Genomic DNA, 49,977 nt, shown 5'->3' on the forward strand with positions numbered 1-49,977 from the left:
AAATGAACCGAAAGCAATTTCTGTCGATGAATTACAAAAAGGAATTGAAATAAAGAAGCCATATGTTATTTCACTACCAGCTGATCCGAAAGGTGTATTCACTGTTTCGAAATCGAGCGGTTCTGGTATTACAGGTATGCATGTTGCACCAAATGAAGAGATAACAGCTTACTTTGACCAATATAGCGGGGAGCTCATTTCAAAAACGGACTATCGTGATTATGGATTACTTGCACAATGGTTCACTTACGGTATCCCGCTTCATGAAGGACATTTATTCGGATGGCCAAATAAAATATTATGCTTACTAACGACATTATCTCTACTACTTCTCATTTATTACGGAATAAAAATGTGGTTAGCAAGAAAGCCGAAAGAAAAATTAGCCGCACCTCCAAAACAAAGAGATAAGAAAAGTATATTCGTTTTCTTTATCATGATGGTGATACTAGGCGCTGTCATGCCTTTATTTGGACTATCTGTTTTAGTTATTTTTGCAATTGAACTTCTTATATATGTATTTTTAAAAATACGATCATAATGAAAAAGCATTTGTACCATCGTGTACAAATGCTTTTTATTTACTGTTCTCTTTTTTTCTACCACTTATTAAAAAAACAATATCTACTATAATAATCAATGCAATGATAATTTGAGCTACATAATCCATCGTTGTAGGACCGCCGGTTTTATTCATCATCATATACATTCCAGTTACAAATGAAATGGAAAGTAGCACAAGTAATGTTACTTCAATATTGTCATATAGCTTTTGAAACAATCGCTTCATTTCCACCACCACCTTTACCATATTATAACAAAAAACCACTCTACATGAGTGGTTTTCTTCATCACTGCGCTGTTTTCTTTCGGTACATCTTCCCGTTCCAATAGAAGAATCGTGAAGTGAGGCCTCCGTACTTTACAATGCGCCGTGCCATTTTGTGCATATTCTTTTGTGCTGATACTTTTTGATCTGATAAATAAATACCAAGTAACCCTCGGCTTATAAGGCGATGAAACTTCGCATGAGGCAAATCACCAATGCTCTTCTCCGCTTCTTCTACAAAGTGTTTCATCCGATCTAATATCGCTTGCTCGTTTTCATAATAACTACAGAAATTCAAATCTCCGCCTATACGGTCTTCTTCTTGATCAATGAAATAATCAAGTAAGATATGAAGTCCTTGTACGTAAGGGAAGTACCCTTGTCTAATTTTCGCAATATCTTCATCATGTAACTCATCATGAAATGCATATGCTACAAGACAGAAAATTCCAAGTGTAGAACCGGCACATGCTGAAAATTCAAACCAACTCATCTCAGGTAAGTTTTCTTTATGTGCTTCAAACCAATTTTTCAGGCGCGGCTCTCTTTCTTCTAACTTCACGTGTTTATGAATTTGCAAATCACAATAATAACAAGCAAGTTCATGAAGAACAGGAGCAATTTTGTCATAGTGCTTCGTTTTCTTTAAAACATCTTGGCATGTTTCAACAAGTTCATCTAAATAACCACCATCATCTTGATCATCACGATAACGATAATAATTACCGCCACCTTCTACTTCAGGTGATAATGCCATTAACATCGATTCATGCAGTGCGGCAAAATCATTTGGATCAAGTGATGTACTGCGATCACATAAATTATCTAAATAGTCGCTGATCGTTTGATACGCTACGATAAAACGAATACATTCTTCTCGGTGTTCATTTGCTAGCAGAGCTAAAATGCCACCGCCCTCACAATGAAACGTTTTATGCTCAATACTTGCGATTGCCTGACTATGAAGCTCATCATTCGGAATATGGTAGGCACGCTCTTTCCACATCGCTAGCTCATGGTGTACAACCGGAAACACATCACGGTATACTTTCGCCATGAGCGTTATGGGATTACTCGGTACGTTCACTTCTTCCTTCATCTCCTCTATTAAATGTACAAATAATGATTTATTTGTTTGTTTTTACTATATTATTGACATGCATTTCAGTAAATGACTGAATATAACTCAAAATTTCATCACGCTCATACTCATTTAATAACTCGTGATAACAATTCGGCCATTCTTTAAAAGCCTTATCACTTATTTTAACATTATCAAACCAAGTGCGGACACGTGTTTTATCTACAAGTTTATCCTCACAAGCTTGCATTAGCAAGAGCGGAACATCTGGAAAATCATCTATTTTTTTATGAGCAATTTCGATAGACTTAATCAATTCACTATACCAACGTACTGATACTTTGCGCAAGAACAAAGAATCATTCTCCATTGCATCTCTCACCTCGTGGTTACGTGTTGACATTTCCACCGTAAGATTCGTTGCAAATTGCAATTTTGGAGCCACAACATTTAATATTTTTGAAGCAAATTGAAGCGGAGCAGAGGGTCCAGTCACTACCCCTAAACAAGGCGAACTCAAAATAATACCCTCTACATCTTCTCTCTTCGTTTCTTGCATCATACGAATGACAATAAGACCACCCATACTATGACCGAATAGAAAAATAGGTAACCTATACTTCCTTGCTTCTTTCACCCATAGTTTAACTTCCTCTATGTATTCATCAAATGAATCAATATGTCCTCTATTTCTTGAAGTCGTTCCATGTGACGGAAGATCCCCCATCACGACGTGGTAGCCGATATGATTCCACATTTCCGCAACGGCTTCGTAACGTCCGTGATATTCCATTGCGCCGTGCACAATAACAATGACAGCCTTTGCTTCCTCCGCTTCATAATTCCACATACGGCTCTCCTCCATTTCACTCTTTCTCATAATTTGATACACTAAAACTAGTCTCTAGGAAAGGAAGACTTTACATGATATATCCTTACAAAGAAAAAAAACCGAAAATTGCGAGTAGTGCTTTTATCGCTGACTATGTTACGATTACAGGCGATGTTTACGTTGGCGAGGAATCAAGTATTTGGTTTAATACAGTCATCCGTGGTGATGTGTCACCAACGATCATTGGAGACCGAGTAAATGTACAAGACCAATGTACACTCCACCAAAGCCCTCAGTATCCTCTTATCTTAGAAGATGATGTTACAGTTGGGCATCAAGTTATTTTACATAGTTGTCATATTAAAAAAGATGCTTTAATTGGAATGGGATCCATTATATTAGATGGTGCTGAAATTGGCGAAGGAGCTTTTATCGGCGCTGGAAGCCTCGTTTCACAAGGAAAGAAAATTCCACCAAACACGTTAGCTTTCGGTCGTCCCGCGAAAGTCATTCGTGAATTAACAGCAGAAGACCGTAAAGATATGGAGCGTATTCGCACGCAATACGTTGAAAAAGGTCAATATTATAAATCATTACAGAAGTAAATTTCCGCTGCCATAAGATTGGCAGCTTTTTTTATATAAAATCTAACTTTTTCTTTACAAAACATTATTACTCCCTCAACAAAATCTTATTAAAATAAAAGCTAATATCTCCATATATATGTAAACGAGGGAGGAGAATTTTCATGAAGGTCAGTGGATTATATAAAATAGAATGTTACATTTTTAAAGGAATTAATCGCTACTTTGATCAAAAAACATTAAATATCTTTTTCAGCAATATTACTCATATCGGTGGCGCGACTTTCTCCATCGCACTCACACTTTTCTTTTTAATTTTTGCAAAAGGTACTTTACATCAAGCAGCAATTGCAACTGCTATTTCTTTAGCAATTAGCCATATTCCTGTACAAATATTAAAAAGATGGTATCCACGAAAACGTCCTTATTTAACAATTCAGGATGCAAAATATCCAGTCCATCCATTAAAAGACCACTCTTTCCCGTCTGGTCATACAACAGCCGTTTTCTCTGTCTTCATTCCATTTATTTGCTATAATCCAAGCTTACTTGCTTTCCTATTACCGTTAGCATTATGCGTCGGTATTTCACGTATTTATTTAGGACTTCACTATCCGTCAGATGTATTCGTCGGTATGTGCCTTGGCACTTGCTCTGGCATCATCTCTTTTTATCAATTCATCCCACTTTTCACATAAAGGAGTGATATGATGAGAGTCGCCATTTTTACCGATACTTTTACGCCACAAGTTAACGGGGTTGCGAAAACGTTAGAGCGATTAACACGATATTTTCAGAAAGAACAGATCGCCTATTCTGTTTTCGCCCCTCAGCATACAGCTGAAGATAATTTTGTAGCGAATGTGAATAAGATGAGAAGTATCCCGTTAACAATATTATATCCAGAATGTCGTTTTTCTTTTCCTACTCCGCGTATTAAACGGGAACTACTTTCCTTTAAACCTGACATTATTCACATTGCCACACCTTTCAACATGGGACTTTGTGGATTGTATTATGCAAAAAAGTTAAACATCCCAGTTGTCGGTTCTTATCATACTGATTTCGATGCCTATTTACGTTATTACAAAATCGAATTCCTCTCCAATATGCTTTGGAACTATTTAAAATGGTTTCATAGTCATATGCAAAAAAATTTTGTACCTTCCTTTGAAACATTACATCAATTAAAAAATAAAGGCTTTCAGACCCTCTCTATATGGGGACGTGGTGTAGATTGCACACTCTTTCATCCAGCTTACAATACAGACCTATTCCGAAAAAAATATAATATTACAGCGAAGTATGTCCTTTCCTATGTTGGACGAATTGCTCCTGAAAAAGATATTGATACGCTGCAACACCTTATCGTTAAAACAGCACATACTCGAAACGATATTCATTGGCTCATCGCAGGAGACGGTCCTCTAGCAACAAGTTTACGTGAAGCTGTTCCGAAAACAAATATCACTTTTACTGGCTATTTACAAGGCGGGGATTTAGCTGAAGCATATGCTTGTTCTAACATAATGGTGTTTCCATCAGCTACTGAAACATTCGGAAATGTCGTACTTGAATCACTCGCATGCGGTACACCTGTTATTGGTGCAAATAGTGGCGGGGTTAAAAATATTATTACAGATGGAAAAACGGGAGTTCTTTGTCCGCCTAAAAATGAAGATGCATTTCTATCATCCATTTATTTTTTATTACAAAATGAAGAAAAACTTGAGCAGATGGGAATAGAATCTTCCTCTTTTGCGAAATCAAAGAGCTGGGATGAGGTCTTTCGTGGCTTGCTTAACCAATATGAAGAAGTCCTTCAGCATAACGCATCGGAGTTGCTTGCTTAAATAGAAAAACTCCCTTCAAAAAACGAAGGGAGTTTATTACATGGTCATAAATTTTAGTTTAATAAATGATACATAAGGTTAAGCATTGTTTTATTTCTATATTAATTATATCAAAAATAAACATAACTAAACAGACTTGTAATAAAAACCCATAAAAATTAATATATGGTTATACAGTATTTTAACTGTATAATGATTTTAAGAATTCCCCTTAAAATCAACTCACTCACATACCTTTATACAGCAATTGTTCCCCAATTCTGTATATCAAAAAAACCTTTCATTCATTTGAAAGGTCTTTTTGAGCCTGCACATATTCTTCTTTCGTATTTACATTTATAAACCAATCCGCATTCGCTTGTACATCTTCTCCAGAAACATACTTCACATTACATTGTGATAAAAGCTGCCCCATACTTCTTTTTTCTTCCTGAAGTAAAGCATAAATCTTTTCTTTCACGCGGTTATGATACGCCGCAAGTAGCGGTTGTTTTCTTCCATTAATAATAGGTACAACCGCATCATATTCATTGCTCGTTTGCTCTAGTAAAATGGTAAACCATTCATGCGACACGTTTGGTGCATCGCAAGGCATAATAGCGTACCAATCTGCTTCTATGTATTCCATTCCTGATACAATGCCGGCCAGCGGTCCATTCCCTTTATAGTGCGGAATATCTTCTATAACAGGTACTTGTACGAATTGCTCTACTCGCTCTTTTATATCAGTATGGCTAATTACTACAATGTCTTGCAAAGTATTTCCCATCACTTTCACAATATGCTCAACAAAAGTAGTTCCCTTCCAAATTGCTAACGCTTTCGGCTCACCGAATCTACTCGACATACCACCTGCTAATACAATTCCAGCATACTTACTCATTGGCGATGCAGCTCAAATGTAATATGACCTAATTCCGGTAAAATTAATTTATTCATCGCAAGGCGAACCGCTCCGCTAGACCCTGGCATCGAGAAGACTACTTTGCGCCCAATTGTACCACCAATCGCTCTACTTAACATTGCGCTGCTTCCGATATCTTCTAAATAACTAATCATACGGAACAGCTCACCAAATCCAACAATTTCTTTATCTAATAACGCTGATACTGCTTCAATTGTGACATCGCGTTTCGTAATACCAGTACCGCCATTTGTTAATACAACATCTACATCTTCCTTATGATAACCAGCTAACACTGCTTGCTGAATACTTTCTTTATCATCTTTTACAATTTCATAAGAAGTTACTTTATGTCCCGCTTCTTTTAACAATTCATGTAATAGTTGTCCGCTCTTATCTGTTTCTTCCGTACGTGTATCGGAAATCGTCACGATCTTGCAACGCACTTCTTTTGGAGCTTGTTTTTTATGTTCAGTTACACTCATTTTTTATCTTTCCTTTCTTAAAGACTTTCCTTCATTTTATCATACATACCTTTACACAATTATGTATGAAGCCAATCATGCGCCATGATACAATATAAGTATACTAACCCACAAAAAGGAAAGTGTCCTTTCTTATACTCCTAGACTACACTTCTTTAGCTACTCTTTATATTTTCTACATAATAGAATTCAATTTTAAAACTTGTACTAAAAAATAAATTGGAGGTCTACATAGTATGGAACTTTATAAAAAATTAACAACAACATTTATCCTCTTATTCATCGCTTCAATCACTGTCGGCTTTTCCTTAAAAGGCGCAATTCCATACGCTACATTAGTAAGCATTATATTCGCGACACTATTTTTACTAAGTAGTGCCTTTTGCGCAGGTAAAGCACGTCAACTGAAAGGTTGATTACATATGTTCCAGAAGAAATCAATCCTTTGTAAATCATGTGAAAAGGAAATACAAAAGGAGGACTTACATTGTTTGAATCAAACCGTATCCAGTTACGAAAGTTTTCCGAAGATGATATTCTAACATATTATAAATGGCATAATGATATAGACGTTATGAGTTCAACTACGCTCACTCTTGATAAATATTCCCTTCAAGACACAGAAAAACTTTGCCAGCAATTTATTCATTCTTCGGACTCTAAGAGCTATATCATTGAAGAAAAATCTACGCATCTTTCAATTGGTATTACTTCTTTAATTCATATTGATTCGTATAACCGAAACGCTGAATGTATTATTGATATTGGTAACAAGGATTACTGGGGGCAAGGTTATGGGAAGGAAGCTTTCACCTTATTATTGGATTATGCATTTTTAGAATTAAATTTACATCGCCTTTCTTTACGAGTATTTTCTTTTAACGATAGAGCAATTAAATTATATAAATCACTCGGTTTTCAACATGAAGGAACTTGTAAAGAAGCTATATTCCGCAATGGCAATTGGCATGACATTGAACTCTTCGCTTTATTCCAACGTAATTATAAATAAAAAAAGCTTTGCGCTCACCGCGCAAAGCTTTTTTTCATATATTATAGACCAGCTTGCTCTTTTAAAGCTGCTGCTTTGTCTGTACGTTCCCATGATAGATCTACATCAGTACGTCCGAAGTGGCCGTAAGCTGCTGTTTGTTTGTAAATTGGGCGACGTAAGTCTAGCATTTTAATAATACCAGCTGGGCGAAGATCGAAGTTGTTACGAACTAGCTCTACTAGTACGTCTTCAGATACTTTACCAGTGCCGAATGTATCAACTGAAATTGATACTGGTTGTGCTACACCGATTGCGTATGCAAGTTGTACTTCTGCTTTTTCAGCAAGACCAGCTGCTACGATGTTTTTCGCAACATAACGAGCTGCATATGCTGCAGAACGGTCAACTTTCGTTGCATCTTTACCAGAGAATGCACCGCCACCGTGGCGAGCGTATCCACCGTAAGTATCAACGATGATTTTACGTCCTGTTAAACCAGCATCACCTTGTGGTCCACCAATTACGAAGCGGCCAGTTGGGTTAATGAAGAATTTCGTTTCTCCATCCATTAATTCTGCTGGTACTACAGCTTTAATTACGTGCTCTTTTAAGTCGCGATCGATTTCTTCCCATGTAACATCTGGGTGATGTTGTGTAGAAATTACGATAGTATCAACACGTACTGGTTTACCATTTTCATCATACTCAACTGTAACTTGCGTTTTTCCATCCGGACGTAAGTATGATAATGTATCATCTTTACGTACTTCAGTTAAACGGCGAGCTAATTTGTGAGCAAGCGAGATTGGAAGTGGCATTAACTCTTGTGTTTCATTACATGCGAAACCAAACATTAAACCTTGGTCTCCTGCACCAATTGCCTCAATCTCAGCGTCAGTCATTTGACCTTCGCGTGCTTCTAGCGCTTGGTCAACACCCATAGCGATGTCAGCAGATTGCTCATCGATAGATGTTAAAACTGCACAAGTTTCTGCATCGAATCCGTATTTTGCGCGTGTGTAACCAATGCCTTGAATTGTTTCACGAACGATTTTTGGAATATCTACGTAAGTAGAAGTCGTAATTTCCCCCGCTACCAATACTAAACCAGTTGTTACAGTTGTTTCACAAGCTACACGTGCATTTGCGTCTTTTGATAAGATCGCATCTAAAATTGAATCAGAAATTTGGTCACAAATTTTATCTGGATGTCCTTCAGTTACAGACTCAGATGTGAACAGATGACGTTTTTTTGTCATGTGGTAAACCTCCCTACAGTAATTGTATATATTGTACGGAACTCATCCTTAATTTGCCACAAACTGCGACATACATTTATTCTCCCACACAAGCATACAGAAAAACCTTTCCTACTTTACATAGAGGAAAGGTTTAATTTGCTACTTGCATACTGCTTTTTGCCCTTCGCTCTTATCGTTCGAGACCTGTAGCCTCGCACAGGTTTTAGCACCTATTCACCTGCATTTATCAATACAAGTGAGGTTGCTGGGCTTCATCGGGCCTGTCCCTCCGCCAGCTCGGGATAAGAGAGTATCCGTCCCAACCTATACTAAAGAAATGATATTCATTTGTCAATTAATATTCACATTTTCCTGAAAGTTTTTCTCAATACGCCTGAAATGAAATATTAATAGGGAAATAATGCATTCACACAAACAAAAAGAAATAAATAGTATACATTATTTATATAATTGTGTTATACTCTTGTTGGGGATTACGAGAAATATTTCATTAAATGAAAAGGATGGTATATAAATATGAGTACTGTGAATGTCCAAATTGGTTTACACGAATTATTGAACGGAAGCAATGCACAGATTCAACTAAGTGTTCCGCAATTAGTGGAAAAAGTATTAATGCGAAATGAAGGGAAATTAACTTCTACTGGTGCCGTTTCTGCTTCAACAGGAAAATATACAGGACGTTCTCCTAAAGATAAATTTATTGTGAAAGAAGCATCGGTTGCTGACAAAATTGCTTGGGGAGCTGTAAACCAACCGATTTCTGAAGAACATTTTAATAAATTATATACTAAAGTTTTAGAATACTTAAAAGAAAAAGAAGAGTTATTCGTCTTCAAAGGATTTGCAGGCGCTGACCGCAATTACCGCCTACCAATTCAAGTTATTAATGAATATGCATGGCACAATTTATTTGTACATCAATTATTCATTCGTCCAACTGAAGAAGAATTAACAACTCATGAGTCAGGGTTCACAATTGTTTCTGCACCGAACTTCAAAGCTGATCCAGCTGTTGACGGTACAAACTCTGAAGCATTCATTATGGTTTCATTCGAAAAACGTATCGTACTAATTGGTGGTACAGAATACGCTGGAGAAATGAAAAAATCAATCTTCTCTATTATGAACTTCTTACTACCTGAACAAGATATTCTTTCTATGCATTGCTCTGCAAACGTAGGTGAAGAAGGCGACGTAGCACTATTCTTCGGTTTATCTGGAACAGGTAAAACAACATTATCTGCTGATCCAAACCGTAAATTAATCGGTGATGATGAGCACGGTTGGTCTGATAACGGTGTATTCAATATTGAAGGCGGTTGCTACGCGAAATGTGTAAACCTTTCTCACGAGAAAGAACCACAAATTTTCGATGCAATCACATTTGGATCTGTTTTAGAAAACGTTATCATTAATGACCAAACACGTATCGCCGACTACAACGATACTACTTTAACAGAAAATACTCGTGCTGCATACCCTATGCATGCGATCGACAATATCGTACTGCCAAGTGTTGCTGGACACCCAAATACAATTATTTTCTTAACTGCTGATGCATCTGGCGTATTGCCTCCAATCAGTAAGTTATCAAAAGAGCAAGCTATGTATCATTTCTTAAGTGGTTACACTAGTAAACTAGCAGGAACAGAGCGCGGCGTTACATCTCCGCAAGCAACATTCTCAACTTGCTTCGGTTCACCATTCTTACCACTTGATGCATCTCGCTATGCTGAAATGCTTGGTGAAAAAATCGAGAAACACGCTGCGAAAGTATTCTTAGTAAACACTGGCTGGACTGGTGGCGAATACGGCGTTGGTAAACGTATGAACTTAGGTTACACTCGTGCAATGATTCAAGCAGCATTAAACGGTGAACTTGCGAAAACTGAAACAGCTAAACATGACATCTTCGGTCTTGAAGTTCCACTTCACGTACCAGGTGTACCTGACGAAGTGTTAATGCCTGAACAAACTTGGGCTGATAAAGCTGCTTACAAAGCAAAAGCAATCGAACTTGCAAATAAATTCAAAGCTAACTTCAAAAAGTTCGACAGCGTATCTGAAGACATTATTAACTTAGGCGGTCCAATCGCTTAAATTAAAACTTTCTGTTGGAATAACCCTTTACTCATATGAATAAGTGTCGTGTAACCGTAAAGTTTCGCGTACTCACCGACAAAACCCAATGCGGCTTAACGGTTACACACACTTACATAAAAAAGAAGCTTACGTGAAAACGTAAGCTTCTTTCTATATCTTATATAAAGTGAAACGCTAATCTCTTCATCTGTGACCTAGATTATAAAATTACAGCTTCGAATATATACATTATATCCCTACTCACTACATCTCTCGGGTTTCACATCGTATGGGGCTAAAAAAGGCCCTGACCGCTTCTATTCGTGGCTGGATCATCTATTCCATCTAAAAAGAAGTCTTTTATCTTTTTTAGCTCTTTGTTAGTTCTTTCTCATCTTTCATGCTATAGTAACCTAAATTCACAACGATTAAGAAATAACCACCCATAATCCCTACTGCAAATGCCCACATAACCATGTGGTGCTCAATTTCGTACATAATAATAGCACCCAAAATGGCAGCTGCAAAACGGTTAAACATACCGAGTGTCGGTGCTTTCGTCTTCTTTACAATACTATCTCCAAGCTTCTCAATTCTTCTGCCTAAAAGCCAAACGCAATACATACTTACAATAAGCCCAATTCCAGCGCCTAAAAAGTGTGCTGAAAACGGTGTTAACATCCAACCTAGTAACAAAATACCTAGTATATAATACGATTGGATTTTAAATGATCTTAGTGACATACTAATCATGCTGTACCTCTCTTCATTCGTTCTTATCTATCCAACAAAAAATTTCTTTCAAATTCATATTCCTTACATTCATTTCATTCAAATTAAAAACAACATAAACAGTATGTTTATGTTGTTTAAATGTTTTTAGAAAATAATATTATACAAGATTTCAAACATCATATTCTCATATTTTGTGACGGTTTTTCAAACTTTTTTCGTCCATTTATGAAAAAAATGATATCAATCTATGAACATACGGATATGATGTAATAAGCACACAAATAAAGGGGGCGTCTAATGATTTATTTTTTAATGGCTCTCATTCACCTCATTATCCCTGCACTTATTGGACTTTCATTGTATTGGTACACGAAAAATCATAGCATTTTTTACGCTGTCCTCGGTGTTCTTCTTCCAGGTATTATTCTTATTACACTCTTCCGTATTCCATTTTTAAACTTAATTCCACTTATTACTGCTATCTTGTTTCTCATCTTCTTACCAAAAATAAAAAAATAGGAAAGCAGATCATAGGTGATCTGTTTTCCTATTTTGATATAGGTTCCCCTGCAATAGAATGAACTTTTACTTTCTCCGATTTCACAAACCATAGACCGACAAAAATGATAATTCCACCGATGATTTGTTGAAACGATACATATTCATTTGCCCAGACAGCTGCAAATAGAACCGCTACAAGCGGCGTTATATACATATATACCATCGTATGTGACGCCCCAATTTTTTGAACACCAACATACCACATTACTAGACCAAATACTGTTACAAAGAAAATAGAATATAGTAAAGCAAATAGTGTCATTCCGTGAGTAATGTGAAATGGCATGACAAACACATGTGGACCACTTAACAATAATAGCGGAATCGCACCCACTAATGCAGACCATGCAGTAACACGTAATGCTGAATATTTTTTAATTAATGGTCCTGCTAAAACAGGATAAAGCCCCCAGCATATTGATGTAATAAGTCCAATTCCATTGCCATAAAAAGAACTAGTAAGTGAATGTCCTGCTACTAAAACTAAGGCTGCACCAACAAAGGCAGTCATAGAACCGATTAACTTTCGAGAAGAAAACTTTTCTTGTTTCAAGAAAATCGCAAATGCAGTTGTAAAAATAGGTGAAATAGAAATGAGTAAAGAGGCATTTGTAGCGGATGTATATTTGACAGTTTCCATAAATAACGTTTGATACAGTACAATACCTACAACGCTAACGATAATTAATCTAGGTATATCCGTTCGCTCCATATAAACCGACTTTTCAATACAAAAGGTAAGGAGTAACAGAAGCGGTGCCGCCGCCATCATACGAAGTGCAGTAAACTCAATTGCTGTAAATTCTAAAAGTCCATACTTCGCAATTGTATAGTTAATCCCCCAAATAATAACAACACTTAAAATTAATAACTCAATTCCCCATCTTCTCATGCGTATCCCCTCCGCAAAGAAGATTATACAGAAAATTCAATCACATGTACATTTCATTATGTGAAAAAATCTTTTTATTATATGAAACGTTTTGGTAAATGAAATTATATCGTCGATTTTCTGAATATATCGGCGCAACTCCATTTATATCAGCGATTTTTTCAATATATCGACTTATCGACAATAATAGCGACTTATAAAATAAAAAAAGTGAGTCCAAAATACATTTTGGACTCACCTTTACTATACTCGAACGTGTAATTTCATATTTGGATTATAAAACTGGCTTGGGCTCTTCAACTGAAAAGTTCCTCCACCTTCATGCCAATCAACCGTTAACTTATCGTCCATAAATACAAGCTTTGTACGATCAGCGATAAAATTCATTGTGCTTGATTCAATATCCACATCGCGCTCATCTTTCTCTGCTACAGCTACTAAATCGATGATTCCGCTCATAACACAACCGCAACCTTCATTATCATAAAATAACTTTATATATTTCGCTTCACTTGGAATCGTATCCATAATCTTTTTATATGCTGCTTCTGTTACAGTAACGTACATATGTTAATCTTCATCCTCTCTTCTCTTATCATTCATATATTGTATCACCATTTTTCTTAAAAGTTATATACAGAAAATTAAGACTAATATACAATGTATGTGATAAAGTTTCAGCAATCGAGCTTTTATGAGTAGTTCATGCAGGAGAAAGGATGTTTACTATCTGTCTTCAAACTACAACGATATCCCATGTTATTAGGTGTATTTAGTAGTTTCTTCATTTCTAGCGGAATGCTATTACAGCATGTACTTCCCTATTCTCCTTCTATTAGCTGGATTCTAGGTTTTATTTGTTTCCTATCCGCTTCTTATTTTGCTACGAAGAATACAAACAACTCATAAAGCAAGAATCATCTTAAGGAGGATTATCAAACATGCCAGCCTTAAAAAAAATAGAGCAATCACTCGATCACTTATTCCAAATTGAAAAATACGGAAAAGATAGTGCCTTTAGTCGATTTATCCCAGCCGTATATGATCCTATCAAATTTCCTTGGCAACAATTTTTCGAAGCAAATTTTGTAGATTTATTTAACGGCCTTATGATGCACGGATCTGAAAATGTAAACAAAGTATTTTTAGCTGTATTCCCTACAGATGACGTTCTTGAAACATTCATTTCACAATCCACACCCGGTGATTTACTCTTTATGCACCATCCCCTTGTAATGGAGTGCGGTGATCCGCTTGGAAGATCAGGCCGCGGTTTCATACCAATTCCTGAAAAATATTTGCAAGGAATAAAAGAAAAACAACTTTCTATATATACATGTCACGTACCAATGGATTTTCATCAAACACATGGAACGAGTATTTCAATTGCAAAAGCATTAAACTCTACTGTAGTGGACGACTTTGCATATGGAGGTCCAGAGCAAGAACCAGTTGGCCTTATTTGTGAAATAGATGAAACATCAACAGAAGCACTCCAAAAACATTTAAAACAACTCTTCCAGATTCCTTACACAGACTTCGAAGGTAAACGACATGATTCCATCAAAAAAATCGCAATTATCGCTGGATGTGGCGATGTTGTATCTTTAATGAAGGAAGCAGAAGAAAAAGGTGCTGAAGCATATATTACAGGAGAAATCCATTGCCATATCGACAATGATTACGGCAGACATAAATACTCGCTCATTATGGATTATGTAAAAGAAACGAATATGTCTCTAATTGGTGTGTCACACTCTGCCTCTGAATATTTAGTGAAAGAGACATTGATGTATGATTGGTTTAAAGAGAATTTTGATGTGGATGTTATTTTGCTTCCGCAGGAGAAATGGTGGCTCTAACGCTATCATTTTTTTAATTTATATACACAATACAATCGACCACAGAAAAATAGAGAAATGTGAAAGCACCACCTGTACCAACGTAAATGCTTTCGTTGTGCCGGAAAACGAACCTACTGGTAGCACCGAGTTTACTGGTGCTACCAGTATTACAGCATGAATATATATTCTATTTTTCTAATCACTGACATATAGCAATTCATTTCATAAAAAAAAGACCCGAGATTCGGGTCAACAAATAGAAATATAAATGAACTACAACAAATAACAGACAAAGCCATTATATATTTTTCATAGTAAAACATCCATTATTTTCTTTTTACACTATCAATATATTATTTTTCGTTATCGTCCTCTTTTTTAGAACGTCTACCTAAGAAGAACACAAAAACATCACTTCCAAATAAGTGATGTTTTTTGTAGTTAATGCAGTGGTAACATAACTTCAACCGTCGTTCCAACCCCAACTTCACTTTCAAAACTCATTTTACCGTTGTGGTCTTTAATAATTTTTTCTGTAACTACTAAACCTAGACCAGTTCCTGTTTCTTTCGTTGTATAAAAGGCTTCATTTAACTTTGGAATTTTATCTTTCGGAATGCCGCATCCCTCATCTTTCACTTGAACGATGATTCCATCTTTTACAGTAACTTTAATCGTAATTGTTCCGCCAACTGACATTGCTTCAATTGCATTTTTGATTAAATTAAAAAAGACCTGTTTTAATCGTTTTTCATCACATATAATTGATGGTAAGTCTTTACTGTAAATACCTTGTATGTAGACTCCTTGCTTTAAAGCTGGCTTTTCCATAACTCGAATAACATAAGAAATAATTTCTTGTATGTTATGAGTTTCTGATTCTAGTGATTTAGATTTCTCAAATCCACTAAGTTCTGTAGCAATTATATGAATCCGATCTACTTCTTGTTTCATAATATCACTATAAATTTTATCCTCTGGATGCTTGTCTGCTTGTTTATTCACAAGTTTTTTTAAGTTTGCTAAAGGTCTTCTAATCTTATAACCAATAACCGTTGCCATCTTTCCAACAGCTGCTAGTTTTTCTGTCTGTTTTATTTCTTTGTCCATCATCTCAAGCGTACGAACGTAAGACTGAACCCTTAAAAATATAATCCAACATATGATAGTAAATACGCTATATAATGCCATTGGGATTAAAACGAGAGAAGATTGAATAATGATTCCTGTAAGAGCATACTTTCCGATAAGTATCGCTGGAACTAACCAGAAATATCTTTTATTCACAAAGATTGGTGCAAACAAAATAAAAAATCCTTCTACTATATTTCCACCGTCAAATTCTGCATCGCTACCATAATAAATCATAATGTTATGGATACAATCTAATACATTATAGCCAATTAGAATAATATACTTTACCGCAAAAGCATTCTTCCATTTCATAAAGTATATTCCAATGCAAAACAATACCACCATCAAAAAGTAAAGCCATAAACCTAAACCATCTTCAAACTCTCCTACACCTTCTTGCTCTCCACCGATTAACGGTACGATAAATTCATAGGCAAGATCATATACGAAAAATATAATAAAAAATAAACTTAAAAATGCTTTCAGCGCCTTTATTTCTTCATTTTTAAATATATAGCCTTTATTCATATGGTAACTCCTAGCTTTTCTTCCACTTGGATTTCAGTATTTCCACACTTCCTTGGGAGAATGATGTCTATTCTCGTTCCAGTATCTTTTTCACTTGAAATATGCAACTCACCAAGGTGCTCGGCGACAATTCGATTCGCTACCGTCAGTCCCAGACCAATTTTATCTTGTTTCGTTGTATAAAAGGCCTCTGTAACACGGGGTAAGTTTTCTTGCTTAATACCATGACCATTATCGATCACACTGATCATTACATATTCTTTCCCTTTATTTTCTAATTGTAACTGTAATATGCCACCTTGTCCCATTGCCTCTAAAGCATTTTTTATCGTATATAAAAAGACTCCTCTTATTTTTCGTTCATCACATTCAACTTCTATTGTTTTTTCTTCCACATTAGAAATAAACTGAATGTTTAATTCATCTATTTTTTCACGAAGACTTGTTATTACTTGTAATACAATTTTTCCTACATCATGTTTCTTATAAATAGAAGGTTTGCATGTAGCAACTTCCATTAACTCACTTATCATATTATTCATATTTTCTATTTCAAAAATCATACGTTTATAAATAGGATCCTCTTCATGCTTCTCTCGTTGTAATTGCGTAAATCCTTTTAATGAAGCAAGTGGATTTTTAATTTCATGTCCAACCGTCGCTGCCATTTTTCCGATTACTGCTAATTTCTGTGATTCACTAGCAATCGCAATACTTTCCTTTACAGCTGAAAGATATTGTAAAAATCGGTTTAAAATGATATATGCAGCTATTAACATAAGTGTATACATAATAAGGAACATAAATGCTTTTACTTCCTCTAATACAAATAAATAAATTAAATATTTTCCTACAATAGAGGAAAGTAAAAACACATAGAATTTTTTATTTAAAAATATAGGTACAAAGAAAATGAGAATAATTTCTATTATATTTGTCGCATCAAACGCCGCCTTATTATAAAAAACATACGAAAATATATTAGCGAGTTCTATCCCTATGTATGCAAATATCCATGCATATTTAACAAGGTTTGCCTTCTCTTTTTTCATTAAATATATATTCACGCACAGTATTGCTACTCCGCAAATAACTTGCCATATTATATTGTATCCCTTATCCATTATTGATTTATCTTCTAATACGATTGCATAGAAAATTTGATATACAATAACAATGACATATAACACCCATAAAAGGATTTTTGCATTTCTTTCTTCTTCTTTATATGATAGAAAACTTTCTTTCACTTCAACACCCCTTCAAAATAATATCTCGAAGAATACCATTTATTATAATAAATGATTTTCATAGACAAACAAAGATAAATCGAACATTTGAGGAAAATCGTACCAAAAACGCAATATATTTAGACTATATACAGAGCATAAAATCTATGATCATTAATACGTATATTATGGGAGGTGTTTTTTATGGATGGCAAAAAAAATAAAAAGACCGAACAACTCCAATCTTTCATGCGTGAAAATGAAGGAAAGGAGATGACAACAAATACAGATATTAAAATTTCAAACGATGAAAACTCTTTAACTGCCAGTGATCGTTTCAGAACGATTAGGCATAGTGCAGGGAACGCCAAATGGACAGTGGGAAGTAAATGATACTTTCTTAACAGGCTCACCACTCCTTTATGATGGATTACTTCTTATCGGCGGAGAGATGGATGATCATTTTCTTAACAAAGCAAGTTCATTTGTCGTAGAATCATATAATCACTTTAAGCCGATTGGCTCCTTCCAAAACGGCTCTTCTATTATTCAATCTTTAAATATCGAAGGAAAGCCTGGTGTTCTAATAGAACAAGACCCTACGAGGCTAGCAAATGAATTTATTAAAGCTATGACAAAACAACGCTTTTGGGATAGAGCATATTCATAAAATAGGGGGAAATTTATGTTTGTTACTGTCGAGAAAGATGTGCATATTTTTGTGCAAGACGTTAATCCTGGTCCAGGTAGTAAGACTGTTTTCTTCGTTCACGGATGGCCTTTAAATCATCAAATGTATCAATATCAACTCAATGTTTTACCAGAGCATGGCTTTCGCTGTATCGCCATGGATATACGAGGGAATGGGCAATCTGATAAGCCATGGACTGGTTACACGTATGATCGATTAGCCGATGATATCGCAATTGTTCTGGAAGCACTTCAAGTAGAGAACGCTACATTAGTCGGTTTCTCAGTTGGTGGTGCTCTTTCTATTCGCTATATGTCTCGCTATAATGGGCGCCGCATTTCTAAGCTCGCATTAATTGACGCTGTCTCCCCCTCTTTCGTTAAAAATCAAGAGTCCCCTTACGGTGTACCGAAAGAACAAGCAGATGCTCTCATTAATCAAATGTATGCTAATTTACCAAAATTTTTAAATGATGTATCTTTATCCTTTTTTAATAGAAACTTAGGGGCTGCAACCCTTGAATGGTTTTCTTATCTCGGTATGCAGTCCGCTTCTTATGCCCTTATAAAAATTTTACAAGCAGCTGCAAATGAAGATGTAACGAAAGATTTAAATAAAATTAACGTCCCAACAAAAATCTTCCACGGCGTTCACGACCAACTAATTCCTTACAAAAGTGCCGAGCTTACGCAACAACGAATTAAAAATTCTCAGTTACATGCTCTTACAAATAGTGGTCATGGTTCACCAATCGATCAAGCGGATGAATTAAATAAAGAACTGATAAAATTTTTACATGCATAACAACTGCAATACAAGAACGAAAGTTAATACAATCGATTTTTCACAAAACATAAAATTCACATATTTCTCACAAATACACAAATAAAACGATTACATTTTCATATATACTAAATGTACAGGTAATACTCCCTAAACCCAGCTTGTCTGGTTACCCCGTTAAATACTATGAAAAAAGAACTTGTATCGTTATACAAGTTCTTTTTGTTTCTTTTATTTAAAGAGGATATCTTTACTATATTGATTTCCGACGAGTAAATCATATTGGAGCATTTTATATTGCTCTAACATTTCTTTTTGTTTCTTTGTTAAATCATTGATCACTTCTCCATTTTTATCAACTTTTAATTCATCTCTAAGCACTGGTATTTCCTTGTAAAATTCCGATAAAAATTGATAAAATAAGGATTTATTTAATCCTGCATAATCAAAAATAAGATTAGAAAAATGAATTGGGCTGACTAAACCTAAATTATCATTTGGCATATCAAAGTTTGCATACATTAATAGCGGTGTTTGCGCCATGGCTAAACGTTCATTCGGTGTTTTTTCATTCGTTATATACCCATTTTCTTTATAAAAAGATTTATTTGTTCCTAATGATGGAAGATGATCTCCAAAGAATACTAATAATGTAGGTCTATCAAAATTATCTAGTTGCTCTATTAAATATTGAAGAGCCTCATCTGAACGTCTTAATCCTTCTGTATACGTCTCTAATTCTCCCTTTGAGTCTTCATTTTCTAGACCGCTAATTTCGATTAGGTTTTCACCAAATCGGCCCTCTGTAAATGGAAAATGATTTTGCATCGTAACTGCATGAATAAATGTAGGTTGTTTTTGTTTCTCTAACTCAGCAATTATCTCTTTACTCATCGCTAAATCACTAATATAATCTCCATCAATATCCACATTTTCCATCGTGTCCTCTGCATTAAACTTATCAAACCCTAACACCTTATATACATCATCACGTTTAAAGAATGTGCGACCAAATGAATGAATTGCACTTGTATAATAACCTTCTTTTTTCAACGCCGTAGGGATTGATGGAATTTCTTTCTTATTTGTAATAACCTGCTGATATGGTATAGAACCTGGCTTTAACAAACTCATTGAATAACTTGTTAATGCCTCAAATTCAACGTTCGCCGTATTTCCCCCAAATGTAGGAGAAATAGTTTGTCCACCAGGAAAGTTTTCTATATAATGATGTAAATTTGGTACAGGATCTTCACTAAAAGAAAGGTTAGTTACTTTCGTCGGATCCCAAAACGATTCACTCATTACAAAAATAATATTCGGTTTCTCTTTTTTCTTTTGGCTCCCTATATTTCCACTATATTGTTTTTTTATATCGTTTGCTATTTGAAGCATATTTTCTTTAGAATAATTTTTTGGTTTTTCCATAACTGTTGTATCTAAATTGCTAATAAACCCAAGTACAAAACCATTTGAAGCATAGTTCTCATTTTGATTCCACAAAACAAAATCTACACCTGATTTTTGAAATACTTTATTCATAAATGTATTCGCAAAATTACCGTACGCATATAGAACAAAAATAGATCCTACTACTAATAAGGCTCTTATTCCTAGATGAATCTTTACATTTTGAATATACCTTCTCATATATATCCCTGCTACAATACAAGCTACGATACTTAAGATAATGACAAAAATATAACTCCAACTAAAATAGTCCATCACCATCGGTATAACAGATTGCATATGCGTAATTTGTGTAAAATCAGAAGGATATAACGGATCACCTCTGAAAATAAGCTTCAAATAATTCACAATACATAAAATGACTAACGTACAGCTCGTTAAAACCATACTTAGAAAAACCTTACCTATTAAATTATATACAAGAATATATATTGCATAAATTACTACAAAACTTAATATAAACTGCATATTATAAAAGTAAATCCAATTCATTGCCTCTATGAAACTCATATTAACTTGCATGACAATATAAAATAACGCTACTGTATGAGCTAGCAAAAATAATATAAAATGCACTCGTAGGGATGCTCTAAGTATAGACATCTCTTTTTTATTGAAATGCGTAATATAAAACGTTATGCCCCATACGAAAATCATCATAACACTTAAAACAAGCTTTTGATTTAAATGATCTTTCATCATGTCTAAATTGAAAACCTTTAAAATCATAAACAGCATAGTTATTACTAATAAAGTCACCATACTACTTATAATGCTAGAAATTAATATATTTCTTTTTGGAAGATGAAAAAGTGTAGAACCATACTTCAATTCATTCCCTCGTTTCTATGTCTTAATTTCCCCCGCATCGAAAGAACTATTTCTATTAAAATAACATATATTACATATTTCGTCTGCATACTTGTTTCTATCATAAATGTATTGTCTTAATATTCCCTTAATCAACAGTTAAATTGTGGCATACAAATTACTCATTCTTGAAAAACTTAATTTCAGCATTCCACTTTATGATATAATAACTATGTTTTGGAAATCCTTAATACTATTAAAGATTTCACATAAAAATACGAAAGAATTAATAAAAAAGGAGTTGCTCATTTTTGCTTACTAAGTTTAAGAGTTTGCCTAAAGCGGTATATGTAATTTTGGCGCTTTCTTTCCTGTTGCACGTTTTTTGTTTAGTAAAACAGCCGGGATTAGATGGAGAGTTAGTCAAAGTAACATATGGTGCAAATGATGCCTTTAACTATTCGTTAACAGCTGAACAACTATTAAAACATGGTGTATTTGGTTATGTGTATTTAGAACCTAGTGAAGTTCCAGGAAAAAATGCATATATTACACCAGGTCAGCCATTACTATTAGCTGGCGCTATGATTATTTCTGATATTACATCAATTCCTTACTATTACGTCGCAACTGTTATTAACATGATCATGAACCTTTGCACAGTGCTATTAGTATTCTTAATAGGAAAAGAATTGTTCGAAAAAAACATTTATGGAATTGTTGCAAGTATTTTATATGCTATTTATCCAAGTAACTATACATACTTCCGTACATTGCTAACAGAAGTTCCATCCATATTCTTATTGGCGTTATGTGTATATGTATTTGTTCTCGCATGGAAATACAATAAAGTGAAATTCCATATATGGTTTGGAATTGTCGTTTCAATTTTACTTATGTTCCGTCCAAATCCAGCTCCAATGATGCTCATTCCTGTTCTTGTTGTGTTATTTACATATGGATTTAAAGACTCCATTCGAATCGGATTGTTATGGTTTATCGGACCTTTCTTTATTATTGGCGCATGGGTTGTTCGTAACTACTTAGCACTCAACCAATTTATTTTATTCTCAACCCAAGGTGCAGATCCACTAATTGCCGGTGCAGATCCATTTAATAAAATTGGATATGAAAATATAGTAAATGAAATGAGAGCTAAAGGCTTAGATGACAAAGGTGCATACGCAAAAGAATTAATCAAGAACGGATTTAAGACGGACTTCACTTATTGGTTCTCTTGGTTCACTGTCGGTAAAACAATTGAATTATTCAAAACAGCTCCTGCTGTAGACCAATACCGTATTCACAACTTTATGCAACTATGTCATAGAGTGTTTATCATCGGTACATTCTTGAGCAGCTTCTGCTTCATGCTAAATTCATTTAAACATAAACGCGTTATGATGCTAGTAGCAAGTTCTATTATTTACATTATCTTCTCAAACTTATTCTTAGCAATTAATCGCTATGGATTTTTCATTAATCCTCTTATGTGCTTAATTCTTGCATACGGATTAATTCACATTGTGCAGAAACTTCCATTCTTTCGCACTAACCAAGCATAATAAGAAAGAGGTCGTCCACCGTTGGACGACCTCTTTCTTATTCCCCACACTTTACACACGGCCAATTTGTCCATTCTGTAATTACACTTTAATTCCGTATGTATGTGTTTCTGTATTTGTCAAAATATCTTTCACAACACTACTCACTGTTTTATGTATAAATGCAAGTTTTTTACAACTATTACTATAACGAAAAGAACCCGCCACAAGACAGGTTCTTTTCGTTATTTTATGATAAAAGAGAAGATGATTAGCATGTGTATTATATAAAAGGAAGCAGCCATATTTTCCATACGATACATACGAGTACTGTAACTACAAAATCAAAAAAATCTAATCTCGGGCCTTTTTTCATATTCATATGTAGCCACATATGAAACCATTTTATTTTTGTATATTTATGGATGTTTTTCTTTGCAAATCGGTAAATAAGCATTTGCATAATAAAAAATCCGGCCACAAAAATAAATAATAAGATGAGAAATCCAATCACAAAATTCCTCCTATTTTTGTAGCGTTTTTTCTACTATCCGATTTTTCAAAACCCACTCTTCAAACTGGGCACTTCCAAATTCCCAACTAAGATCGCGAGCATGTACAGAAAAAACGTAATGACCAGCATATTCGTCCATAAATCTCCCTAACTCTACATCGTCTTTCTGAATACCGTATACTCCAAAATTAAAATACACATCCCATACGTCTTCATTCTTTCTCTTATAAGCAATCGATTCCATATCACATTCTGTCCCGAAATAATCAAGATGTAAATGTACGCTATCATCGTATTCGTACTCCATTTTATCACCCCTTATATTTGTACTTCTTTACCTCCAAAAAAATTCCTGCTATCTACACTCACATATGGGCACTTACCTACATATCATGCTTGTAGAGTGACTTCTGGGAGGTGTTATATAGTGAAAAAATTAATCGCGATTTTTTGCATCATATTACTAGCTGTTTTTACTTTTGCTGCTTGTAGTAGTAAAAAAGAAAGTACGAAAGAACAAACCCAAAACATTCGCGTCGGCGAAGTTACCCATTCTCTCTTCTATGCCCCATTATATGTCGGGATTGAAAAAGGATTTTTTAAAGATGAAGGACTAAATATTGACCTACAAACAACAGCTGGTGGCGATAAAACGATGACCGCCCTATTATCTGGCGGAATTGATATTGCTCTCGTCGGTTCTGAAACATCTATTTACGTTCATCAACAAGGAGCGAAAGACCCTGTCATTAACTTTGCACAACTTACACAAACAGATGGGACATTTTTAGTTTCACGTAAAAAACTAGACTCTTTTAATTGGAATGACGTAAAAGGTGTTACATTTTTAGGACAGCGTAAAGGCGGCATGCCGCAAATGGTTGGGGAATATGTTTTAAAGAAAAATGGTATTGATCCTCGCAAAGATACGAACTTAATTCAAAATATCGAATTTGCTAATATTGCAAATGCCTTTGCATCTGGTACAGGAGAGTTTGTCCAGCTCTTTGAACCGACTGCAAGCATATTCGAAAAAGAAGGTAAAGGTTATATCGTCGCTTCATTCGGAAATGAATCTGGTACTGTTCCTTATACAACATTCATGGCAAAAGAAAGTTTCTTAAAGAAAGATAAAGCTGCTGCTGAAAAGTTCACACGTGCGCTCTATAAAGCACAGCAATGGGTTGATACACATAGTCCAGAAGAGATTGCTGATGCTGTTTCCCCGCTATTTAAAGACACTTCAAAAGACATTACAGTAAAAGTAATTGAACGGTATAAAAAGCAACATTCTTATGCGACAAATCCACTACTAGATGCGGAAGAATGGAAACAGCTCCAAACGATTATGAAAGACGCTGGTGAATTACAAAAAGAAGTCCCACATGAAGCGCTCGTCAATACAAAAATTGCCGAAAGCGTTATTAAGAAATAGAGGCGAAGTGTATGAGTTTTTTACAAATACGTAACGTTTCTCACTGCTTTTTTGCAAAAGAGAATGCCAAACTTATTCTTGAAGATATGAGCTTACAAGTGGAAGAAGGCGAATTTATTTCTATACTCGGCCCAAGTGGTTGCGGTAAAACAACGCTCCTCTCAATCATTGCTGGATTACTTGATCCAATTGATGGTATTGTCTTTTTAGATGGTGAACCAATTACAACGAAAACATCATCTATGGGATATATGTTGCAGCAAGATTACTTATTCCCGTGGAAAACGATTGAAGAAAATATTATGCTTGGACTTCATATTCGAAGGATTTATGATGAACAAATGAAAGAACATACTTTAAACCTTTTAAAGCAAGTCGGTCTACATGGGGTAGAAGGACAATATCCTCGTGAACTATCCGGCGGTATGCGTCAACGTGCTGCTCTCGTTCGAACGTTAGCAACTGATCCGAAAATTTTATTACTAGATGAACCATTCTCCGCACTCGATTATCAAACGAAGTTAAAACTAGAAGAACTCGTTTTCAACTTACTAAATAAATATAAGAAAACATCACTACTTGTTACTCACGATATTGAAGAAGCGATCGCGATGAGTGATCGTATTTATTTACTTCAAGCGAATCCTGGAAAAATCGCGAAAACCTTTATCGTCCCGGAAAGTATCCGTTCTTTATCACCGTTAGAAGCACGCCATCACTACGATTTCCCAGCCCTCTTTCAAGATATATGGAAGGAGCTGGAACGACTTGGATAATATAAAACTACTACATGAACAATTTCGAAAGAAAGAACGCAGGCGTGCTTGGATTGCTCGCTCACTACAGCTTTTACTACTTATTCTTTTCTTTGCACTATGGGAAATAGCTAGCAAAAAAGAATGGATCGATCCTTTACTCTTTAGTTCTCCTTCGAGTATTTGGGATCTCTTCTTAACGAAATGGATCGACGGTTCACTTTGGGTCCACATATGGACGACATTGCTGGAAACAGGAGTAGGCTTCATTCTCGGAACGGTACTCGGTGCTATTATTGCCACGTTTCTTTGGTGGATGCCACTTCTAGCCCGCGTACTTGATCCTTACCTCGTCGTCCTAAATGCAATGCCAAAAGTTGCACTCGGTCCAATCATCATCGTTATTTTCGGTCCAAACATTTCATCTTCTATCGCAATGGGAGTAATCATTTCCATCATCATTACCATTCTCGTTATTTACAGTGCATTTCAAGAAGTCGATTCTAACTATATAAAAGTGATGGATACATTTGGCGCAAATAAATGGCAATGTTATAAGCAAGTCGTTCTCCCTGCATCCTTTCCAGCAATTATCTCAACGTTAAAAGTAAATGTTGGTTTATCCTGGGTTGGTGTTATTTTCGGAGAACTTCTCGTTTCCAAACAAGGACTTGGCTACTTAATTAGCTACGGATTCCAAGTCTTTAACTTCACACTCGTCTTACTTAGCGTACTACTCACATGTGTTCTTGCAACTCTTATGTATGTATTTGTTGAGGCATTTGAAAAAATTCTAATTGGAAAAAGAAAAAGAAGCTGACTCAAAACAGTGCGCTATAGTCAGCTTCTTTCTTTTACCTTTTATCACACATTTTCGTTTCATTTGTAATGTTTCCATCCGCAACCGTAACTGTATGGAAACAGTCTTTCACACGTACTGTAACGACATTATCTTTTCGATCTATCACATGATAATCATTAAACTTTTCATTCAAAGCACTACGAATTTGCTCCCCTTCAAAAATCGGAAAACCGTGAGACATTACCCAAATGAGACCAGCAACAGCAAGAATCGTTTTCATACGTTTCATTACCTCCTCGAGAGTAAACTTATAGTCCCTACAACACGCGCATTATAATTGTGTCTAAATTGTGACATTTTTATACTAATTCTATTTTATACCGCAAGTTCCTTCTTCTTTTTGATAAAAATACAGAATTTTCAATTTTATCAACATAAAAAAACGCAAAGAATTAAAAATTCTTCACGCTTTTCTTTAACGAAACTATATCGAAAGCATACCTCACATTAGTCTCCACTTTGTTGTTCTATCGTTTTTGAAACATCATATAATCCCGACAGCACTTCCGCTCTCATTTTTACAAGCTCAGGGAACTGATAGAAGAAAGCAATTTTTTTATATTTTAACTCTGTTCCTTCTTTCACCTTTTTTGAATCTTGTAAAATGAACGCTGTAAATGTATCTGCGATATCCTCCGTTACATTTGTTGTTCCATACAGCGATACAAAATCATCATGCTTTTCTTTATAAAATTCAATTTGTGCCTCTTCACTTTCTTCTACTTTCTTTTCTGTCCACTCTTGCTCAATTGGTTTCCAAAATTCATTATAAAATTGGTTAATATACGAAGTTTTTCTCGCACATCCATTTTTCAAGAACACCGTGTTACATTTATTTCGATATGATGAAATGTCTTTCTCTTCATCAAACGCCTCTAAATATTTCCTATCCACTGGTACTTGTTTATGCCCAATCGTTAATACGTGAGCCGTTTCATGAATTAATGTTTTCATCACTTCATCTATATTCACCCCAGAATCGAGCACGTCTAAACTAAGCAACCAATCTCTCGGGTCATCCATACTTGGCATGACATGGGCAACAACGCCGTCATAACCATCCGTTATTAAATCCAACCCTGTTATATTCTCACGATATTTCACTGGAATGAGAGTGCGATACATGTCCCATAACGTTTCATGATACTCTCTATCTTGCCGCTGGCTTAACAAATCATCTTTTGCTACTTTGTCATCTGCAAAAACTTTATTCAATCTCTTACGATCCAATTTCTCAAAATAAGGATCTACAATTTCATCATCATCGATATAATAAGAAGCTAAAAAGAAGTAATTGTCATCCTCTTCTTTTTTCTGTTCCGCCTCTTTCATATTCATACTTTCATACTCTTCTATGTCATAATCCTCTACTTTTTCAAGTTCTGAAAGTCCCTCTATCTTTTTATATACTTTTTGTAATGTTTTATCTCCTATTTGCGTGCACTCTTCTTCTGTTTTACAAATTTCTTTTTCATTCGTAACCTCGATAGCACTCTCGCATCCTGCAACTAAACTGCTTGCTATAATACAACACACTAACTTGCCATACAGTTTCTTCATACAATCCCCCATTATTCCATTCTACAAAATATCATAATCATTTTTTTACGAATATGCGATAATTAATTATAAAAACTGCAAGGAGGCTTCCCATGATTCGTGCAATCTTATTCGACTTAGATGGAACACTATTAGATCGGCGCCAATCTTTAGAACAATTTATTTGTGAGCAATATAATCGCTTCGCCTCACATTTGAAGAGCATAGAGAAATCAAAGTATTGTTCTCGATTTCTTGAACTCGATAATAATGGCTATACGTGGAAGGATAAAGTATATGCTACTCTCCTTTCTGAATGCAACATTACTACTTTAACGCAAGAACAACTGCTACACGACTATATTACAAACTTCCAACATCATTGTATTCCTTTCAAAAACACGCATGAACTACTTCAACAGTTAAAACAGCGAAACATTAAAATTGGTATTATTACAAATGGTTTTACTGAATTTCAGATGAGCAACCTTCGAGCACTACATATACATACGTATACAAACACCATTCTCGTTTCAGAAGCTGAAGGAATTAAAAAACCTCATCCTGAAATTTTCGAACGTGCTTTGCAAAGACTAGATGTGAAGGCAGAAGAATGTCTTTATGTTGGAGATCATCCAGAAAACGATGTGCTTGGTTCTGAACAAGTAGGGATTCTTGGTGTTTGGAAAAAAGATTCGTTTTGGGGGAATTTTAAGCATTCACGTATCGTAGATGATTTGTTGGAGGTGCTTTCGTTTTTAGAGGTGGAGATAAAAATACAATAATAGTAATTAAATTATATCAACAATTTTCACAATATATTGATTTACCGACAAAAAATAATAAGAGGAGGCAGTTGTTCAAAAACGCCTCCTCTTATTATTCATATACTGTAAACTGCGGTTTACTCGGATGATCTTTTACTAGCGCATCATCTGGAAACTTTGAAACTTTTTGATATACGGCAATGTCGCCGATACACCCTGCTGTTAGTAGAATTCCTAAAAATGAGAGTGGCTCCAGATTCATAGCTAATCCCAATACAATTGGCAAAATTCCAGTTGGTAAAAACGGAAGCATTAACACTTTCTTCATTTGCTTTACTGTAACCGCCTGTTTAGAATGAGCATATGCAACACCTAATTTCCAATTAACGCCCCATTTTAGTTCACTCCACGGAACACCTCCGATATAGCGAAAGCCAATTAAATGTATCGCTTCATGAATACAAACGAGAACAATCATTGCGATAATAAAAAGAAACATCGTTAATAATGTAACTTCGACTTGAACCCCACCTGAAAGAAATATATGCAAATAACCAATTCCAAACGACAAAGCAATTATTATAAAAAATAAAGAAAAGTTTAATTTAACCATCGAAACAGTAACAGTCGTTTCTTTTCTTTTATCCATCTTCCCCCTCCTAAAATGTAAATATATCTTTACAAAATTGTATAATATCCCCAAAACAATGTAAAGATATGTTTACATTTATTCTTACATACAAAAAAAGAAACCGGCTACTTTACTTCGTAAAACAGCCGATTTCTTCTATATGTTTCATCGTACGCGCTAATACGTCATCGCGCATTATAAAGCTAAATTTTCTATTCGTTTTAATGTTGTCAGGAATGTCTTTTAATAAAACAGACCCTTTCGTTTCTTCGTAATGCGTATGTTCTTCTACCGCACTAATTGTTGCAAAATAAATGTTTTTAATGATTATTTTGTCTTTTCCAGATACTTTGTATTGTCCTAAGTAAGTTAAATCAGAAACTATGCCGCCGGTTTCTTCATGAACCTCTCGAACTGCCGCTTCTTCCGGTGTTTCCCCTAGTTCTACTTTACCACCCGGAAATTCAAGACCGCGACGTAAATGATGCGTTAATAACCATTGATCCCCGTACCGGCATACAACCCAAACATGCTTTGGCTCAGGAGAAAATGGATAACGTTCAAACGATAATTGTACAGTGTTGTGGTAATAATCTTTAAATTTGTACATGCCATTACTCCCCTATTGATGGTTACAAGTTTTTCCTACCACAAATTGTAGCATATTCTCGCTTTTCTGCATAATATTATCCAATTACAATCCATTGATTATTCCCATTTGCGCGACTAATTCTTTCGTCTCATGATTTCCTAAATCATAAATCATTTTATATGCTTTTTGTAGTTGTTCATCATATCGGTCATTATTTGAATCGTGATGATACTCAACAAATGGAACGTGGGAGCGTACAAATGCCCCTAAATCTTCTACATATGCTTGATCGAAGTGCTCTCTTAATTCCGTAATTTCCTCATCATTTGCGGAAATCTCAAAATTATACGTATCCGCCGTCTTCACTTGTGAAATTTGACCGTTTCCTATTGATATATAATATGTTTTTTTCGTCTCCATGTAACACCCTTCTTTCATCCTTTTAATTTCTATTATTTTCATCAATTACAAAATTATGTAAAATAAAGAAAAGGAGGGGTTTTATGTTCAAAATATTAATTATCGGTATTATCATCGTCCTAATTATCCTCGTACTCTCCATCATGACAATTAATAAAGGCTATGCTTATAAACATTCGGTCGATAAACTAGAAGATAATCCTTATACAAAAAAGAATAAGGAGGATTTATAATATGCTTCGTATACTCCGCATCACAATCGCACTCACTGTGATCGTTATGTCGGCAATTGGATTATATACAGGTCAAAACAATTTTTTACCTCTTTCACAATTTCTATTAGGGGCTTTAATGTTTCTCATCGCATTTGAACAAATAAAGAAAAAGGAATCAGCAACTGGACTTATTTGTATTATTGCCGGTGCTTTCATTTGGATTGTTCTCATTATTAGCTACATAAAATAAAAGAAGGTACATACATGCTAAAAGGAATCCGGATTACTGTATCACTTATCGCTTTCTCTATAGCAATTTATGGATTTTTTAATGGTAGTAGAGAAATAATCCCTTATATGTTTATCTCTTTAGGAGGTATGGCCCTCACCATAAGTTTAGAGGAAATATTAAAACGGCAAACAGGAGGTAGTGTGCTCGCTCTACTAGCAGGAGCCGCAGTTTTATTTATTGGTTTCACAGAAATATTCTAGTAAATGGTCTAAAGGGGGCTATACAATGCTAACTCTAACTATATTACGGATTTTTTTAGCATTTCTCATGCTTCTCTTACTCACTCTAAGCACTTATGTCCATTTTACCGATAATTTTTCACTTCTCCCATACGTACAATTTATTCTCAGTTGTTCCTTTATTCTTCTAGGAATTAATGAGTATCCCGTATTTTTTCGTTTCTAGTCTCATATTCTTCTTTTTAATATCAAACTCTTTCGCTACATGTAGAATAAAATTTTGATCAATTTAGCATTTATAATTATTTTCTCTCAGTAACTATTTCTTTCTACTTAAGGGGGATTCCATGTTAAAAAACATTCAAATCATAATCGCCACTATCGCTCTTTCTCTCGCCCTATTTAGCTTCTTTGCAAACTTCACTATTCTTTTACCTTACGTGTTTATCCTTTTAAGTATTATGTTTATCCTTTTTGGAATTGATGAAATGAAGAAACGGGAAAAAGCAAAAGCATTTGTTTATTTTCTCGGTTCTGCCTTTGTTTTATATGTTGGAGTATCTAATATATTTTCATAAAAAAGAAGAGTATGTTCGCTCTTAGTACAATAAAAAAACTGCCCTTTCACAGGCAGTTTTCCTTTTTATCCAAACACTTTCTCAAGTTCATCTTTATCTTGGCTTAACCAGAAGTTCATTAAGCGTTGTGCTCCTTCTAAGTCGTGAAGCTTCGCTTGACCACATTGTGTTTCATTTGCAGCTGGAATTTCTGTAATTTGAACCGCATCTTTTAATGTTAGTTCTAATAAATCAATGATTTCTCGTACTGTCGGTGTTCCGCTTACTACAAGATAATATCCTGTTTGGCAGCCCATCGGTGAAATATCGATAATATCAAAATGCGGATAACGATCAATATATTTACGTAAATTAAATGCTAATAAATGCTCTAACGTATGAATAACATCTGGTTTCATTGCTTGTTTATTCGGTTGGCAGAAACGAATATCAAATTTATTTACAATACCGTCACTACCTACATTGTGAACTCCGCAATGTCTTACATAAGGTGCCTTTACAATCGTATGATCTAATTCAAAGCTTTCTACTGATGGCATACAACATCTCTCCCGCTTTTAATTTAATTCCGTTATATCCAATATGATATAACGGAAATGCACATTAGTAAAGTATTATGTACAGTCGTGCTATAATACTTTAAGAATATGCTGAAAAGGAGACCGTTATGAAACAGATTTTTATTGGGATTATACGCTTTTATCAAAAATTCATTTCTCCGATGACACCACCAACATGCCGTTTTTATCCGACTTGTTCTCATTACGGATTAGAGGCGTTTCAAAAACATGGTGCACTCAAAGGTTTTTGGCTTACTTGTAAGCGTATATTAAAATGTCACCCTTTCCACCCGGGAGGATTTGATCCTGTCCCAGATAAAAAGGATGACAAAGTAAATTCTTAATTGTCGTAACCATTCACAACTAAATCTAATTTTCCTGTTTCAGGATCGATAACAAGACCGTGAACAGGTACTTCTTCTGGAAGTAACGGATGGTTGCGAAGTATCGATACGCTATGTTCTACACTTTCTTCTACACTAGAGAACCCTTGTAGGAATCTTTCTAAATCGATTCCAGAATAACGGAGTGTATCTAATTTCTCATTTGTTATACCGCGCTCTTTCATCTTCTCAATTGTACTGCTTGCCTGAATTTTTGCCATACCGCAATCGTGGTGACCAACTACACAAACTTCATCAGCACCAAGTTCATATACAGCAACTAAAATACTACGCATAATACTTCCAAATGGATGTGAAATAACAGCGCCTGCTACTTTAATAATTTTCACATCACCGTTACGCATATTCATCGCTTTCGGTAATAGTTCAACAAGTCGTGTATCCATACAAGAAATAATTACCATTTTTTTGTTTGGAAATTTCCCCGCTACAAACTCTTCATATTTTTTCTCTTCAACAAATTTCTCATTGTACTGCAAAATCTCTTCTAATGACTTCATAGTAAGGAACCCTCTTTTCTCTCATTTACACTACATAAATAGTGTACCAAAATATGAAAAGCTCAAAAAGGATATCGCTTTATAGTAAAAATAAGATATTTTCAGATAATCGACATAATTCTTTCAAAATATACACACAGCTTTGTAACAAGTTTCACATACTTTAAACGTATTTTCACTATAAACTGATTGTAGATAATGTAAAAAAGGAGTGAATATTCATTATGTCCGACGTTCTGTTACTGAGTCGTTTTCAATTTGCAATTACTATTTTTTATCACTTTTTATTTGTACCTTTGACAATCGGACTTGTCATTTTAGTAGCATGTATGGAAACTCAATACGCCCGCACATTGAATCCAACATACCGCAAAATGGCAAATTTCTGGGGTAAATTATTTACAATTAACTTCGTAATGGGGATTATAACCGGGATTACGATGGAATTCCAATTTGGAACAAACTGGTCTGAGTACTCCAAATATATGGGAGACATTTTTGGATCACCTCTCGCAATCGAAGCACTTGTTGCCTTCTTCTTAGAATCTACTTTCATGGGAATATGGTTATTCGGTAAAGACAAAATTTCACCAAAGTTCCGTGCCTTCTGCATGTGGATGGTTGCACTTGGAACAAATATTTCCGCCCTTTGGATTATTACAGCAAACGGCTTTATGCAAAACCCTGTTGGCTACGTAGTACGTAACGGCCGCGCTGAATTAAATGATTTCTGGGCACTCGTTACGAATCCATACGCTTGGAATATGTTCTTCCATACTGTAGTTGGTTGTTATATTGTTGGTGCTTTCTTCGTTATGGCAATTAGTGCCTATCACTTATTACGTAAAAATGAAGTTGAATTCTTCAAAAAATCATTTAAGTTCGGCTTAATGTTAGGCTTATTCGCCGCAACAATTACACCGTTTATGGGACATCAATCTGGTGTATCAGCAGCTAAATATCAACCCGCAAAAGGAGCTGCGATGGAAGCAGTTTGGGAAACTGGAAAAGGACAAGGCTTCTCAATTGTTCAAATTCCTGATGTAAAAAACGAGAAGAACTTTGAATTCCTTACGATTCCAAAACTCGGAAGCTTCTTCTACACAAATTCATTTGATGGCGAAATTGTTGGTTTAAAAGATATTCCGAAAGATGAACGTCCAAATGTTAACCTCGTGTATTATAGCTTCCGCTTAATGGTTGCACTCGGTATGTTCTTTATGGCATTAACTTGGTATGGCTTCTATTTAAACCGAAAAGGAAAACTAGAAAACTCAAAACGTTATTTAAAAATTACAATATGGTCTGTCTTACTTCCTTATATTGCGATTAACGCAGGATGGATTGTCGCTGAAGTAGGTCGCCAACCATGGACAGTATATAAGCTAATGCGTACAGCAGAATCTGTATCGCCTATATCTGTCCCGCAAATTTGGTTCTCATTAATTAGTTTAATTTTATTCTACACTTTACTTTTAATCGCAGACGTATACTTAATGCTGAAGTTCGCGAAAAAAGGACCTGCCGCATTAGAAGAACCTGCTACTGAGGGAGGTGTGGCTCATGTCTCATGATATGCTTGCAATCATCTGGTTCGGTTTATGGGGCGTGATTTGGACAGTTTACTTCATTCTTGACGGGTATGCACTTGGTAACGGAATGATTTTTCCTTTCGTTACGAAAGATCGACAAGAACGAAATCAATTACAAGAAGCAATTGGCCCGTTCTGGGGCGGTAATGAAGTATGGTTAATTACAGCTGGTGGCGCAACATTTGCTGCTTTCCCAGTCACATATGCTAATATGTTTAGTTATTTATATACACCGTTATTCTTAGTATTACTTGCACTATTTGCTCGTGCCGCTGGACTGGAATTCATGCATAAAGATGATTCACCAATTTGGCAAAAAACTTGTAAATGGGCATTTGCAATTGGCAGTTTCTTAATCGCCTTTTTATTCGGTGTTACATTTGCTAACTTGTATTACGGACTACAAATCGGAAAAAATGGCTATGAAGGAAATTTACTTAGCTTACTAAACCATTACGGTATTTTAGGCGGGTTGTTCTTCACTGCTATATTTGTCGTATCCGGTGCCCTTTGGGTCATGATTAAAACGACTGGTGAAGTATCTGATCGTGCTTATAAAATCGCAAGGCCATTTTCAATGGCAGCTGCTATTATTTTAGCTATCTTCTATGTAGCGACTGCTAATCGAACAAACTTATTCCAAAACTTTACGGAATATCCGGTACTATTCATTCTTCCAGTACTTGCAATGCTAATGAGTGTACTCGCACTAATTATGGTGTACAAACATAAAATTGGCCTTGCCTTCACATTCGTTTGCCTAACAATCGCAATGTTTATGACAACTGGCTTTGCAGGTATGTTCCCAAGAATGTTACCATCTCGTATTAACGATGCATACAGTACAACGTTATACAACGCAGCCGGTAGTCAATTAAACTTAAAAATTATGTTCTTCGTTGCAATGGTCATGGTACCAATCGTTATTGGATATCAGCTTTGGAGCTACAGTATATTTAAAAATAAAATTCATAAAGACTCTGCTAAAGGGTATCACTAAGGTAAAAAAAGACACTTCATTTGAAGTGTCTTTTTTATACGTATGATTTTCGATAAGATGTTATATTTCTAATCTAACAACTATACTACAGAAGAATCATTAACAGCTCACAGCTAGAGTGTAACATACAACAAACATGTTACTTTATGCAATTTTGCATTTTAAAATTATAACGTTGATTGAATAACTTGATCATACGCATCATTATCCCTTACATCCGCCGTACTAATCCCGCTAAACGTTTGTACTTTCATTCCTGTATTTGATGATCCCGATCCATTATAAGCCTTCGTCTTTTCAATCGGCTGTACGTTATATTTGTCACCTACATTAATTGTTCCATTGCAGTTTTCAATAATAACACCTTCCACAACTGCCGGCATTTTGTCACCCACTTTCATTTCTTTACTTTTATTTTATGAAAATCGCCTAGAAAAATAGCATGTTTCAATAAGAAAAAGCACTCAATTTGAGTGCTTTTTCTTTAAGCATAAAGACAAGTTTGGAGACAGTTGACTTCTTCAAAATTTTATTAGGGGTAATATTTTGAAAAAGAAAGCCTTTCATATGTAGGTTAACACCACTGGAATATATAGTAAATTGATAATATTTATACGGAAGATTGCTAATGTTTAGTATAGATAGTTTACACTATGCTAACAGTGTAAACTATCTATACTAATAAAAAAAGGTGCCTTCAAAAAAGACACCTTTCAAAAACAGACACTATAAAACAGAATTATTTATTGTTATACGATTGTTAGATACAAAAAGTAGAGGGAAATGTTTGTATGAAATTCTGCTTTATAAAGTCTGTCTACAACTTATATTGTAATCCTCTTCATTTGAAAAAAAATATAATATGCACAATTGCATACAAAAAGAAAAAGCACTCTACTGAGTGCCTTTTCAACCATTTTACTTTTAATATATCGCTTTGAATATATTGTAACATACGTATCTATATATTTTATTGAGAAAATTCAAAATCCTTTTTCTTTCATTTTCACTTATAAAATCATGTAATATAAAAGGTATGTCAAATTCTTATACAAGTTGAGGTGTACTATATTTATGATGTATTTCGGAATTATTCCTCTTATATTATTTATTATTTTTCTTATCTCATATTTAAAAGATCCGCGAAAAATAATAAACGGCTTTTTATTTAATGCCTTTATCTGTTTTTTCCTTCTTTTTTGTGTGATTGTATCATTGAACTCAGATAGTGATGTCCTACGCTACATTATATTTTTACCTTTTTTAGCACTTCTCATTATGCTTCCTTTCGGTATTGTTGCTTTAATGTTTGGGCTATTTCTTAATGCTAGAATTTTAATGAAGCGAGAAGGACGACGGTTCACTAACTGTTTAACACTCCTTGCTGCTTTAGGGATGTTATTCTTTATGTTACTCCCTATTATAAATCCAGCAAGTTTGGTTTCATCGCATTTAGAGCCTATTTTTGCAGCTATTTCTCTTATAAGCATATATTTCTTTATACACTTATCTAACTTCTTAAGTGCATATTTTTTATACCAATTCAACAGACCAAGACGTAATCAAGATTTCATCATCGTTCTTGGTAGCGGCTTAATTAATGATAAAGTACCACCTTTACTTGCAAGCCGCATTAATAAAGCGATTGACTTCTATTGGAAACAAGCCGCTGTTAATACACCACCAACAATTATTTTTTCTGGTGGACAAGGTCCAGATGAAGGTCTTCCAGAAGCGGAAGCGATGCAAAGTTACGCTGTTGAAAAAGGAATTCCTCTTGAACATACAGTCCAGGAAAATCGCTCTGTAAACACATATCAAAATATGCTGTTCTCTAAAGAAATTATGGATTCTTTAAAACCAGAAGGTAAATATAAAAGTATTTTTACAACGAATAATTTCCACCTTTTCCGCGCTGGTATATATGCAAGACAAGCCGGTCTTAATAGCCAAGGAATCGGATCAAAAACTGCATTTTATTACTGGCCTAACGCAATGATCCGTGAATATGTTGCGATTGTCGTAATGGGACGCAAGCGCCATATGAAAATATGTGGAACTATTTTAGGTTTCGCTTTATTCGTATCAGTACTTAGTTTTATATTTTCTTAATAGCATCCCATCCTTTGAAAGGATGGGATTTCTTATACTGATTTCAAAAATATTTTAAAGATAATATGGTGATAATATTCCCTGCATACATCCATTAAAGGAGAATTTTTTCAAATTAAATGTTAAAATAAAATTTAGGTGTGAATTACGTAACAAATAAGAAACTAGTTTGAAACGAGGAAATTACATGGAGAAAATTATCAAAAACAAGCCCAATAAGCTAAGAATTGCTTCAAAAGCTTTGATGATTATTATTGGGGCATTTATCACAGCGTACGGATTAGAAGCAGTATTAATTCCAAATAACGTATCAGACGGTGGTGTAACTGGTTTAAGTATCGTTAGTTCAAGATTATTTGGATTGCCATTAGGAGCTCTAATCGCAGTTATTAACATTCCTTTCGTTTGGTTAGGGTATAAGCAAATCGGTAAAAGCTTTGCGATTTATTCTATTATCGGAATTGCTTCATTAGCAGTAGGTACCGTTGTCATGCACGGAATACCAGCTATTATTGAAGGCGATACATTATTAGTTACAGTTGTTGGTGGTATTATCATCGGTTTTGGTATGGGACTAGCATTACGTAACGGTGGGGCATTAGATGGAATCGATATGCTTGCTGTATTGCTTTCTCGTAAGTTACCATTTGGAACGAGTGACCTTATTTTATTCTTAAACATGTTCGTATTTATTTTCGTATCAACGGTATTCGGCCTGCAAGGAGCTATCCTTTCGGCAATTGCTTACTTTATCGCTTCGAAAGTGATTCATATCGTTGAAGTTGGTTTAAGTGGTTCAAAAGCATTTAAAATTATTACAAAAGAGCCTGAATTAATGGTAGAAACAATTCGCGATCGTTTAGGCCGAAGTGCAACATATAACGAAGTATACGGTGGTTATTCAAGAGAGAAGTTTAAAGAAATTTCATGTGTAATTAACCGTTTAGAAGAAAGTAAAATGAAAGAACTTATTAATGAAATCGATCCACACGCCTTTATTACAGTTTATGACGTAGCAGAAGTAAAAGGCGGTAACTTTAAGAAACGTGATATTCATTAATCGTTATGAAAAAGAGGGTGTGCCAAAATTTTGGCACACCCTCTTTTTATTATTAAGTTGCTATCGTTGTCAGTTTTTGTCGGTAAGTCGATATATTTCAATAATCGCTGATATATTTTTACTTCCTCCCTTATGCCTAAATCGTACCACATGAGAGGAATTAATTCCCATAACAAAAAAAGACCAAAAAGCAAATTCCACTTTTCGGTCTCTACACTATCTTCTCTTCGTAATTTTTCCTGAACCACCGACCCTCGTTTTCGGAGGAGATGTATTCCTTGGCGGCGTTTTAATAGATGATTTTGGCTTCACATCTGATCCGCTTGAACCGCCTGGTGTTTTTGTAATCTTACCCTTGCTTCCAGTAGAAGGTGGGGGCGTCGTATTACTTCCTTTTTCAGTAATACTTCCCTTATCACCTACTGATGGTTTCGAATCTACATTATCGCCTCGCTTAATGATAGACCCTTTCCCTTCCTTCGTAATTGGAGGTGGGGTTTTCTTTTCTTCTTTTGTAGGTGGTCTCTCTGGAATAACTGGTTTATGATTTTGTCTATCGTTATATCCTCGATAATCACCGTATGATGATTTTCGTGAACCGAATATATCGTTTAATATGCTACCCATAATATATCCTTGCAAGAAGGACGGTTGGTAATTTTGACGGACAAATTCTTTATTACTTATTTCAATTAACGTATCAGATGGTTTCTCTTTATCCTTTTGCAGGTTATAAATCTTATCAGAATAAACGAGGAACATTTGATTTTCGTCTTCTTTAGATGCTTGCTGCGGTTCTCTTTCATTAATGAGTTCCTTTGCGACTTCAGGAACTGACCGATTGGCGGCCCTATACACGTAAGATTCTTGTTTACCTTCCTTGGCAACAGATTCAAGTGGATAACGGTCTTGAATCGACTTTGTCTGCCCGCCTTGACAACCTGATAAGGCATAACCAGCAACAACAAGTAATATAACGATAGCAAGTATAGGGATCACAAACGATTTAATCATGGTAAACAATCGGTTTGACATGATTACGCCCCCTTACGTTGCTCTTATAATTTGTACATCAGCAGGAATGATTGCTTCTCCCTCATACATCATTGTGCGACCATTTTGCCATTCAATACGCAATAATTTTCGATTATCTGATTGGAATTCCCATATATACTGTTCTTCTGAAGCTGAGAATGGAGTTTTTCCCATCACAACAACACGTCCGTTATATTGTTCTTCCATATGGTACTCGATATCATCCATTTCAATTGTCGTCGGAATTTCATCAATTGAATCTAAGCGACCATCAATTGGAGTATATAATTTGTAATACGTATTTTCTCGGTCTTCAATTTTTAAATAACGAATATCTTTTCCATCTTGCAATGTCAAAACAATTTCCTTACGCGAATGCATACTCGTTTTCCCAATTAATTCATACATAACTAATGAAACTTCAATCATATCGCCAGGAGCTAACGTTAAAAGACTCTTTTCCGGCTTCGGTGGCTCTGGGCTTTTCATTATATTTTTAATTCGTTTAAATAAACTCATGATCTACCCCTCCTTTTCTCTTTATAAACAAGCACCTAAAATTAGTGCACCAACAATATGTAATGATCCGGCTAACATCGCATGTGCAACGCTACCTTCTTTCGTACCTTCTTCTAAATCAAGACCAGACATTTTCTTTAATACGAATTCGATAAACATTTCTACCACTAATAAAATAACGAAAGAAACTGCTGATGCAAGAAGTGCTTGCCATAAATCATTTGCTTTCGTTATCGATTGAGATAAAATGTACCCTTGTGCAAATAATTTCATAATAAAACGAGTTGTTACAGCTGTATTTCCATTTTTGATTTCTTTTAAATCATTGTATTTTGTAAAAATTGAATCAACCCACATAATTGCAAATAAAAGTACTGCACTCGCTCCAGTCCATACAAGCATGGCAACTACATTCATCCATGTCATTGCAAAACCTCCTCTAAAATATAATAGAAAACCGACATGAATATATTTAGACATGTCGGTTCATTTGTCTTTATTCTATATTATTTCTCATACTGCTTCATAATACGAGCTAATTCATCGTCAACAGCAGAATTTTTGTTTAAGCTTGCGAATTCATCATCTAATGATTTTTCTTTCTTATAAACTTCACCGCTTGCTTCCGCTTCAGCCTCTAATTGAAGGGCTTTCTCTTCCATACGGCTTAAACCAGCTTTTGCTGAATTTGAATCAAATCCAGACATCGCCTGATTAATATTCTTTTGTGCTTTCGCAGCATTTACACGTGCTACAAGTGTTTCACGTTTATTTTTCAGCTCTGTTAATTGCTTACGCATTTCTTCTAGCTTTAGGCGCAGGTTATCAGCAGCAGTTTTATTTTGCTCGTAGCTTGCTTTATACTCATTCATTTTTTGCTCTGCATTTTGTTTTTCTTCTAATGCACGACGCGCAAGATCTAAGTTATTAGCTTGAACAGCCATATGAGCCTGCTCTTCACGTTTTTTCACAAGTGCTTCTTGCTCTTCAAATAATATTTTGAATTTCTTCTCAAGTGCGATTTGAGCTGCTACACTTTTCTCAGCCTCTTGTACATCGGCTTGCATATCGCGTAAATATTGATCAGTCATCTTAACTGGATCTTCCGCTTTTTCAATTAACGAATACACATTTGACATTGTTAAATCTCTTAATCGTTTAAATACAGACATCTAAATTCCTCCTATGATATACCTCATATTTCAAATTCACTACTTGGAAAACTGAAAAATCTCCCTTTACAGTAAAGAATATTCATTTTACAGCCTATGTGTTTATTATAACAAAACTAATATGTCCTTACATGTTATTTCCAAAATACATCCATTATAATATGACATTCTATATACAATATTGTATTTCTAATATATTCTCATTATCCCTCTTTGAAATTAACTTACTTTTGTGCAATTTCACTAAATTACATAAGTGTAATGTTACTGTAAGCTAACTCGATAGTTGCATTCCGATATTTCTTATACACTAATATCAGAAGCAACAAACAAGCTTCTTCGCATGTAAGCAACGATACAAAAATTGTATTTACTATAAAACATATAAAAGGAGAAATCATCATGAAAAAATTAGTAGGAATCGGATTAGCAGCAGCTATTTCACTTGGAGCATTATCAGGTTGTTCTTTATTAGGAGAAAAAGCGAACGGCTTTGTACTGTACGGATCAGAAGAACAAGTTCAGCAAATTACAGATAAAAACAAAAAAGAAGTGAAAGAAAAAGACTTCTATAAAATGAAAATGACAACATTAGATGGTAAAAAAGTTCTTGTAATGGATAAGAAAACTGGTGAAGAACTAGTGAAAAAAGAGTTACTTAGCAAGGTTGATGAAAAAGACAACACGAAACCACTTGATAAATTACCAGCTGTAACAACAGAACAAGGTGTATTATTTGCAAAAGAAAAAGTAGAAAATGCTGCACTTGATGGGGCAAAATTAAAATATGAAGGCAACACAATTATCGGAAGTGGTCGTGCATATACAGATATGTATGCGATTGTCGATGACGCAACTTACAGCAATGTAAAAGGTGATGAAAAATCTGTAGGTGTATTAAAATTTGATAAAGACCCAAGTAAAGAATTCCCTGGTTACAAAGGCGTAGAAGCTTCTCAACTTGTAAAAATTAAAAAGTAAAACAAAAAAGCTTTGCGAAATTCGCAAAGCTTTTTTCTATTTATTATGAGCAATTTGCTCCATATCCGGGCTACAAGTTTGCGACTGACATGACTTATTTAAAGAACATGCCGCGCATTTTCCTTTTTTACTTCTCTTTACAAAATTAACTAACGTATATGCTGCATAACCAAAAATGATAGCTCCAATTATAATATTGACCATCATCACAATACATCTCCTTCTAGAATCCGAGTAAGGATCCAACTTGGTATATAATGAGCGTTAATACATAAGCAACTACGAGTGGATAAACGACTGAGAAAATCGTCCACTTCGCTGATCCTGTTTCACGTTTAATAACAGCTACCGTCGCTAAACACGGAACATATAATAAAATAAAGAACATAAATGCATAAGCTGATAATGCTGTATAATGTGCTCCCATTACATTTCCAAGCACATCTTCTTTAACTGCATAAATAATTGCCATTGTAGAAACGACAACTTCCTTCGCTAAAAATCCTGTTAAAAGGGATGCTGCAGCTTGCCACGTTCCGAAGCCGAGTGGTGCAAATAATGGTGCGATAAATCCACCAATCATCGCTAAGTAGCTATCTCCCATATCAACGCCGAATCCTGATGGACCTGCATAGTTTAATAACCAAATAACAACCGAACCACCAAAGATGAATGTACCAGCTTTACGAACAAATCCCTTTCCTTTCTCCCACGTGCTTAGCCATAATGTTTTTGCTTGTGGCACACGGTAAGGCGGTAATTCAATTACGAAAATAGACTTTTCCGCTTTCAAAATTGTAAGAGACATAATTTTTGTAACTAATAACGCAAGAACAATCCCTGCAACATATAAAGAAAATACAACAGTCGCCTGACTATGCGGGAAAAATACGCCCGCAAATAATGCATATACAGGTAATCGTGCTGAACAAGACATAAATGGTGTTACTAAAATGGTAAGTAAACGTTCTTTTTCCTGTTCAATCGTTCTCGCAGCCATGATACCTGGAACGTTACATCCAAAACCGATAATCATCGGAATAAAAGCTTTTCCGTTTAAGCCGAAAAACTCCATAATTCTATCCATAACAACTGCAATTCGCGCCATATACCCTGAGTCTTCTAATAATGAAATAAAAAAGAATAGTGCAAAGATTTGTGGTACGAATACTAATACAGCACCAACACCGGCAATAATACCTTCTGTAACTAGTGCTTGAATAAAATCAGAAGCTCCAATACTTGTAAGTCCAGCCGTCACCCAATCCGTAAGCTGGCCACCAAAAAACTCATCTAACATATCCGATAAAGGTGTACCAATCCACGTAAACGTAACCTGAAAAATAAAAAACATAACTGCTAAAAAGATTGGAAGTCCTAAAATTTTATGTGTAATTAATCTATCAATTTTTTCTGAAAAAGGAATTTTTCCTTCTTTCTCATGCTTCATAACATTTGTTTTTAACTTTTCAATATACGCTTCACGAGTTTTGTAAATGTGCTCTTCTAACGTACAATCAAGTCTTCCTTCTAAGCGAGATCGAATGGCTATGAGTTCCTTATAAATTGGTAATGCTTTCATTTCTTTTTCTACTACTTCGTTATTGCTTAAAAATTGAAGTCCTAACCATCTCGGATGCTCGTAATTCGCTGTCTCTAAAAGAGCAATTACTTCTCCAATTCCTTCATCCATTTGTACACCATATGAAATAAGGAATGGCTTTTTCTCTTTTTTGTCATTTTCTTTAAGAGTCGTAAGCAGTTCTTCACAGCCTTTTCCACTTCTTGCAACAACAGGAACGACTGTTACACCTAATAGCTCTGATAATCGTTTTACATCAATGACAATTCCTCTTTGCTTCGCCACATCAACCATGTTTAAACCAATTGAGACTGGCTTACCAAATTCAAGTAACTGCAACGTTAAATGCATATTTCTTTCAAACTGCGAGGAATCTACGATATTTAACATATGATTAAATTCTTCTGTTAATAGAAAGTTTGTTACAACACCTTCATCACGTGAAACTGGATTTAAATCATAAACACCTGGTAAATCAATTAATGTTCCTTGTCTATCTTTTAATTTACCAACCTTTTTTTCTACTGTTACACCGCTCCAGTTTCCTACGTATTCATAAGAACCAGTAAGTGCATTAAATAATGATGTCTTCCCTGTATTCGGATTCCCTAGCAAAGCTACCTTATTCACGCTAATTCCACCTTTATCATTTTCGCGTCACAATGACGAATACTAATTAACTGTCCACGACACTCCAATGTACAAGGACCTTTGAACATCGCTTTCTGTTTCAAGCGAAGTTCGCTTCCTTCCGCAAGACCGAAAGCAGCTAGTCTACGCTTTAATAGCTGATCTAAAGACTGAATACTTTTTACTAACACTTTCTCTCCAATTTTAATATCTACTAAGCTCATAACCTTCCCCCTCAGAAGAGAATGATAATTATTTTCAAAAAAATTATACCACACCCAATTTCTCTTGTACTATACCCTTTTGCTTCATATTTATTAACATTTCGCTACAATTCTATTTCAATTATTGTCATACAGCATTTGTTTGCCATTCTCATCCATTTCGCTTACAATAAACAATAGCAAATAAAGAATCTCGTTATCACTGGGGGAGCCATGCCGCTGAGAGGGAACACTTCGTTCCGACCCTTCGAACCTGTTAGTTAATGCTAACGCAGGGATTGTGCAAACGTCCGAAATACATACCTCATTTTTATTTACGTATTTCGTATCCTCCTATGATATCTATTCTTTTTTGTACAACTTGGATTTAGGGGGAGACAACATGCGTAACACCAATTTACAAGCGATGATCGAATCTGCTATTCTTGCAGCCTTCGCCATGATTATCGATATTTTACCATTATCACTTAAACTTCCAACAGGCGGTTCTATCTCATTCGCTATGATTCCTATTTTTATTATTGCTTACCGCTGGGGCTTTAAATCAGCTTTCTTAGGCGGTTTAGTTTGGGGACTATTACAAATTGTCGTGGGAGATGCTTATATTTTAACACCTGTTCAAGCATTCATTGAGTACTTCATTGCCTTTGCTTTTATCGGATTTGCTGGCTTATTCTATCGTCCAATTCAAAAAGCACTTTTAACATCCAATGAAAATAGCTTAGAACAATCAAATTTAGGTAACCGTAAAGACAAACCTTCATCAAAACAAAATCAGGGTAAGAAAGTCCTTGCTTATATTATCCTTGCTACATTTATCGGTAGCTTTGCTCGCTATTTCTGCCACTTTATTGCCGGCATTATTTTCTGGGGACAATATGCGCCGAAAGGTCAATCAGCTGTGTTATATTCATTAATCGTAAATGGAAGTACAATGCTTGGTTCTTTTATTTTATGTACCGTTTTACTTATATTTTTATTTATCACTTCACCACGATTATTCAAAAGCATCAGTGCTTATCAAATGAATACACAAAAAAAGGGCGCTTAATGAGCGCTCTTTTTTCATATCGTAATATCAATTAAAAATACAATAAATGCGCAAAAGAAAATAAATACCATTATACTTAGCCAATTGCTATGCACGGTTCATCGACTCCTTACATAACCTCATTTTCTAAACAAATTATACTGATTAAAAATAAAGATTAGGTAAAGATAATATGAAAATAAATTAAAAAAGCATAGATCATATTGTCTACGCTTTTTTCGGTAAATAGAAATAAAATAATACACCATCTTCTGTATTTTCTGCCCCATATTCAGCATCATGTAGTTCTAAAATATTCTTTGAAATAGCAAGCCCAAGCCCCGTCCCACCTTGTGAACGCTGACGAGCTGTATCCACGCGATAAAAACGATCCCAAATTTTATCTAATTGCTCTTCTTCAATATGAGTACCTTTATTTTCAATGCACACTTTTATACGATTCTTCTCATCTATTGTAGAAATAATAATATCCTCTTTATTTGGTGTATATCGTATAGCATTCGTAATGAAGTTCACGATGACTTGTTCAATCCGGCCTTGATTTGCAATCACTTCAAATGAACTTATATTTTTATGAATATGAAGTTCTTTTTTCTCTATTTCCACAGATAGATGTTCACATATACCTTCAATTACTGTATCAATATAAAACGAATCTTTTTTCATTTTATATGTACCAGATTCAAATTTAGCTAACTCAAGCATATCCAAAATTAACGTATCCATTTTGTCTACTTCTCTCTCCATCGCCTGAAAATAATAATCCTTTTTATGCTCAGCTACCCCGTCTTTTAAAATAGAAATACAGCTTTTCATAATACTTAGCGGTGTTTTTAATTCATGTGAAACACCAGAAATGAATTCTTTTCGCGTCTTTTCTAACTTTCTTTCCTTTTCAATATCTTCTTCTAACTGCCCAATATGCGAATGGAGTTTATTTGATAGCACATTAATATTTTTCGATAAATCTCCAATTTCATCTTTTGAAGTAATCGGTATTTTTTCTGTAAAATCTAATTGTGCTATTTTCTTCGTCGTATCATTTATTTTTAATAATGGTTTTGCAATTTGTTTTGAATAATAAAACGAAGCTAAAAAAATAAGAACGACTACAAATGCAATGATATAGATGTAATAATCTTGCACCATTTGTACAGCTTCATCTACGGGCTGTAAAGAAGCCATCGCATAAATATATGTTACTGATCCATCTTTTTCTTTTATTGGTTTCATTAATAATTTATATTTTATATCATTCTTTTCATAGTCCATTGTCTTTGTTGAATACTCTATTTGATTACTCTCTTTTAGTAATACATCCGTTTGAAATTCTTTTATACTATCCAAAAATAAAGTATTTTTATAAATTGGATTTACGGGGCCTTTTACATCTGGAAACTGTACTTTCGTAACACGCCCTCCTATGTAAACATCTGGTTCTGGGGCAGCTTGCTCCTGAACGGCTGGCCTCTTCTCCTTAACAACTTGTTCCCCGGTTGCTTTCTTTTTCTCCTCATATAATTTTCTCATTTTCTCATTAAATGCTTTTTCTAGCGGTTTATTAGATCCGCTTAAATTCTGTTTAGATAAAGAAAAAGAGAATGGAATAAAACTATCTTCTTTTCTCACTCCAGAAAAATAAATTTCTTGCCCTAAAAAATGCTCTGATAATTTATTATCAATCTCCTCTATATTGACGAGATTACCTAAGGGAATTTTGAATATTTGTTGTCCAAAGCTCTTTTGTTGCCTACGATCTATCGTTACTTCAAAATAAAAATCATCTGCATGTTTTAAATTCCCGTTCTTATCTAATGTCGTAATCCACGTATTATTTTCTCTTAAAAAGTCTTGCTCTAGTTTCTGAATTTCTTCTGCATTTCCTGCATGATTTAAATAGTTCTTCCCAAAGGAATTTAAATTCACTTTAATATCTTCCACTTTTCGATTCGCATAATATTGTTTAAAAAATATCGTTTGTCCAATAAATATCGTCGCTAAAATCAACATGCACAATGCTGTTGTAAGAGTAAATAATTTTAGTACAATTCCATTCCTCATACATTGCCCTCAAATTTATAACCTGTGCGTACTACAGTTGTAATGTACTTTGCTTTCTCTCCTAATTTATTTCTTAAATTACGAATATGACTATTAACCGTTCGATCATCACCAGCAAATTCATATCCCCAAATTCTTGAAATGAGTTGCTCTCGCGTTAAAACGATTCCTTGATTTTTCATGAAATACACCAATATTTCAAACTCCGTATGCGTTAAACTAACATCTGCCTCATCAACAGTAACAGTACGCGACGGAAAATGGACATGGATGCCATGAATCGATAACGTATCATCTTCGTTCTCTAAAGGTTTCTTCGATGCTTTTCTACTTTCTAATAATCGTTTCGCTCTTGCTAATAAAATTGGCGGACTATACGGCTTCGTCACATAGTCATCTGCCCCAAGTTCAAAACCGAGTAACGTATCGTCTTCATCTACGCGCGCCGTCAGCATAATAATAGGCACCTCGGACGTCTTTCGAATTCTTCGGCAAACAGACCATCCATCAAGTTCTGGCAACATAATATCTAAAATAACTAAATCAACCTCTTCCTCTTCAAATACAACTAAAGCCTCTTTCCCGTCCCTCGCTTCAAACACTACATATTGCTCACTTAAAAAATAATCTTTTAATATTTCACGTAATATGTCTTCATCTTCAACAATTAAAATATTTTTTGACATAATTTATATATCCCCCTCCCGCTTTCAGAAACTATAATTTCACTTTGAATGACTGCCAGTTAACTTCGCCTCGATAATATATCTATCTGGTGCATTCCCTATATAATTAAATGGGTAACAAGTTGTCAGTGTTAATATCGGTTCTTCTTTTTTTATAATAACAGTACGATCATCCGCATGAGTAATCCATGTCTTTTGAATTTCATATGTGTACGTTTTATTATCATACTCTAAAACAAGGGTATCCTTTTCTTTCAACTCTCCTAAATCTGTAAATACAGTATCTCGATGTCCACTTAGTACAGTATGTCCCCCTCCAGATGGAGTTGTCGTTACATCACTAACGAACATTCCAACCCCTTTTTTCAGCGTTGCATCATCTGCTCCCCAATATATAGAAAACTTCTTTTTGATTTTCGGTATTTGTAACATCGCTACCTTTTCTCCTTCTTTATGTTCTGTTTGAGAAGAAGGCACTTGAGAAGTTACAGGTGTTTCACGAGAAAGTTGAGTATCTTGTATATTTTTAAGACTCTTTATTTCTTCTGCAGTTAATTGCCCGGCAGAGCTTCTTCCTTTATACCATTCCACAGCATAATAGGATCCCATGAATAGCCCTATAGCCATCAATATGATACCGATATAATTGAGTAACTTCATTCTTCATTCCTCCATGCCAAAAATGGTAGGAGTAACCTACCATTTTTAATATATGAAATTATCCCATTCTTTATAGGAAAATATTTTATTTACGCTTTAATCTTATTGCAACGATTCAAACCAAATAATGTACCTACCGCTACAAGACATGCACTTAATCCCATCATTACTACATTATTTGATGCTGTATTTGGTAATTTTTCACCTTGTACAACTGGCTTTGCTACTTCTTTTTTAGC

Annotated in this window: 60 protein-coding genes, 2 pseudogenes and 2 riboswitches; of the genes and pseudogenes, 28 read left to right on the forward strand and 34 right to left on the reverse strand. The window is 34.9% G+C overall.

The window, feature by feature from the left end; translation table 11 throughout:
- The coding region (locus MR107_RS15945) for a PepSY domain-containing protein (protein ID WP_242292515.1) at nt 1-541 on the forward strand (541 nt) is incomplete at its 5' end.
- Between the two features lie 36 nt (nt 542-577).
- Here MR107_RS15945 and MR107_RS15950 read toward each other — a convergent pair.
- From MR107_RS15950 to MR107_RS15960, 3 genes are read right to left on the reverse strand one after another with little or no spacing between them, the layout of a single operon-like run.
- A complete protein-coding gene (locus MR107_RS15950) occupies nt 578-811 on the reverse strand; it encodes a hypothetical protein (RefSeq protein WP_118961730.1) in 234 nt (77 codons plus the stop codon).
- A 40-nt stretch (nt 812-851) separates the two neighbouring features.
- Nucleotides 852-1,916 carry a tetraprenyl-beta-curcumene synthase family protein gene (locus MR107_RS15955; RefSeq protein WP_001102461.1) on the reverse strand — a complete coding sequence of 355 codons (1,065 nt, stop codon included), beginning with the start codon at nt 1,914-1,916 and terminating at the stop codon, nt 852-854.
- A gap of 40 nt (nt 1,917-1,956) precedes the next feature.
- Complete coding sequence (locus MR107_RS15960) at nt 1,957-2,760, reverse strand: alpha/beta hydrolase (protein ID WP_000267421.1); 804 nt, start codon at nt 2,758-2,760, stop codon at nt 1,957-1,959.
- 74 nt (nt 2,761-2,834) lie between these two features.
- Here MR107_RS15960 and MR107_RS15965 point away from each other — a divergent pair, with 74 nt between their 5' ends.
- The 3 genes from MR107_RS15965 (at nt 2,835) to MR107_RS15975 (ending at nt 5,179) form a co-directional block, all read left to right on the forward strand.
- On the forward strand, nt 2,835-3,347 hold the full coding sequence (locus tag MR107_RS15965; protein WP_000640188.1) for a gamma carbonic anhydrase: 513 nt from the start codon (nt 2,835-2,837) through the stop codon (nt 3,345-3,347).
- Between the two features lie 143 nt (nt 3,348-3,490).
- A complete protein-coding gene (locus tag MR107_RS15970) occupies nt 3,491-4,024 on the forward strand; it encodes a phosphatase PAP2 family protein (RefSeq protein ID WP_000868582.1) in 534 nt (177 codons plus the stop codon).
- 12 nt (nt 4,025-4,036) lie between these two features.
- Nucleotides 4,037-5,179 (forward strand): glycosyltransferase family 4 protein, encoded by a 1,143-nt coding sequence (locus tag MR107_RS15975; protein WP_001261642.1) that lies wholly within the window; start codon nt 4,037-4,039, stop codon nt 5,177-5,179.
- 280 nt (nt 5,180-5,459) lie between these two features.
- Here the strand turns inward: MR107_RS15975 and MR107_RS15980 are convergent, their stop codons facing one another.
- Both MR107_RS15980 and MR107_RS15985 read right to left on the reverse strand, forming a co-directional pair.
- The gene (locus tag MR107_RS15980; RefSeq protein ID WP_242292516.1) at nt 5,460-6,062 is read right to left on the reverse strand and encodes a molybdenum cofactor guanylyltransferase; all 603 of its coding nucleotides are present in this window, start codon (nt 6,060-6,062) and stop codon (nt 5,460-5,462) included.
- On the reverse strand, nt 6,059-6,568 hold the full coding sequence (locus MR107_RS15985; RefSeq protein ID WP_000117124.1) for a MogA/MoaB family molybdenum cofactor biosynthesis protein: 510 nt from the start codon (nt 6,566-6,568) through the stop codon (nt 6,059-6,061). The genes MR107_RS15980 and MR107_RS15985 overlap by 4 nt, the downstream gene beginning before the upstream one ends.
- A gap of 236 nt (nt 6,569-6,804) precedes the next feature.
- Here MR107_RS15985 and MR107_RS15990 point away from each other — a divergent pair, with 236 nt between their 5' ends.
- Both MR107_RS15990 and MR107_RS15995 read left to right on the forward strand, forming a co-directional pair.
- Nucleotides 6,805-6,984 (forward strand): hypothetical protein, encoded by a 180-nt coding sequence (locus tag MR107_RS15990; protein ID WP_002123244.1) that lies wholly within the window; start codon nt 6,805-6,807, stop codon nt 6,982-6,984.
- Between the two features lie 71 nt (nt 6,985-7,055).
- A complete protein-coding gene (locus MR107_RS15995; protein ID WP_000464126.1) occupies nt 7,056-7,580 on the forward strand; it encodes a GNAT family N-acetyltransferase in 525 nt (174 codons plus the stop codon).
- Between the two features lie 41 nt (nt 7,581-7,621).
- On the opposite strand, the gene metK is transcribed toward MR107_RS15995, so the two are convergent.
- Nucleotides 7,622-8,821, reverse strand: coding sequence for a methionine adenosyltransferase (gene metK, locus MR107_RS16000; protein ID WP_000163123.1), 1,200 nt, complete (start codon nt 8,819-8,821; stop codon nt 7,622-7,624).
- Nucleotides 8,822-8,990: 169 nt separating this feature from the next.
- A riboswitch (SAM riboswitch) is annotated at nt 8,991-9,112 on the reverse strand.
- 228 nt (nt 9,113-9,340) lie between these two features.
- Between metK and pckA the strand changes: the two genes are divergently transcribed.
- Nucleotides 9,341-10,927: a phosphoenolpyruvate carboxykinase (ATP) gene (gene pckA, locus MR107_RS16005; RefSeq protein WP_242292517.1), complete on the forward strand. Its 1,587-nt coding sequence runs from the start codon at nt 9,341-9,343 to the stop codon at nt 10,925-10,927.
- A 351-nt stretch (nt 10,928-11,278) separates the two neighbouring features.
- On the opposite strand, the gene MR107_RS16010 is transcribed toward pckA, so the two are convergent.
- Nucleotides 11,279-11,662 carry an ATP synthase subunit I gene (locus MR107_RS16010; protein ID WP_000624926.1) on the reverse strand — a complete coding sequence of 128 codons (384 nt, stop codon included), beginning with the start codon at nt 11,660-11,662 and terminating at the stop codon, nt 11,279-11,281.
- Nucleotides 11,663-11,941: 279 nt separating this feature from the next.
- On the opposite strand from MR107_RS16010, the gene MR107_RS16015 reads away from it, so the two are divergent.
- The gene (locus MR107_RS16015; RefSeq protein WP_000639042.1) at nt 11,942-12,163 is read left to right on the forward strand and encodes a hypothetical protein; all 222 of its coding nucleotides are present in this window, start codon (nt 11,942-11,944) and stop codon (nt 12,161-12,163) included.
- A gap of 28 nt (nt 12,164-12,191) precedes the next feature.
- Here MR107_RS16015 and MR107_RS16020 read toward each other — a convergent pair whose 3' ends face one another.
- On the reverse strand, nt 12,192-13,097 hold the full coding sequence (locus MR107_RS16020) for a DMT family transporter (protein ID WP_001255411.1): 906 nt from the start codon (nt 13,095-13,097) through the stop codon (nt 12,192-12,194).
- A gap of 243 nt (nt 13,098-13,340) precedes the next feature.
- A complete protein-coding gene (locus tag MR107_RS16025) occupies nt 13,341-13,664 on the reverse strand; it encodes an iron-sulfur cluster biosynthesis family protein (protein WP_000289570.1) in 324 nt (107 codons plus the stop codon).
- A 374-nt stretch (nt 13,665-14,038) separates the two neighbouring features.
- On the opposite strand from MR107_RS16025, the gene MR107_RS16030 reads away from it, so the two are divergent.
- On the forward strand, nt 14,039-14,959 hold the full coding sequence (locus tag MR107_RS16030) for a Nif3-like dinuclear metal center hexameric protein (protein ID WP_001111124.1): 921 nt from the start codon (nt 14,039-14,041) through the stop codon (nt 14,957-14,959).
- A 423-nt stretch (nt 14,960-15,382) separates the two neighbouring features.
- Here MR107_RS16030 and MR107_RS16035 read toward each other — a convergent pair whose 3' ends face one another.
- Together MR107_RS16035 and MR107_RS16040 are read right to left on the reverse strand one after the other, a co-directional pair.
- A complete protein-coding gene (locus tag MR107_RS16035; protein WP_001032627.1) occupies nt 15,383-16,603 on the reverse strand; it encodes an ATP-binding protein in 1,221 nt (406 codons plus the stop codon).
- A complete protein-coding gene (locus tag MR107_RS16040; protein ID WP_000664891.1) occupies nt 16,600-17,853 on the reverse strand; it encodes an ATP-binding protein in 1,254 nt (417 codons plus the stop codon). The genes MR107_RS16035 and MR107_RS16040 overlap by 4 nt, the downstream gene beginning before the upstream one ends.
- 183 nt (nt 17,854-18,036) lie before the next feature.
- Between MR107_RS16040 and MR107_RS16045 the strand changes: the two genes are divergently transcribed.
- The 3 genes and pseudogenes from MR107_RS16045 (at nt 18,037) to MR107_RS16055 (ending at nt 19,327) form a co-directional block, all read left to right on the forward strand.
- A complete protein-coding gene (locus MR107_RS16045; protein WP_211477846.1) occupies nt 18,037-18,225 on the forward strand; it encodes a catalase in 189 nt (62 codons plus the stop codon).
- Nucleotides 18,158-18,502, forward strand: a pseudogene (locus tag MR107_RS16050) (catalase); the annotation flags it as partial. The gene MR107_RS16045 and the pseudogene MR107_RS16050, both read left to right, overlap by 68 nt.
- Nucleotides 18,503-18,517: 15 nt before the next feature.
- On the forward strand, nt 18,518-19,327 hold the full coding sequence (locus tag MR107_RS16055; protein WP_000498278.1) for an alpha/beta fold hydrolase: 810 nt from the start codon (nt 18,518-18,520) through the stop codon (nt 19,325-19,327).
- A 210-nt stretch (nt 19,328-19,537) separates the two neighbouring features.
- Here MR107_RS16055 and MR107_RS16060 read toward each other — a convergent pair whose 3' ends face one another.
- Nucleotides 19,538-21,607, reverse strand: coding sequence for an LTA synthase family protein (locus tag MR107_RS16060; RefSeq protein ID WP_000873634.1), 2,070 nt, complete (start codon nt 21,605-21,607; stop codon nt 19,538-19,540).
- Between the two features lie 290 nt (nt 21,608-21,897).
- Here MR107_RS16060 and MR107_RS16065 point away from each other — a divergent pair, with 290 nt between their 5' ends.
- Entirely contained in the window at nt 21,898-23,151 is a 1,254-nt protein-coding gene (locus MR107_RS16065) for a glycosyltransferase family 39 protein (protein WP_000956221.1), read from the forward strand.
- 81 nt (nt 23,152-23,232) lie between these two features.
- Here MR107_RS16065 and MR107_RS16070 read toward each other — a convergent pair.
- The 3 genes and pseudogenes from MR107_RS16070 to MR107_RS16080 all read right to left on the reverse strand — a co-directional run.
- Nucleotides 23,233-23,304, reverse strand: a pseudogene (locus tag MR107_RS16070) (DUF2196 domain-containing protein); the annotation flags it as partial.
- Between the two features lie 109 nt (nt 23,305-23,413).
- Nucleotides 23,414-23,644, reverse strand: coding sequence for a hypothetical protein (locus MR107_RS16075; protein WP_000578982.1), 231 nt, complete (start codon nt 23,642-23,644; stop codon nt 23,414-23,416).
- A 10-nt stretch (nt 23,645-23,654) separates the two neighbouring features.
- On the reverse strand, nt 23,655-23,951 hold the full coding sequence (locus MR107_RS16080; protein WP_000455579.1) for a DUF3986 family protein: 297 nt from the start codon (nt 23,949-23,951) through the stop codon (nt 23,655-23,657).
- Between the two features lie 120 nt (nt 23,952-24,071).
- On the opposite strand from MR107_RS16080, the gene MR107_RS16085 reads away from it, so the two are divergent.
- The 3 genes from MR107_RS16085 to MR107_RS16095 are packed head-to-tail and all read left to right on the forward strand — an operon-like array spanning nt 24,072 to nt 26,654.
- Nucleotides 24,072-25,079, forward strand: coding sequence for an ABC transporter substrate-binding protein (locus tag MR107_RS16085; protein ID WP_242292518.1), 1,008 nt, complete (start codon nt 24,072-24,074; stop codon nt 25,077-25,079).
- 11 nt (nt 25,080-25,090) lie between these two features.
- Complete coding sequence (locus tag MR107_RS16090; protein WP_000009035.1) at nt 25,091-25,855, forward strand: ABC transporter ATP-binding protein; 765 nt, start codon at nt 25,091-25,093, stop codon at nt 25,853-25,855.
- The gene (locus tag MR107_RS16095) at nt 25,848-26,654 is read left to right on the forward strand and encodes an ABC transporter permease (RefSeq protein WP_048656627.1); all 807 of its coding nucleotides are present in this window, start codon (nt 25,848-25,850) and stop codon (nt 26,652-26,654) included. Before MR107_RS16090 ends, MR107_RS16095 begins: the two co-directional genes overlap by 8 nt.
- A gap of 34 nt (nt 26,655-26,688) precedes the next feature.
- Here the strand turns inward: MR107_RS16095 and MR107_RS16100 are convergent, their stop codons facing one another.
- Both MR107_RS16100 and MR107_RS16105 read right to left on the reverse strand, forming a co-directional pair.
- Complete coding sequence (locus MR107_RS16100) at nt 26,689-26,916, reverse strand: hypothetical protein (RefSeq protein WP_000849112.1); 228 nt, start codon at nt 26,914-26,916, stop codon at nt 26,689-26,691.
- A 227-nt stretch (nt 26,917-27,143) separates the two neighbouring features.
- Nucleotides 27,144-28,256 (reverse strand): hypothetical protein, encoded by a 1,113-nt coding sequence (locus MR107_RS16105; RefSeq protein ID WP_000737832.1) that lies wholly within the window; start codon nt 28,254-28,256, stop codon nt 27,144-27,146.
- A gap of 92 nt (nt 28,257-28,348) precedes the next feature.
- Here MR107_RS16105 and MR107_RS16110 point away from each other — a divergent pair, with 92 nt between their 5' ends.
- Complete coding sequence (locus tag MR107_RS16110) at nt 28,349-29,020, forward strand: HAD family hydrolase (protein ID WP_242292519.1); 672 nt, start codon at nt 28,349-28,351, stop codon at nt 29,018-29,020.
- Nucleotides 29,021-29,114: 94 nt separating this feature from the next.
- On the opposite strand, the gene MR107_RS16115 is transcribed toward MR107_RS16110, so the two are convergent.
- The 3 genes from MR107_RS16115 to MR107_RS16125 all read right to left on the reverse strand — a co-directional run bounded on the left by MR107_RS16115 (nt 29,115) and on the right by MR107_RS16125 (nt 30,645).
- Nucleotides 29,115-29,651 carry a DUF3267 domain-containing protein gene (locus MR107_RS16115; RefSeq protein WP_000361288.1) on the reverse strand — a complete coding sequence of 179 codons (537 nt, stop codon included), beginning with the start codon at nt 29,649-29,651 and terminating at the stop codon, nt 29,115-29,117.
- Nucleotides 29,652-29,763: 112 nt separating this feature from the next.
- On the reverse strand, nt 29,764-30,243 hold the full coding sequence (mutTA, locus tag MR107_RS16120; protein ID WP_000276385.1) for an antimutator 8-oxo-(dGTP/GTP)ase: 480 nt from the start codon (nt 30,241-30,243) through the stop codon (nt 29,764-29,766).
- Between the two features lie 84 nt (nt 30,244-30,327).
- Complete coding sequence (locus MR107_RS16125) at nt 30,328-30,645, reverse strand: hypothetical protein (protein ID WP_016123488.1); 318 nt, start codon at nt 30,643-30,645, stop codon at nt 30,328-30,330.
- An 83-nt stretch (nt 30,646-30,728) separates the two neighbouring features.
- Between MR107_RS16125 and ytzI the strand changes: the two genes are divergently transcribed.
- The 4 genes from ytzI to MR107_RS16145 all read left to right on the forward strand — a co-directional run bounded on the left by ytzI (nt 30,729) and on the right by MR107_RS16145 (nt 31,909).
- On the forward strand, nt 30,729-30,878 hold the full coding sequence (gene ytzI / locus MR107_RS16130; protein ID WP_048568024.1) for a YtzI protein: 150 nt from the start codon (nt 30,729-30,731) through the stop codon (nt 30,876-30,878).
- A gap of 1 nt (nt 30,879) precedes the next feature.
- Nucleotides 30,880-31,110: a DUF3953 domain-containing protein gene (locus tag MR107_RS16135; protein ID WP_242292520.1), complete on the forward strand. Its 231-nt coding sequence runs from the start codon at nt 30,880-30,882 to the stop codon at nt 31,108-31,110.
- Between the two features lie 14 nt (nt 31,111-31,124).
- Entirely contained in the window at nt 31,125-31,352 is a 228-nt protein-coding gene (locus MR107_RS16140) for a DUF3953 domain-containing protein (protein ID WP_063246428.1), read from the forward strand.
- Between the two features lie 326 nt (nt 31,353-31,678).
- Nucleotides 31,679-31,909, forward strand: a complete 231-nt coding sequence (locus MR107_RS16145) for a YczI family protein (RefSeq protein WP_000916668.1) — start codon at nt 31,679-31,681, stop codon at nt 31,907-31,909.
- A gap of 65 nt (nt 31,910-31,974) precedes the next feature.
- Here MR107_RS16145 and luxS read toward each other — a convergent pair whose 3' ends face one another.
- On the reverse strand, nt 31,975-32,448 hold the full coding sequence (gene luxS, locus MR107_RS16150; RefSeq protein WP_001141371.1) for an S-ribosylhomocysteine lyase LuxS: 474 nt from the start codon (nt 32,446-32,448) through the stop codon (nt 31,975-31,977).
- A gap of 128 nt (nt 32,449-32,576) precedes the next feature.
- Between luxS and yidD the strand changes: the two genes are divergently transcribed.
- Entirely contained in the window at nt 32,577-32,813 is a 237-nt protein-coding gene (gene yidD, locus MR107_RS16155) for a membrane protein insertion efficiency factor YidD (protein WP_000809334.1), read from the forward strand.
- Here the strand turns inward: yidD and MR107_RS16160 are convergent.
- On the reverse strand, nt 32,810-33,373 hold the full coding sequence (locus MR107_RS16160; RefSeq protein ID WP_048656633.1) for a beta-class carbonic anhydrase: 564 nt from the start codon (nt 33,371-33,373) through the stop codon (nt 32,810-32,812). The two genes, yidD and MR107_RS16160, sit on opposite strands and share 4 nt — an antisense overlap.
- Nucleotides 33,374-33,597: 224 nt before the next feature.
- On the opposite strand from MR107_RS16160, the gene cydA reads away from it, so the two are divergent.
- Entirely contained in the window at nt 33,598-34,947 is a 1,350-nt protein-coding gene (gene cydA, locus MR107_RS16165; RefSeq protein WP_001286188.1) for a cytochrome ubiquinol oxidase subunit I, read from the forward strand.
- Nucleotides 34,937-35,965 carry a cytochrome d ubiquinol oxidase subunit II gene (gene cydB / locus MR107_RS16170; RefSeq protein ID WP_000017662.1) on the forward strand — a complete coding sequence of 343 codons (1,029 nt, stop codon included), beginning with the start codon at nt 34,937-34,939 and terminating at the stop codon, nt 35,963-35,965. The genes cydA and cydB overlap by 11 nt, the downstream gene beginning before the upstream one ends.
- A 167-nt stretch (nt 35,966-36,132) precedes the next feature.
- Here the strand turns inward: cydB and MR107_RS16175 are convergent, their stop codons facing one another.
- The gene (locus tag MR107_RS16175; protein WP_002062565.1) at nt 36,133-36,366 is read right to left on the reverse strand and encodes a spore germination protein; all 234 of its coding nucleotides are present in this window, start codon (nt 36,364-36,366) and stop codon (nt 36,133-36,135) included.
- A gap of 673 nt (nt 36,367-37,039) precedes the next feature.
- Here MR107_RS16175 and MR107_RS16180 point away from each other — a divergent pair.
- Nucleotides 37,040-38,077, forward strand: coding sequence for a YdcF family protein (locus tag MR107_RS16180; protein ID WP_000990094.1), 1,038 nt, complete (start codon nt 37,040-37,042; stop codon nt 38,075-38,077).
- Between the two features lie 187 nt (nt 38,078-38,264).
- Nucleotides 38,265-39,137 carry a YitT family protein gene (locus tag MR107_RS16185; RefSeq protein WP_000411246.1) on the forward strand — a complete coding sequence of 291 codons (873 nt, stop codon included), beginning with the start codon at nt 38,265-38,267 and terminating at the stop codon, nt 39,135-39,137.
- Between the two features lie 216 nt (nt 39,138-39,353).
- Here MR107_RS16185 and MR107_RS16190 read toward each other — a convergent pair whose 3' ends face one another.
- The 4 genes from MR107_RS16190 to MR107_RS16205 all read right to left on the reverse strand — a co-directional run bounded on the left by MR107_RS16190 (nt 39,354) and on the right by MR107_RS16205 (nt 41,863).
- Nucleotides 39,354-40,172: a DUF4247 domain-containing protein gene (locus MR107_RS16190; protein WP_000071199.1), complete on the reverse strand. Its 819-nt coding sequence runs from the start codon at nt 40,170-40,172 to the stop codon at nt 39,354-39,356.
- Between the two features lie 12 nt (nt 40,173-40,184).
- Nucleotides 40,185-40,691: a DUF4178 domain-containing protein gene (locus tag MR107_RS16195; protein ID WP_000051743.1), complete on the reverse strand. Its 507-nt coding sequence runs from the start codon at nt 40,689-40,691 to the stop codon at nt 40,185-40,187.
- 21 nt (nt 40,692-40,712) lie between these two features.
- The gene (locus MR107_RS16200; RefSeq protein ID WP_000220087.1) at nt 40,713-41,117 is read right to left on the reverse strand and encodes a DUF350 domain-containing protein; all 405 of its coding nucleotides are present in this window, start codon (nt 41,115-41,117) and stop codon (nt 40,713-40,715) included.
- A gap of 80 nt (nt 41,118-41,197) precedes the next feature.
- Nucleotides 41,198-41,863: a PspA/IM30 family protein gene (locus tag MR107_RS16205; protein WP_025687310.1), complete on the reverse strand. Its 666-nt coding sequence runs from the start codon at nt 41,861-41,863 to the stop codon at nt 41,198-41,200.
- 402 nt (nt 41,864-42,265) lie between these two features.
- Between MR107_RS16205 and MR107_RS16210 the strand changes: the two genes are divergently transcribed.
- Nucleotides 42,266-42,844, forward strand: coding sequence for a lipoprotein BA_5634 family protein (locus tag MR107_RS16210; protein ID WP_000737501.1), 579 nt, complete (start codon nt 42,266-42,268; stop codon nt 42,842-42,844).
- Nucleotides 42,845-42,880: 36 nt separating this feature from the next.
- Here the strand turns inward: MR107_RS16210 and MR107_RS16215 are convergent, their stop codons facing one another.
- Genes MR107_RS16215 through MR107_RS16225 form a run of 3 tightly spaced genes read right to left on the reverse strand, consistent with a single transcriptional unit; the run spans nt 42,881 to nt 45,280 of the window.
- Complete coding sequence (locus MR107_RS16215; RefSeq protein ID WP_000989598.1) at nt 42,881-43,051, reverse strand: FeoB-associated Cys-rich membrane protein; 171 nt, start codon at nt 43,049-43,051, stop codon at nt 42,881-42,883.
- 16 nt (nt 43,052-43,067) lie between these two features.
- Nucleotides 43,068-45,056 carry a ferrous iron transport protein B gene (feoB, locus tag MR107_RS16220; protein ID WP_166694796.1) on the reverse strand — a complete coding sequence of 663 codons (1,989 nt, stop codon included), beginning with the start codon at nt 45,054-45,056 and terminating at the stop codon, nt 43,068-43,070.
- Entirely contained in the window at nt 45,053-45,280 is a 228-nt protein-coding gene (locus MR107_RS16225; RefSeq protein ID WP_000060512.1) for a FeoA family protein, read from the reverse strand. Before MR107_RS16225 ends, feoB begins: the two co-directional genes overlap by 4 nt.
- A 194-nt stretch (nt 45,281-45,474) precedes the next feature.
- Nucleotides 45,475-45,576: riboswitch (TPP riboswitch) on the forward strand.
- Nucleotides 45,577-45,662: 86 nt separating this feature from the next.
- Between MR107_RS16225 and thiT the strand changes: the two genes are divergently transcribed.
- Nucleotides 45,663-46,331 (forward strand): energy-coupled thiamine transporter ThiT, encoded by a 669-nt coding sequence (gene thiT, locus MR107_RS16230; protein ID WP_001246588.1) that lies wholly within the window; start codon nt 45,663-45,665, stop codon nt 46,329-46,331.
- Nucleotides 46,332-46,538: 207 nt separating this feature from the next.
- On the opposite strand, the gene MR107_RS16235 is transcribed toward thiT, so the two are convergent.
- The 4 genes from MR107_RS16235 to MR107_RS16250 form a co-directional block, all read right to left on the reverse strand.
- Nucleotides 46,539-48,392 (reverse strand): sensor histidine kinase, encoded by a 1,854-nt coding sequence (locus tag MR107_RS16235; RefSeq protein WP_086692040.1) that lies wholly within the window; start codon nt 48,390-48,392, stop codon nt 46,539-46,541.
- Nucleotides 48,389-49,078 (reverse strand): response regulator transcription factor, encoded by a 690-nt coding sequence (locus tag MR107_RS16240; RefSeq protein WP_000041848.1) that lies wholly within the window; start codon nt 49,076-49,078, stop codon nt 48,389-48,391. Before MR107_RS16240 ends, MR107_RS16235 begins: the two co-directional genes overlap by 4 nt.
- 39 nt (nt 49,079-49,117) lie before the next feature.
- Nucleotides 49,118-49,738 carry a class D sortase gene (locus tag MR107_RS16245; RefSeq protein ID WP_048538819.1) on the reverse strand — a complete coding sequence of 207 codons (621 nt, stop codon included), beginning with the start codon at nt 49,736-49,738 and terminating at the stop codon, nt 49,118-49,120.
- A gap of 89 nt (nt 49,739-49,827) precedes the next feature.
- Nucleotides 49,828-49,977: LPXTG cell wall anchor domain-containing protein (locus MR107_RS16250; RefSeq protein ID WP_242292521.1), on the reverse strand; the 150-nt coding region annotated here is incomplete at its 5' end.

It is taken from the genome of Bacillus cereus group sp. BfR-BA-01441, from assembly GCF_022663075.1.
Lineage (GTDB): Bacteria > Bacillota > Bacilli > Bacillales > Bacillaceae_G > Bacillus_A > Bacillus_A cereus.

Excerpts from the sequence above, each read along its gene's own strand:
- MR107_RS16080 (WP_000455579.1), bottom strand. The coding sequence starts at position 23,951 with ATGGAGTACGAATACGATGATAGCGTACATTTACATCTTGATTATTTC.
- MR107_RS16175 (WP_002062565.1), bottom strand. The coding sequence starts at position 36,366 with ATGAAAGTGGGTGACAAAATGCCGGCAGTTGTGGAAGGTGTTATTATT.
- MR107_RS15975 (WP_001261642.1), top strand. The coding sequence starts at position 4,037 with ATGAGAGTCGCCATTTTTACCGATACTTTTACGCCACAAGTTAACGGG.
- MR107_RS16105 (WP_000737832.1), bottom strand. The coding sequence starts at position 28,256 with ATGAAGAAACTGTATGGCAAGTTAGTGTGTTGTATTATAGCAAGCAGT.
- MR107_RS16135 (WP_242292520.1), top strand. The coding sequence starts at position 30,880 with ATGCTTCGTATACTCCGCATCACAATCGCACTCACTGTGATCGTTATG.
- cydA (WP_001286188.1), top strand. The coding sequence starts at position 33,598 with ATGTCCGACGTTCTGTTACTGAGTCGTTTTCAATTTGCAATTACTATT.
- cydB (WP_000017662.1), top strand. The coding sequence starts at position 34,937 with ATGTCTCATGATATGCTTGCAATCATCTGGTTCGGTTTATGGGGCGTG.
- MR107_RS16195 (WP_000051743.1), bottom strand. The coding sequence starts at position 40,691 with ATGAGTTTATTTAAACGAATTAAAAATATAATGAAAAGCCCAGAGCCA.
- MR107_RS16110 (WP_242292519.1), top strand. The coding sequence starts at position 28,349 with ATGATTCGTGCAATCTTATTCGACTTAGATGGAACACTATTAGATCGG.
- pckA (WP_242292517.1), top strand. The coding sequence starts at position 9,341 with ATGAGTACTGTGAATGTCCAAATTGGTTTACACGAATTATTGAACGGA.
- MR107_RS16125 (WP_016123488.1), bottom strand. The coding sequence starts at position 30,645 with ATGGAGACGAAAAAAACATATTATATATCAATAGGAAACGGTCAAATT.
- MR107_RS16190 (WP_000071199.1), bottom strand. The coding sequence starts at position 40,172 with ATGTCAAACCGATTGTTTACCATGATTAAATCGTTTGTGATCCCTATA.
- MR107_RS16205 (WP_025687310.1), bottom strand. The coding sequence starts at position 41,863 with ATGTCTGTATTTAAACGATTAAGAGATTTAACAATGTCAAATGTGTAT.
- MR107_RS15980 (WP_242292516.1), bottom strand. The coding sequence starts at position 6,062 with ATGAGTAAGTATGCTGGAATTGTATTAGCAGGTGGTATGTCGAGTAGA.
- MR107_RS16030 (WP_001111124.1), top strand. The coding sequence starts at position 14,039 with ATGCCAGCCTTAAAAAAAATAGAGCAATCACTCGATCACTTATTCCAA.
- MR107_RS15990 (WP_002123244.1), top strand. The coding sequence starts at position 6,805 with ATGGAACTTTATAAAAAATTAACAACAACATTTATCCTCTTATTCATC.
- MR107_RS16140 (WP_063246428.1), top strand. The coding sequence starts at position 31,125 with ATGCTAAAAGGAATCCGGATTACTGTATCACTTATCGCTTTCTCTATA.
- MR107_RS16045 (WP_211477846.1), top strand. The coding sequence starts at position 18,037 with ATGGATGGCAAAAAAAATAAAAAGACCGAACAACTCCAATCTTTCATG.
- MR107_RS16025 (WP_000289570.1), bottom strand. The coding sequence starts at position 13,664 with ATGTACGTTACTGTAACAGAAGCAGCATATAAAAAGATTATGGATACG.
- MR107_RS16055 (WP_000498278.1), top strand. The coding sequence starts at position 18,518 with ATGTTTGTTACTGTCGAGAAAGATGTGCATATTTTTGTGCAAGACGTT.
- mutTA (WP_000276385.1), bottom strand. The coding sequence starts at position 30,243 with ATGTACAAATTTAAAGATTATTACCACAACACTGTACAATTATCGTTT.
- MR107_RS16210 (WP_000737501.1), top strand. The coding sequence starts at position 42,266 with ATGAAAAAATTAGTAGGAATCGGATTAGCAGCAGCTATTTCACTTGGA.
- MR107_RS16200 (WP_000220087.1), bottom strand. The coding sequence starts at position 41,117 with ATGACATGGATGAATGTAGTTGCCATGCTTGTATGGACTGGAGCGAGT.
- MR107_RS16090 (WP_000009035.1), top strand. The coding sequence starts at position 25,091 with ATGAGTTTTTTACAAATACGTAACGTTTCTCACTGCTTTTTTGCAAAA.
- MR107_RS16020 (WP_001255411.1), bottom strand. The coding sequence starts at position 13,097 with ATGAGAAGATGGGGAATTGAGTTATTAATTTTAAGTGTTGTTATTATT.
- MR107_RS16240 (WP_000041848.1), bottom strand. The coding sequence starts at position 49,078 with ATGTCAAAAAATATTTTAATTGTTGAAGATGAAGACATATTACGTGAA.
- MR107_RS15950 (WP_118961730.1), bottom strand. The coding sequence starts at position 811 with ATGGTAAAGGTGGTGGTGGAAATGAAGCGATTGTTTCAAAAGCTATAT.
- metK (WP_000163123.1), bottom strand. The coding sequence starts at position 8,821 with ATGACAAAAAAACGTCATCTGTTCACATCTGAGTCTGTAACTGAAGGA.
- MR107_RS16145 (WP_000916668.1), top strand. The coding sequence starts at position 31,679 with ATGTTAAAAAACATTCAAATCATAATCGCCACTATCGCTCTTTCTCTC.
- MR107_RS16235 (WP_086692040.1), bottom strand. The coding sequence starts at position 48,392 with ATGAGGAATGGAATTGTACTAAAATTATTTACTCTTACAACAGCATTG.
- MR107_RS16185 (WP_000411246.1), top strand. The coding sequence starts at position 38,265 with ATGGAGAAAATTATCAAAAACAAGCCCAATAAGCTAAGAATTGCTTCA.
- MR107_RS16245 (WP_048538819.1), bottom strand. The coding sequence starts at position 49,738 with ATGAAGTTACTCAATTATATCGGTATCATATTGATGGCTATAGGGCTA.
- MR107_RS16035 (WP_001032627.1), bottom strand. The coding sequence starts at position 16,603 with ATGAATAAAGGCTATATATTTAAAAATGAAGAAATAAAGGCGCTGAAA.
- MR107_RS15960 (WP_000267421.1), bottom strand. The coding sequence starts at position 2,760 with ATGTGGAATTATGAAGCGGAGGAAGCAAAGGCTGTCATTGTTATTGTG.
- ytzI (WP_048568024.1), top strand. The coding sequence starts at position 30,729 with ATGTTCAAAATATTAATTATCGGTATTATCATCGTCCTAATTATCCTC.
- yidD (WP_000809334.1), top strand. The coding sequence starts at position 32,577 with ATGAAACAGATTTTTATTGGGATTATACGCTTTTATCAAAAATTCATT.
- MR107_RS16225 (WP_000060512.1), bottom strand. The coding sequence starts at position 45,280 with ATGAGCTTAGTAGATATTAAAATTGGAGAGAAAGTGTTAGTAAAAAGT.
- MR107_RS16160 (WP_048656633.1), bottom strand. The coding sequence starts at position 33,373 with ATGAAGTCATTAGAAGAGATTTTGCAGTACAATGAGAAATTTGTTGAA.
- MR107_RS16010 (WP_000624926.1), bottom strand. The coding sequence starts at position 11,662 with ATGATTAGTATGTCACTAAGATCATTTAAAATCCAATCGTATTATATA.
- MR107_RS15970 (WP_000868582.1), top strand. The coding sequence starts at position 3,491 with ATGAAGGTCAGTGGATTATATAAAATAGAATGTTACATTTTTAAAGGA.
- MR107_RS15985 (WP_000117124.1), bottom strand. The coding sequence starts at position 6,568 with ATGAGTGTAACTGAACATAAAAAACAAGCTCCAAAAGAAGTGCGTTGC.
- luxS (WP_001141371.1), bottom strand. The coding sequence starts at position 32,448 with ATGCCATCAGTAGAAAGCTTTGAATTAGATCATACGATTGTAAAGGCA.
- thiT (WP_001246588.1), top strand. The coding sequence starts at position 45,663 with ATGCGTAACACCAATTTACAAGCGATGATCGAATCTGCTATTCTTGCA.
- MR107_RS15965 (WP_000640188.1), top strand. The coding sequence starts at position 2,835 with ATGATATATCCTTACAAAGAAAAAAAACCGAAAATTGCGAGTAGTGCT.
- MR107_RS16180 (WP_000990094.1), top strand. The coding sequence starts at position 37,040 with ATGATGTATTTCGGAATTATTCCTCTTATATTATTTATTATTTTTCTT.
- MR107_RS16015 (WP_000639042.1), top strand. The coding sequence starts at position 11,942 with ATGATTTATTTTTTAATGGCTCTCATTCACCTCATTATCCCTGCACTT.
- MR107_RS16215 (WP_000989598.1), bottom strand. The coding sequence starts at position 43,051 with ATGATGGTCAATATTATAATTGGAGCTATCATTTTTGGTTATGCAGCA.
- MR107_RS16115 (WP_000361288.1), bottom strand. The coding sequence starts at position 29,651 with ATGGATAAAAGAAAAGAAACGACTGTTACTGTTTCGATGGTTAAATTA.
- MR107_RS16100 (WP_000849112.1), bottom strand. The coding sequence starts at position 26,916 with ATGAAAACGATTCTTGCTGTTGCTGGTCTCATTTGGGTAATGTCTCAC.